The organism is Sorangium sp. So ce362, assembly GCF_051519845.1.
Taxonomy (GTDB): Bacteria; Myxococcota_A; Polyangia; order Polyangiales; family Polyangiaceae; genus Sorangium.
The window spans coordinates 5,585,858-5,643,528 of the sequence record NZ_CP150332.1; the positions used below are offsets into that span (position 1 = coordinate 5,585,858).

A 57,671-nucleotide genomic window follows, 5' to 3' on the forward strand; every position below is an offset into this window, starting at 1 on the left:
AGCGGACGTCTCGAGCTCGGCCTCGAGCCGGGAGAACAAGGAGCGTCGGCCCGGCAACTCCATACCGACCAGGTAGCTGGTCCAGGCGAGCGCCGCGGCCTGCTGCGCGTCCACGCCCCGCTCGCCGAGGCGAAGCTGCTCCCAGAGCGCCAAGAGCTCCGCCCACCGCGGCGCGTACGCGCCGTCCAGCGCCTGCCCCTGGTGGATCGCATCGATCCCGAGCTCTGCCGGCCCCGCGCGCCACCCGACCGGCTCCGCGTCCCCGGGCGGCTGCGCCCGCTCCCCTGCGCTGAATCGCGCCGCGAGGCCGAGGAGCTGCCTCCTGCCGTCGACGATCGACAAGGTGAGCGCTTCGGGCGAGTCGTCCTCGATGACGACCTCGTACGATCGATCCAGGAAGACGGGGTTCACGAAGCGCAGCTCCAGCCGGCCGAGGCGACGCCCGCTCCGCTCGGAGGAGCAGCCCAGCGCGGCGAGCGCGCACAGCACCCCGTGCGCGATGCGCGCTCCGTACGGCGTCCTGCGGGCATACGACGCCGACAGGTGCAGCGGATTCGTATCGCCGCTCGCGCGAGCGAAGCGCTCTACCAGAGCCTCATTGAACCGAATCTCGAGCGTCTTCACCGTGTCTTGCATACAGCGTCGCCTCGCCGGTAGCCCTGGACGGGATTCACTCTGTCACGCTGGCGGACCGGGAACGGCAGGGCGCGGCACCGCCACGGGAGCCGCCGTCACGAGGCCAGCGCGCCCTCGACCGGCTGCGCTCTCATGGTGCTTTGCTGGATCTGCTTGAACAGCCCGGACAGCACGCGCCCCGGTCCGACCTCGTGGAATTCGGGCGAAGGGTGCCCCAGCAGGTACTGCACGCTTTGCGTCCATCGCACCGGGTGCGTGATGTGCTTGGCCAGCGCCTCGGCGATCTCCCCCTCTTCGTGGGGCCTGGCGCGCAGGTTCGAGATCACCGTGATCTTCAGCCGCGAGAAGTGATGGCGTGACAGGAACTCCGCGAACTGCGCCCCGGCGTCCGCCATGTAGCGCGAGTGAAAGGCCGCGCTCACCTTCAGCGGGACGACCATCCGCGCGCCCTCCCGCTCCAGGATCGGCTTGGCGGCGCGGAGGTCCTCCTGCAACCCGGAGATGACGATCTGCTCCGGGGAGTTGAAATTGGCGATATCGATCGCGCCGAGCTCGAACGTGGCGAGCACGTCCTTGATCCTCGCGGGCGCCATCCCCATCACGGCGGCCATCCCCCCGCAGGACACCTCGCCCATCAGCGCGCCGCGCATCTTGACGAGCTCGAGACCCGTGAGAAAATCGAAGGCGCCTGCCGCGAAGAGCGCATTGTACTCGCCCAGGCTGTGGCCCGCGAGGAGATCCGGCACGACCCCCGTCTCCCTCACCTTCTGCAGGTACGCGAGCGCATTGACGACGTACAGCGCCGGCTGCGTGAACCTCGTGTTGTTCAGCCGCTCGATGGGCCCTTTCAGGCATAGCTCCTCGACGGACCAACCGAGGGTGGCGTCCGCCAGCCGGATCAGGTGGGGGTACTTCGGAAACAGGTCCTTCCCCATCCCGATGGACTGAGATCCCTGCCCTGGAAAAACATAGATGGTCGTCATGAACCTCCGAGTCAAAGCTGTCGACCGCACCCCCGCGGTCAGGGTGGCTCACGCGGAGCACGTCCCGTCGAGCGCGGCGAACCGCTGGGAGAGGAGCTCTGCAGTCCTCGTCATGATAAGCTCTGCTACCTCATCGACATGGCGGTTACGCCATGACTCCATCGCCGTGCCCTTTACGTACTCGTTGAAGGCGCCCATGGCCGGACCGCACTGGATCTGGTAGTCGACCCTCTGATCCTGCGATCCCTTCATCGCCAGCCGCGTCGAGTGGACGAAGTACCACTTGAAGACCAGGGCCATCTTGTGCTTGGGATTCGCCTCTGCCTTCTGCACCTCGCCGGGCATGTGCGTCAGGTAGTAGCGTCGCGTCTCGTCCCACACCTCGGCGAAGCTGCGCTTGAAGAACTTGCTCTGGATCTGGTCGCGCGTCTTCTCGTCGATCTCGTCGAGCGATTCGCAGCGGCGGTACAGCTCGTGGAGCTTGTTCGCGCGCGCCGGGAAGAACAGCCCACGCCGCAGGACCTGCACCTTCGCCCCGATCTCGAACATGTCCCCGGCCGGCGCCAGGGTGGTATCCTGGACGCCGGCCTGCTGGAGGAGATCCTTGGCGGCGTCGCTCGTCCCGGCCTCCACCGTGCACTGGTTGATGCTGCCGGTGAGGACGAAATCGGCGCCGAGGACAAAGGCGGCCGCCGCCGCGTGCGGCGTTCCGATCCCTCCCGCGGCGCCCACGCGGATCTTCTTCTTGAATCCATATTTTCGCGCGAGCCGATCCCGGAGCATCAGCATCATCGGGATCAGCACGAACGCGACGCCCTGATCGGTGTGGCCGCCCGAGTCGGCCTCGGCGCAGAGATCGTCGGAGATCGGAACCGCCGCGGCCAGCGCCGCCTCGTCGGCCGTGATCCTGCCTGCCTCGAGCAGCTGCTTCAGGATGCGCTCCGGCGCCGGGCTCAGGAACGCCTCGGCGACCTCGGGGCGGCTGACCTTGGCGAGGATCCGATTCTCGGCGACGATCGACCCATCGGGCCGCCTGCGCAGCCCCTTGCAGCGGTACCGCACGACGCTCGGGGTCATCTGCATATAGGCAGCGGCCTCGATCCGGCGCACCCCGTACTTCAGGTACAGGTCGACGACCTCGTCCTCCTGCGCCGGCCTGTCGAGGTTGCAGAGCAGGTTGGCGCCGTACGGCGCATCCGGGCCGAGCTGCGCCTGGATGTTCCGGAGCGCCGCCTCGACACGCTCGGAGCGCAGCCCGCCCGTACCCAGGAAGCCGAGCAGGCCCGCCTTGCCCATGCGAATGACGACCGCTTCGGAAGCAATGCCCTTGTACATCGAGCCCGTGATGTAGGCGTACCTGACACCATGATCCTTCTTGAGCTCGGGACACCCCAGCGACGCGGCGGTGATCGAAGAGCCGGGGCCATGTCTGCTCGTCATCGTCCCCTTCTCCCCGAGGACAACGACGCCGGCCGCCGGAAGCGGCGGGAGATCGTGTTGCGGCGTAACCCTGGATGACGATGAAACAAAGAAGATACCATCCCTAGCATGGTTCGTTCCCGTGCGCTCTCATCCCCGTGGCCGCGCAGGGGCCGGGCTGCGGCGTTCGGCGAGTTTCCCTCTGGTTTCCCTCTAGTTTCCCTCGACGCGCCGCTTGAGCGCCGCGTTCATCGCCTCGAAGCTGCTGACAGCGCTCTGTCGCGTCTTCGCGGGAAGGAATCGCACGAGCACGCCGCTGAAGCTCTCGCCTTGCTCCACGACGACCCGGTCTGGGCCGAGCTCCCTGATGCAGAGATAGTGCTCGCTCTCGAACATCCGCGGCACCGGCAGGCCCGATGTCCACCGCAGCTCCCTGGGCTGGTCAACCGTCTTGACACGAACCTGAAACGTTGTTGAGCGCTTCCCTTCCTGCCCCACCTTCACGGTCAGCTTCGCGCCGGGGTGCGCGGCGCCGCTGACCTGTTGCAGGAATGGATTCCATTCGGCATAAGCGCCGAAATCGGCCAGCACATTCCAGACGCGCTCGGCGGACGCATCGATTTCGATTTGGGTGTGCAGACGGACGTGGCTTGATGGAAAAATCTTGTGGAGGCGGATCAAGCGCTACAACTCCCCTGCTAGACGACGGCCGGCACAGGCTCAGGACATGGGCATCCCAGCGATCCTCGCCGGCCTCGCTCGAACACACCTGGGTCCTCCAGGCCTACGTAGAGCAATCCGGCAGATCGCGTTGGATCCTGAGTGCGCCAATAGTCCGCAGCTATAATGAGCCATTGTATCCTTCACGGGTAAATGAAGTCAACCCTGATTTCGCACGGCGTGATGCGGCCGTGGGCCGGTCCTTGATTCGAGCGGTTCTCTGGCCTAGCTTTGCTAGCTTTGCTTGCGTTGAACGGTCGATCTCGGTACGGTCCGCCCGCGCCTCGGGACGGTAAAGCCGCCTGCCCGCGGCGATTCCGCGGAGCTCGGTGAAAGACCCGGCAACCATCCATGAGCCGCGTTCCCGCTTCGAGCTGCCTGGCGGCGCCGTAGCGCGAGCTGCGGCCATCGCGCGGCCCAGGCGGAGGATTCAACAGCATGATCGACGTATCGAACCTCATTTTCCGCTACCCGGGCGCCTCGGAGCCCGTGATCCGCGGCCTCTCCTTCAACGTCAAAGCGGGCTCCATTTTCGGATTTCTCGGTCCGAGCGGCGCTGGCAAGAGCACGGTCCAGAACTTGCTTATCCGCCTGCTCCGGCCGGAGAGCGGGACCGTTCGCTATGATGGAGAGGATCTCCAGAAGCTCGGCCACGACTTCTTCGGGCGCATCGGCGTCTCGTTCGAGCACCCGAACCTGTTCCCCAAGCTCACGGGCAAGGAGAACCTGACCTGCTTCGCCGGCCTCTATGCGGGACAGCACGAGGATCCCGACGTCCTGCTCGATCGGCTCGGGCTGGGCGCTGACCGGGACAAGCCCGCGGGCGCGTACTCGAAGGGCATGAAGCAGCGCCTCGTGCTGGCGCGCTCGCTTTTCCACCGACCCGATTTCCTGTTCCTGGACGAGCCGACCTCCGGGCTCGACCCGGGGACGATGCTGACGGTGCTCGATCTCCTCGAGGAGCAGCGCAAGCGCGGCGCAAGGATCCTCTTGACGACCCACGACATGGCGGTGGTCGATCGGCTCTGCGACGAGGTGGCGTTCCTGCACGACGGGAAGATCGCCGCCCAGGGGGCGCCGCGCGAGCTCAAGCTGTCTCTCGGGGAGCGGGCCGTGAAGGTGGAGCGGCGGGCGTCGGGCAAGCTGGAGAGCGAGATTTTCTTCATCGATCAAGAGGAGCAGCGGGCGAATCTCGCGCGTGTCCTGGCGAGCCCGGGCGTCGAGACGGTGCACTCCCAGGAGGCCACGCTGGCCGAGATCTTCGTGCGGCTCACCGGGCGGGGGCTCTCATGAGCGCGGCAGCTCCAGCGTTGTCCGGGGATCGACGCTCGCCGCCCCCGTCGAGGCGCCGCCCGCTGCTCACGCTGCTCGCGCTGGACGCGCGCGTCGTCCTCCGGCACCGGTTCGTGCACATCGTCGTGGCGATGGCCGTTCTCTTCGGCGGGCTGGTCGGCTTCGCGCTTCCGGAGCGCGTGGGCGGCGAAAAGCAGGCCTTCGTCTTGAGCCGCGCCCCGGTCGCCGGGGGCGCGCCGTCCGGCATTCAGCGGGTCGACGACGAGGGGGCGCTTCGCGAAGCGCTCGCCAGAGATCGGGAGGCGCTCGGCGTGGTCATCGACCGCTCGGGCGACGTTCAGGCCCTGGTGCGCGGGTACGAGAGCGCGCGCGTGCAGAGCCTCGAGGTGGCGGCGGCGCGGGTGGCCGCGAGCCGCGTGCGCGGCGACGAGGTCGAGCGCACGTACACGGTCAGCACGCTGCGCGCGCCATCTCCGACGCCGCCGTTCAATGGCACGATGCTGCCCATCTTCTATGCGGTCGACATCGCGATCATCGGCTTCCTGTTCGGCGCGGTGATGGTCCTGCAGGAGAAGACATTCGGGACGGTCCGTTTCTACCGGATCGCGCCGGGCGGGCCGCTCGTGTACATCGCGTCCAAGCTGCTCGTGAATGCGGGCCTCGCGGCGCTCGGCACGCTGGTGCTCACCGGGTTCGGGCTGCCCTCGGCCCTGCTCAACCTGCCTGCGCTCGCCCTGGTGATCGGGGCTGCGGCGGGGCTGACGCTCTTCGGCGTCGGGCTGTCGGTCTTTTTCGCGAACCTGTCGGCGTTCTTCTATCCCCTGGTGCTGGTCGGGATAGGGCTCTCGGTGCCGATGGCGGCCTATGAGCTGCCGTCGCTCGATATGCCGTTGCTCCGGCTCCTGCCCACGTACCATGTGATGTTCGGCACGCGGGAGCTCTTGTTCCCGTCGGGCAAGGAGGCCGTCGTGCTCGATGCGGCGCTCGGCATCGGCGGTTTTTTCGTGGTCGCCGCGCTCTTCGCCTATGTGGCGGTCTCGCGGCGTCTCATGCGGGAGGTGCGGTGATGTTCGGAAGGATCGCAGCCATCCTCGCGAAGGACTTCAAGGTCGGCCGGCGCGAGAGCATCATCACGTACCTCGTCATCGGTCCGTTCCTGCTTGCGATGCTGATGCGGCTGATGGTGCCGCTGATGGATGGGGTACCGCTCACGTTCGCGGTCACGCCGGATCTGTCCCCTGCCCTCCTGGCCTCGCTGAGGGACAAGGGAGAGGTCGTGGTGCTGCCGGATCGGGCGGCGGTGGTCCGACGGGTCGAGGTCATCGACGACGTGCCTGGCTTCGTTCTCAAGGACGGCGCCACGGAGATCGTGTTCGAGGGCAATGAGGCGGGGTATGTCGTGCAGCTCGCGCAGCTCGTCGCCGACGCGACCGATCTGGCCGCCGCGCCGGGGGCTCCGCAGGTCACGGTGGCGTCGCTCGGCGAGGAGCGCCCGCCGACGCGATCCATGGCGGCGTCGCTGCTCGCCTTTTCGGTGCTGCTCGTCGCGGGGCTCGCGGTGGGCTTCTCCATCCTCGACGAGAAGGAGAGCGGGACCCTGCGCGTCTACGTGGTGACGCCGTTGCGCTTCGCCGAATACCTGACGGCGAAGCTCTCGGCGGGCGCCCTGCTCGGCGTCACGCTCGCCATGACATCGACGCTGCTGGTCACCGGGATCGACGTGCCGTTCGGCCCCCTGTTACTGGCGGTCGCCGCGGCGCTCCCGGTGGGGCTCGTCCTGGGGCTCATCGTGGGGACCTTCGCGGCCAATCAGCTCGGCGCGATAGCGATGCTCAAGGGGCTCCTGTTCTTCTTCACGACGGTCCCGGTGGCGGGCTTCGTCTTGAAGGGCCCGCTCGCCTGGGTGCTCGCGCCGCTACCGAACCACTGGGCGGTGCAGGCGATCTTCGCCGCGCTCACCGGCGGGCCGCTCCTCGTGCGGGCGGCGCTCGCGTTCGGGCTGGGGCTCGTGGTGCTGATAGGGACCGTTGCGGTGATGCACCGCCGGCTCGGCTTCGCCGAGCCGAACGCCGCCGGGCTGGGGCGAGAGGCGCACCGGCCGGCGGAGGAGTGAGCGGGCTGGCGGAGGAGTGAGCGGGCTGGCGGGGGGGATCGCCAGCTCGCACCGACGCGTGGCTGGCTTGCGTGCCGACGCGCAGCCGCCTCGCCGTGGAGCAGCAGCTCCTCATCTTCTGCACCTGGCCGTCGGAGCGGCGTGGCATGTACCACCCTGCCCGCCATGGGAAAGCCCGGAGCGCTATGCGACCGGCTGAACGGCGCCGCCTTGCAGCAATCGGCGCACCACGTCGAGAGCGTCTACGCGCGGCACGCCGTCGCGAAAGGCTCGGTCTACTGCGCGAGCCCGCTGGCCCGCGTCTCGAAGCCGATGTCGAGGTGCGCGAGACGCTGAAGGTGCTCGTCGGCCTGCGGTATGGGCAGTGGAGGCTCTGCTCTCCGTCGACGATCCGGAGCTTCCTCAGCCGCTGCCTCCTGGATTCAACAGCCGGCCCGCTGTTCAAAGCCCCAGGCGTGGATGCGGACGCGAGGGCGAGCCTGGAACAGCTCGAGGAACCCGCACCGCACGACGACACGCGGCAACGTCGTGCTGCCATGCTGATGTGATCAGCCACAGCGCACGCACCGAGACCGCGGTCGAGCGGAGGGTCACCTGGGGAATCCCCTCAAATAATGCCGAAAATCTCGCGAAAGACGGCGTGCTCCCGGACGATGCGATCGAAGGCCGTCATGAGAGGCCGAAGCCAGTCCTCGCGCAGGGTGGGAATGCAGTCGTACCAGTAGAGCCCCTGGCGGTAGAGCGAATGTGTGCGGCGCTTGACGGTGTTGACCTTCAGATACCGATCGAGGCCGGCCTCCTCGCTCGCAGCGCCGAGCAGCGTCAAGAGTGCATGGGCGATGGCCGCGAGCAGCAGCAGGCGATCGCGCCGGCCGGCGTTGTGGATGTGCGTGGCGGAGAGGCCCATCCCGAAGTGGTTGTCCTTGATGTCTCGAAACGTCTCCTCGATCGTGAACCTCTTGCCGTAGAGCTTGACGATATCGCCCGCCTTGCGGCCCGAAAGCGTTGTGGCCAAACACCACGGCTCCTTCATCTTCGGCGCGTGGACAAGGACGACGGCCGGGACCTTCGCGCGGTCGGCGGTGACGCGCACCTCGCGCAGCATCGTGGCGCGGCGGCTCGTCGGCACCCACGCGCTGGCGGACCTCGCTTCCCCGGCCGCGTTCTCGACGACGATACCCCCGCGGAAGCGGATTACGAAGTCCCAGCCCATGAACTCCAAAAAGTCGTAGAGCTTGCGATCGCCGAAGCCCCGGTCGGCGAGCAGAATGACCTCGACCGTCTCGTCGATGGCCGCGTGGAGCCACTCGATGAGCTCGTATTCGTGGTCCTTCTGAGTGCCTTTCAACGCGGACTTCTTCACCGTCTTCCATGCCAGCGGCGTGGCACGACCATGCCGCGTCACAAGGTAGGCGCAGAGCGTCGTGTGATCGTCCTTCTCGAAGTCCGTCCAGTCCAACGCGACAACGATCTCTTTGCGGACCCCGATCACGAACTCTACCCACGACTTCAGGGAATGGAACACGTCGATGCCGGTATTGCCCAGCAGCCGGTCGACCTGCTTGACTCCACTCTTCGGCTTGACGTTTGCGACCTTCGCATATGCTTGGCCGATGGCATGGATGGCCAGCACCGCCGCGTGCAGGACGCCAACGACGCCGTTCGCGAGCGACAGGACGCGCATCGCGTGCAGGTCATCGCCGAACAAATTCTCGACGAAGGTCTGGATGTACTTCGGGTCGACTTTCGGGCGACTGGTCTGCGTAGATGGCGCAGGTGCGGAGTCATGTGTGGCAGGCTGATGCGCGTTCTTCGCGAAAGCCGTCATGATGTCGCTCGGACCAACGGCGCATGCGCTAGGCTCGCTGGTCGCCTCCTGCCAATATATATTCCGGTCAGCGACGACGATTTCTCACTCGCACGGCACAATTATTCGTTTCGAGGTCCATGAAGCTCAAGATTTCGATGACTCATGTCACCAATGTGTTGGCGCTCGCTGCAAACCGCGGAATTCCGGACAGCCCGAGCGCTGGGTGAGTCGTTCGTCACCCCCCAGGGTCACCGCGATCGTTTCGGGCGTGGTGGTGGCGACGAGCTGATCGGCGGAGGAAGCGGGAAGGTCACCGCCTCCGGGCGCTCGCGGCGCCCAGGGCAGGCGCAACCGCCGGCTTGGCCCAGGTCGCGGAGGAGGCGCATGCTCGGGCCCGCAGAAAGAATGAGGGCCCGGAGTTCGCCGCTCCGAGCCCTCGGTCGTTCGCGGATGGACGCGGTCGACGCCTTGTGGTGTCGCACGGTCCACCCGGCTCGGCCAACTTTCCGCTCGGTGCGGGATGGACTCCGTTCGCCAGGTTCAGTGCGCAAATCCGGCCTGCGCTCGGCTCTTTTACCTCTGTCCGCGGTGCGACCGCGGCGACTGGTACTGCGGGGCCGTGTGCAAGGACCTCCGGCGTCGGCTGGCGCGGCATGAGAGCGCGCAGCGCTACTGGAGGAGTCCGGAGGGCAAGCACATGACGTTGCTCCGGGTCCGACAGCTCCGGAAGGAGCGCGCGACGATTGTAACGGACGCTGCTACCCGAGAAGTTGCCCCACCCGCGACTCTCCCCTCGCCGGCCGATTCGCTCCTCGTGTCGAGGGGCGCGAGCGCCGGCGAGGAGAAGAGCCATGAGTTCGATCTGGATGGGAATCGCCCCGGGCCCGACCGCGACGCGGGTGCTGGCGATGCACGGCGCGGGCGAGACGCTCCTGAAGGCGAGGCTGCGCCGCGACCCCTCGCACCCGCGCGCGCTCGCGACGCTCCTGGAGGCGATCGCGCTCTGGCAGGGGATGCACGTCCACGCTGCGCTCGCTGCGGACGACGAGCGGACTTCGTGCGACTCGAGTCTCTGTCGAGATCGGTTGACCGACCACGGAATCGATCCGCTGTTCACCGTCGCCTGGGTCCCCGTCGCCGGGCGAAGGCGAAGACGGCCGGGGATCGCGGGGATGGGCCGCTTTCATGATCTCGAGCGACTGCTGATCGGAGAGGTGTCGCGATGATCTCGGAAGAGCTGCGCTCCCGCATGCGAAGGCTCTACTTCGCCGAGCACTGGAAGGTGGGGACGATCGCCGCCGAGCTGGGCGTCCACCACGACACCGTGCGCCTCGCCATCGATGCGACGCGCTTCGTCAACACCCAGTACCGAGCGCACGTTTCGGTCCTCGATCCCTACAAGAGCTTTATCCAGCTCACGCTCAAGGACCACCCGAAGCTGCTCTCCACCCGGCTCTACGACATGATCACGTCCCGTGGCTACGCAGGCTCGGTGGTGCAGCTGCGCCGGTACGTGCGCGCCATCCGACCCTCTTCGCACCACGAGGCGTTCTTTCGCCTGCGCACCCTGCCGGGGGAGCAGGCCCAGGTGGACTGGGGATGCTTTGGGACCCTCCTCGTTGGCAGGGCCAAGCGAGCGCTGTCGTGCTTCGTGATGGTACTCGGGTGGTCGCGCGCCGTCTACGCCTACTTCACCCTCGACCAGACGCTGGAGAGCTTCGTCCGCTGCCACATGCGCGCCTTCGAGGCGCTCGGCGGCGTGCCACGGGCGCTGCTCTACGACAACCTCAAGACGGCCGTGCTCGAGCGGCAGGGAGACATCATTCGCTTTCATCCTCGTCTGCTCGAGCTCGCGGGCCACTACCACTTTGCCACCAAGCCCTGCGCGCCGTACCGGGGAAACGAGAAGGGCAAGGTCGAGAGGGCCATTCGCTACCTGCGCTACTCTTTCTTCGACGCTCGCTCGTTCTCCTCGGTGGCCGACCTCAACACGCAGCTTGCCGCCTGGATCGCGGCCGTCGCCCACACACGCCGCGTCCCCGGCGATCCCGACGGACGCCTGGTCGCCGAGGCGCTCACCGAGGAGCGGCCGCGCCTGCTGCCGCTGCCGCAACATGCCTTCGAGAGCGATCTGGTGCGACCGGCGGCTTCGGGCAAGACGCCGTACCTCCGCTTCGACCTCAACGACTACTCGATCCCGCACGCTCTCGTGCGCAAGCCGCTCACGCTGATCGCCTCGGAGGAGAGTGTCCGGATTGTCGACGGCAAGACCGTCGTCGCCCATCACCGCCGCTCCTACGATCGGCTTCAAACCGTGGAGGACCCGACGCACCTCCAGACGCTCGCCGACCACAAGCGCCACGCGCACGAGCTGCGCGGGCGCGACCGTCTGCGCACCGCCTGCGCCCATGCCGAGGCGTTTCTCGACGCCATTGCGCTGCGGGGCGGGCACCTCGGTGGCACCACGTCTCGGCTGCTGCGGCTGCTCGATCGATTCGGCGCGGCGCCCCTCGATGGGGCGATCGCCGATGCGTTCGGGCGCGGCGCGCTCTCGGCCCAGTCGGTCGCGCACGTGCTCGATCAGGCGACGCGCGCCGCCGGGGCCCCGCCGCCGCTCGAACACGTCATGTCCGACGATCCGCGAATCCACGGACTGCGGATCACGCCGCACGCGCTCGGCCGCTACGACGCGCTCGGCGCCAGCGACCCGGAGGAGCGTCATGAGTGATCTCGCAGAACGTCTTGACGACCTCGGGCTCCGCGCCACCGGCGCGGGGCTCGACGATCTCATCGCCCTGGCAACGAAAGAGCGCTGGAGCCCGGTGCAGCTGCTCGAACGGGTCGTCGATCTCGACGAGAAGGACCGCGTGAGGCGCAGCCTGGAGCGGCGCTTCTCGGACAGCCATCTCGGCCGCTTCAAGCCGATGATCGACTACGACTGGGCCTGGCCGACGAAGATCGACCGCGAGCTCGTCGAGCACTCGCTCGGCGGGGGCTATCTCGCCGCCGCGCGCAACATCGTGCTCGCCGCCCCGCAAGGCCTGGGAAAGACGATGATCGCCCAGAATCTCGCGCACCAGGCCGTCCTGATGGGCCACTCGGTCCTCTTCGTCACCGCCGCGCAGCTCCTGCTCGATCTGGGCTCACAGGAGTCCTCACGTGCCCTCGACCGTCGCTTGAAGCACTACGCGAAGATCAGCCTGCTCGTGCTCGACGAGGTCGGCTACCTCGCCTTCGACAACCGCAACGCCGACCTGCTCTTTCAGGTGGTGAGCCGGCGGTACGAGAAGAAGAGCCTTGTGCTCACCACCAATCTCGCGTTTAGCGACTGGCCGACGGTCTTCCCGAACGCGACGTGCGCCACCGCGCTCATCGACCGGGTGATCCATCATGCCGACGTGATCGCGATCGAGGGGGAGAGCTACCGGTTGCGCGAAGCCAAGGAGCACGCCGGCCGGCGAGCACCGTCTCCGCGAGACGACGGGGTGCCGAAGAACAAGAAGAAGTAGGCGTTGCCCGGCAGCCCGGCCACCCGCTCAGGGGTCGGCCGGGCTGTTCAGATTTCCGCGGTTTGAACGGTCCAGCAACAACCAATGGACCTACGCATGCCGACCGTGGAGCAGTTCTCTGCGACCACTAATTTCCGCCACGAAAATGAGGGGATCCCTCAGGTGACGAACGACTCACCCAGCGCTCGGGCTGTCCGGAATTCCGCGGTTTGCAGCGAGCGCCAACAGCTGGCTTCTCCGCAACGCGGATACGACATCTCTGTCTCGACGACGCTGCGTTCGATGGGGTTCGCGGCGTGAGGTGTCCCTCCCCGCTATTTATACATGGGCGGCATTCTCCATCTTTGATGGGAATTACCGAGGTGCCACCTGCCGATCAGCCCACGTAAGCTTGCGGTTGGCTGGTGCCCGGTCTCCCGCGCTCTTCTCCGGGCGACGGCATGCCGTCGACACCAGCCGCCGCGCCGTCCTCGCGCCTGTCACCAGGTGCCTGGGTGGCGCGGTCGATCGAGCGCTCTCTCCCTGGCCACAGCTGCGTCTCCACGCACGTCGACAGCTCTCGTGCCAGGCTCGCAGGATCATCCAGGACGAGCGAGTGCGTGCCGTCGAGGTGGCTCATGACAAAGCCTCCTGTCGTCACCTGACGCCACGCCTCGATGGATGACGCATCTGGGATGATCTCGTCCCTCGTCGCTGCCACGGCGAGGACAGGGACGTCCAGCAGCTTTTCCTCGGCCCACCGATAGCTCATTCCAAGCCGCGCATCCGCACGGAACGAGGGGAGGAGCGCCGCACGAAGCTCGCCGTCGTCCAGGGCTGCCTCCGGCCATGCCCCGACCGCGACCATTCTCTTCACGACGGTGTCGTCATCCTCCTCGATCCCCACTTGCATCGTGCTCTGTCGTGCGTCGGACGGCGGGCTCATGCAGGCGACGGCGAGGCCGAGCGGCGCACGATGCACGCCACGAGACAAGGCTCCGCACAGCACCGCGTAGGCGGTCCATGTCCCGAAGCTGTAGCCGAAGAACAGCGTGGGCAAGTCGAGTCGCTCGCGCAGCGCATCGCACACCTCGCTGACGAAGACGCTCATGTCCGTGACCGGCGTCTCTGCGAGCCGATCGCCCCGAGCCGGGGCCTGGATCGCCACGAACTCCACGTCATCGGCCACATGCTGGGCGAGGGGCAAGAACAGAGAGGCTGCCCCTCCAGCGCCCGGGAAGCAGACGATCCGGACGGCGGGGACGCGCGGCGACCTGAGGATGCGAAGCCACTTGCCGGCGACCTTGTCGTTCCCCGGAAGCGAGCGCTCCCCGGCCGAAGGGAGCATGTCGAGGAGGAAAGCACCGATGGACCTGGAGTCCGGACGTGTGAAGGCCACGGTGACGGGGAGCGTGGCGCCGATCAGGCTGGAGAGCCGGTTTCGAAGCTCCACCGCCATCAAGGAGTCCATTCCGAGCTCCAGCAGGGGCTGGTCGGCCCGGATAGCAGCCGCTCCCTGCAACCCGAGCACCGCGGCGACCTCGGCTTGAACCAGAGCGACGAGCGACTTCAACCGCTCCTGCTCAGGCAGCGCCACGAGACGCTCGCGAATCGCCGAGGTGCCCTGTGATGCTGAGGAAACCCGGCGCAGGCCCGGGCGCAGCAAGGCCAGGAACAGCGGAGGCAGCGCGCCGCCGGTGTCGAGCTTGCGCTGGAGCGTCGCCAGATCGAAGCGCACCGGGGCCAGGCTCGCCTCGGGGCGCAGGAGCGCGGCATCCAGCAGCGAGAGGCCCTCCTCGATCGACATCGGCACAAGCCCTGCGCGCCGGATGCGTGACAGCTCGGCCTCGCCCAGGTGCGCTGTCATGCCCACACCCGCTTGCGCCCAGAAGCCCCACGCCAGGCTCGTCGCCGCGAGCCCGCGGCTGCGGCGGTGCGCCGCGAGCGCGTCGAGGAAGCTGTTGGCCGCCGCGTAGTTGCTCTGGCCCGACGTCCCGAGCGTCCCGGCCGCCGACGAGAACAGCACGAACGCCGAGAGGTCGAGCTCCAGCGTCAGCTCGTGCAGGTGCAGCGCCCCGTCCACCTTCGGCGCGAACACCCGTGAAATGCGCTCAGGCGTCTGCGACGACAGCACGCCGTCGTCGAGCACGCCGGCCAGGTGCAGCACCGCGGTCAGCGGGTGCGCGGCCTCGATTCCGGCCAGCACCCGCGCGACCTCCTCCCGCTCCGACACGTCACACGCCGCCACCGTCACGGTCTCGGCGCCGAGCTCCTCGAGCGATTGCACGAGCTCCCGGGCCCCGGGCGCCTCCAGCCCACGGCGCGACGTCAGCACAAGGTGCCGCACTCCGTGCTCGCGCACCAGATGCTCCGCAACGGCCTGACCCAGCTCGCCTGTTCCCCCGGTCACCAGGACCGTGCCCGTCGGGTCCAGCCCACGAGCCGGCGTGAGCGTCTCCGCTGCCGCCTGCACGCGCACCAGGCGCGCGGCCAGCGCCGCGCCGCCGCGCAGCGCAAGCTCAGGCTCCGTCGTCATCACCAGCGCGCGCGCCAGCAGCTCGCCGTCCACAGCCTCGGTCCCGACGTCGATCAGGCGCAGCCGGCGCTCGGGGTGCTCGTTGCGCGCCGTGCGAACAAGCCCCCACAGCGGCGCGTGCGCCAGGTCCTGGACACCGTCGCCCGGACCGGCGCTGACCGCATCCCGCGTCACCCACACCAGCTCCACCCCCTCGAGCCAGGGCTCCGACACCCACGCTTGCAGCAGCGACAGCGCCTCTCGTGTCGCCTCGTGCGACGCCGCCACCACGCCCGACTGGCTGAGAGCGGCAGCAGTGACATCGACCACCACCCGCACAGGCGCGCTCGCGCCCTGCTCGAGGCGCGCAACCAATGCATCGAGGCTCGCGACCGCCTCCGCTTCCAGGATCTCGGCCAGTTGCCCTCGCCCCTCCGGGACCATGACAAGCATTGGCGGGGCCGGCTCCGACAAGCCGGCCACGAGGCGCACAGGGCGGAAGTCCACCCGATACAGATGCTGCGCCTCGGTACGGATCGCCGCCCTCAGCTGCTCGGCCGTCGCCCAGCGCAGCTGCAGCTCGCCGACGCTCGCCACGGGCTGGCCGGTCGCATCTGCAACGGACAAGGAAGCCGTGATCTGCCTGGAGCCCGCAGTCTCCTGGAGCTCCATCCGGACCCGGAGCTCGCTCGCTCCCATGGCGTGCAGCACCACGTCCGACCAGGCGAACGGCAGGAGCACCTCGTTCGCTCCTGGCCTCTCGGAGAGGGCCGCAACCATCGTGTGCAGCGCGGCGTCCATCAGCGCCGGATGCACGCCATAGTCCTCGGCGCTGTCCCCCGCGGCCTTGGGCAACACCACGCGGCCGAACAACGTCGTGCCTCGACGCCACAGCTCCACGAGCCCCTGGAAGGCCGGGCCGTAGTGGAGTCCACGCACCTCCAGCCGCTCGTAGAAGCCGGAGAGATCCACCGCCTCGGCGCCGGGCACTGGCCACGTCGTCAGCTCATTGAGCTCGCCAGGGGTGCCGAGGGGCTCGTCGGTCAACACGCCCGTCGCGTGCTGCACCCAGGGGGCGTCTTCCGGCCCCTGCTCCGGCTGGCTGTACAGCCCGAACTCACGCCGGCCCGCGGCGTCGGGCGCCCCGACCGAGAGCTGCAATCGCACGGCCACGTCCTCGGCGAGCACCAGCGGCTCGGCCAAGACCATCTCCGACAGCGCTCCGCTGCCCGCTGTGCGCCCGGCCGCCAGCGCGAGCTCCAGCATCCCCGTGCCCGGGAACACCACGTTACCAAACACCGCATGGTCGCGGAGCCACGGCTGCTCACCCAGCGACAGCCGGCCTGTGAACAGATGGCCGTCGCCGTCGGCCAGCTTCGTCGCCGCTCCGAGCAGCGGATGTGCTGCTGCCTTGAGCCCCGCCGAGCCCACGTCGGTACGCGCCTTCGAGATATCCAGCCAGTAGCGCTGCCGCTGGAACGCGTAGGTCGGCAGCTCCACGGACCGGCCGCCACGGCCCGACAGCACCCGTGTCCAGTCCACCTCGTGCCCCTGCACGTGCAGTTGCCCCAGCGTCCTGTACAGCTGCGACACCCCACCTTCGTCGCGCTGCAGGCTCCCCACCACCACCCCTTGCGCCTCCGCGCACGCCGTCGTCAGCGGCATCGCCAGCACCGGGTGCGCGCTCACCTCCACGAACACCCCGTGGCCGTCCTCCAGCAGCTTCGCCAGCGCTCGGTCCAGCCGCACCGTCTGCCGAAGGTTGCGGCACCAGTACTCGCCGTCCAGCCCCTCGCCGCGCGACGCCTCTCCTGTCACCGTCGAGTAAAACGGGATCTCCGTCGCCTTCGGCCTGAGCGACGACAGCTTCGCCCCCAGCTCGGGCAGCAGCGCATCCATGTGCGCGCTGTGCGACGCGTAGTCGACATTGACCCTCCGGCAGAACACACCTTCTGCCGTCAGCTCCGCCATCAGCCCGTCCACTGCCTCCACGTCCCCCGACACCACCGTCGAGCTCGACGTGTTCACCGCCGCTATCGCCAGCGCGTCGCCGTACCGCTCGATGCGCTGCTGCACCTCCGAGACCGGACGCTCGACCAGCATCATCGCCCCCACCCCCGACTGCTGCCGCACCGCCTGGCTGCGCAGCGCCACGACCCGCGCTCCCTCCGCCAGCGACAGCGCTCCGCACACCACCGCCGCCGACACCTCGCCCTGGCTGTGGCCCACCACCGCCGCGGGCTCGACCCCCAGCGACCGCCACGCCGCGGCCAGACCCACGCACATCGCGAACAGCGCCGGCTGCACCACGTCCACGCGCCCCAGCGACGGCAGCTCCTCACCTGCCTCACCTGCCTCACCCGCCTCGCCGCGCAGCACCGACAGCACCGACCAGCCCGTCCACGGCCGCAGCGCCTCATCGCACGCCTGCACCGCCTCCGCGAACGCCGCGCTCTGCTCCAGCAGCGCCCGGCCCATCCCCGGCCACTGGCTCCCCTGGCCGGGGAACACGAACACCACCTTGCCTCGCTCCCGCGCCTTGCCCACGGCCACCGCGCGGTGGCCGCGACCCTCTGACTGCGCGCGAAGACCCTCCACAGCTTCCGCAGCGCTCGCCGCATGCACCGACGCGCGTGCCTCGAAGTGCGTACGGTGCAGCGCTGCCGTGCGCACCACGTCCGCCCACCCCACCTCCGCGTGCTCTTCCAGCCACTTCGCCCAGCGCCCGGCCTGCGCATTCACCGCAGCCTCGTCTCGACCCGACAGCACCAGCGGCATCGCCGCAGGCGCCACCTCGGCCTTGACCTCGACGGGCTCACGCCGCGCCTCGCTGGGCGCTTCTTCGAGGATGATATGCGCGTTGGTCCCGCTGATGCCGAACGACGACACCCCGGCACGACGGACCCGGCCGTTCCGCCGCCACGGACGCGCCTCTTGAAGCAGCGACAGCCCGCTCCCCTCCCACGCGATGTGCAAGCTCGGCTGCTCCGCGTGCAGGGTCTTCGGCAGCACCTCGTGCTGCAGCGCCAGCACCATCTTGATCACGCCCGCCACACCCGCGGCAGGTCCCGTGTGCCCCAGGTTCGACTTCGACGACCCCAGGTACAGAGGACGCTCGGGGCTACGCTTCGGGCCAAACACCTCCGCCAGCGCTCCGGCCTCGATCGGGTCTCCAAGGCTCGTGCCTGTCCCGTGCGCCTCCACCGCGTCGATGTCCTCGGGCGACAGACCACACGACGATAGCGCCTGCCGGATCACCCGCTGCTGGGCAGGGCCGTTCGGCGCCGTCAGACCCTGGCTGCGGCCGTCCTGGTTCACCGCCGAGCCACGGATCACCCCCAGCACTCGGTCGCCGTCGCGCTGCGCGTCAGACAGCCGCTTCAGCAACAGCATCCCGCACCCCTCGGCCCAGCCCGCTCCGTCCGCCTGCGCCGAGAAGCTCTTGCACCGACCGTCTCGGGCCATCCCCTTGAGGCGGCTGAACTCCACGAACAGCACGGGGGTGCTCATGACCGTGACCCCGCCGGCCAGCGCCAGGTCGCATTCGCCCTGGCGCAGCGCCGCGCACGCCAGGTGCAGCGACACAAGCGACGACGAGCACGCCGTGTCCACCGTGATCGCTGGGCCCTGAAGCCCCAGCACGTAAGCCACCCGGCCAGAGATCACGGAGCCAAGATTCCCCGTCATCTGGTACCCGTCCAGAGCATCCAGGACGCTCCCGGTCTGGCTGCCGTAGTCCGAGCCGGCCGAGCCCAGGTATACCCCGGTAGCGCTCCCGCTCAGCGCCGAGGGGCGCATGCCGGCCCGCTCCAGCGCCTCCCACGCCGTCTCCAGCACCAGCCGCTGCTGGGGATCCATCGCCTGCGCCTCGCGCGGTGAGATCCCGAAAAAGCCCGCGTCGAAGAGGTCGACGCCGTGAACGAAGCCTCCCTCGCGCGCATAGCTCTTGCCCACGGCGTCCGGATCAGGAGCGTAGATACTAAGGGCGTCCCAGCGTGCAGGGAAGCCCTCGATCGCGTCCTTCCCTTCCGCCAGGCCAAGCCAGTAGTCTTCCGGCGTCGCCACGCCCCCTGGCAGCCGGCACGCCATCGACACGATAGCGATGGGCTCGTCCTCCTGCCCGCGACGACGCCCCCGCGGGCGGGCCCCCGCGCTCTTCAGCTCCGAGAACGCCTGCTTCAGCAGCAGCTCCGCGACGGCCCGCGGCGTCGGGTAGTCAAAGACCAGCGTCGCCGGCAATGGAGTCTCGGTCCGGGCGGTGAGGCGGTTGCGCAGCGCCACCGCCATCAACGAGTCGAGCCCCAAATCCTTGAGCACCTGATCTGCTGCCACAGCCTCACGGCGCGGCAGCCCGAGCACCACGGCCACCTCGGCCCGAACCAGCTCGACGAGCGCATTCAGGCGCTCCGACTCCGGCAGCCTCGCGAGACGCTCACGGAGCGCCGAGGCTTCCTGGGTTCCAAACGTAGCCTTGCGCAGGCCCGGACGCAGCAGCGCCCGGAGCAGCGCAGGCAGCTGGCCGCTGGCCTCGACTCCTCTCTGCAGCCTGGCGAGGTCCAGGTACGCCGAAACCAGGCTCGCTTCAGGCCGCGAGAGCGCCGCGTCCAGAAGCGACAACCCCGCGCTGAAGGAGATCGGCATCAGACCAGATTGTTTCGTGGCTCCCGGCTCGGCGGTGCTCGGTCGGGCGGTACCCGTCGGCTCCGGCATCCACGACCCCCACGCCAGGCTCGTCGCCGCGAGCCCGCGGCTGCGGCGGTGCGCCGCGAGCGCGTCGAGGAAACTGTTGGCCGCCGCGTAGTTGCTCTGGCCCGCCGTCCCAAATGTACCGGCCGCCGACGAGAACAGCACGAACGCCGAGAGGTCGAGCTCCAGCGTCAGCTCGTGCAGGTGCAGCGCCCCGTCCACCTTCGACGCGAACACCCGTGAAATGCGCTCCGGCGTCTGGGCGGCGAGGACGCCGTCGTCGAGCACGCCGTCGTCGAGCACGCCGGCCAGGTGCAGCACCGCGGTCAGCGGGTGCGCGGCCTCGATTCCGGCCAGCACCCGCGCGACCTCCTCCCGCTTCGACACGTCACACACCGCCACCGTCACGGTCTCGGCGCCGAGCTCCCCGAGCGATTGCACGAGCTCCCGGGCCCCGGGCGCCTCCAGCCCACGGCGCGACGTCAGCACAAGGTGCCGCACTCCGTGCTCGCGCACCAGATGCTCCGCAACGGCCTGACCCAGCTCGCCTGTTCCCCCGGTCACCAGCACGGTGCCTGCCGGGTCCAGCCCGCGAGTTCGGGTGACCTCTTCCACCGCCTGCACGCGCACCAGGCGCGCGGCCAGCGCCGCGCCGCCGCGCAGCGCAAGCTCCGGCTCCGTCGCCATCGCCAGCGCGCGCGCCAGCAGCTCGCCGTCCACAGCCTCGGTCCCGACGTCGATCAGGCGCAGCCGGCGCTCGGGGTGCTCGTTGCGCGCCGTGCGAACAAGCCCCCACAGCGGCGCGTGCGCCAGGTCCTGGACACCGTCGCCCGGACCGGCGCTGACCGCATCCCGCGTCACCCACACCAGCTCCACCCCCTCGAGCCGGGGCTCCGACACCCACGCTTGCAGCAGCGACAGCGCCTGTCGCGCCGCCTCGTGCGACGACGCCGCCACGGCCAATTGGCTGGGAGCGGAATCAGTGACATCGACCACCACCCGCACAGGCGCGCTCGCGCCCTGCTCGAGACGTGCGAGCAATACATCGAGGCTCGCGACCGCCTCCGCCTCCAGGATCTCGGCCAGTTGCCCTCGCCCCTCCGGGACCATGACAAGCATTGGCGGGGCCGGCTCCGACGAACCGTCCACGAGACGCACAGGGCGGAAGTCCACCCGGTACAGATGCTGCGCCTCGGCACGGGTCGCCTCCCTCAGCTGCTCGGCCGTCGCCCAGCGCAGCTTCAGCTCGCCGATGCTCACCACAAGTTGCCCCACGGAGTCAGCGACGTACAGCGAAGCCATCGCCTGCTCTGCGCCGTGATCCTGGAGATCCATCCGGACCCGGAGCTCGCTCGCGCCCATGGCGTGCAGCACCACATCCGACCAGGCGAACGGCAACAAGACGGCGTCTTGCTCTGCCATCTCCGGGAAGGCTGCGACCATCGTGTGCAGCGCGGCGTCCATCAGCGCCGGATGCACGCCATAGTCCTCGGCGCTGTCCCCCGCGGCCTTGGGCAACACCACGCGGCCGAACAACGTCGTGCCTCGACGCCACAGCTCCACGAGCCCCTGGAAGGCCGGGCCGTAGTGGAGTCCACGCACCTCCAGCCGCTCGTAGAAGCCGGAGAGATCCACCGCCTCGGCGCCGGGCACTGGCCACGTCGTCAGCTCATCGAGCTCGCCAGGGGTGCCGAGGGGCTCGTCGGTCAACACGCCCGTCGCATGCTGCACCCAGGGGGCGTCTTCCGGCCCCTGCTCCGGCTGGCTGTACAGCCCGAACTCACGCCGGCCCGCGGCGTCGGGCGCCCCGACCGAGAGCTGCAATCGCACGGCCACGTCCTCGGCGAGCACCAGCGGCTCGGCCAAGACCATCTCCGACAGCGCCCCGCTGCCCGCTGTGCGCCCGGCCGCCAGCGCGAGCTCCAGCATCCCCGTGCCCGGGAACACCACGTTACCAAACACCGCATGGTCGCGGAGCCACGGCTGCTCACCCAGCGACAGCCGGCCTGTGAACAGATGGCCGTCGCCGTCGGCCAGCTTCGTCGCCGCTCCGAGCAGCGGATGTGCTGCTGCCTTGAGCCCCGCCGAGCCCACGTCAGTACGCGCCTTCGAGATATCCAGCCAGTAGCGCTGCCGCTGGAACGCGTAGGTCGGCAGCTCCACGGACCGGCCGCCACGGCCCGACAGCACCCGTGTCCAGTCCACCTCGTGCCCCTGCACGTGCAGTTGCCCCAGCGTCCTGTACAGCTGCGACACCCCACCTTCGTCGCGCTGCAGGCTCCCCACCACCACGCCCTGCGCCTCCGCGCACGCCGTCGTTAGCGGCATCGCCAGCACCGGGTGCGCGCTCACCTCCACGAACACCCCGTGGCCGTCCTCCAGCAGCTTCGCCAGCGCTCGGTCCAGCCGCACCGTCTGCCGAAGGTTGCGGCACCAGTACTCGCCGTCCAGCCCCTCGCCGCGCGACACCTCTCCTGTCACCGTCGAGTAAAACGGGATCTCCGTCGCCTTCGGCCTGAGCGACGACAGCTTCGCCCCCAGCTCGGGCAGCAGCGCATCCATGTGCGCGCTGTGCGACGCGTAGTCGACATTGACCTTCCGGCAGAACACACCTTCTGCCGTCAGCTCCGCCATCAGCCCGTCCACCGCCTCCACGTCCCCCGACATCACCGTCGAGCTCGACGTGTTCACCGCCGCTATCGCCAGCGCGTCGCCGTACCGCTCGATGCGCTGCTGCACCTCCGACACCGGCCGCTCCACCAGCATCATCGCCCCTGACCCCGACCGCTGCCGCACCGCCTGGCTGCGCAGCGCCACAACCCGCGCTCCCTCCGCCAGCGACAGCGCTCCGCACACCACCGCCGCCGACACCTCGCCCTGGCTGTGGCCCACCACCGCCGCAGGCTCGACCCCCAGCGAACGCCACGCCGCGGCCAGGCCCACGCACATCGCGAACAGCGCTGGCTGCACCACGTCCACCCGCTCCAGCGACGGCTGCTCCTCCCCGCCTTCTCCGCGCAGCACCGACAGCACAGACCAGCCCGTCCACGGCCGCAGCGCCGCGTCACACGCCTGCACCGCCTCCGCGAACGCCGCGCTCTGCTCCAGCAGCGCTCGGCCCATCCCCGGCCACTGGCTCCCCTGGCCGGGGAACACGAACACCACCTTGCCTCGCTCCCGCGCCTTGCCCACGGCCACCGCGCGGTGGCCGCGACCCTCTGACTGCGCGCGAAGACCCTCCACAGCTTCCGCAGCGCTCGCCGCATGCACCGACGCGCGTGCCTCGAAGTGCGTACGGTGCAGCGCTGCCGTGCGCACCACGTCCGCCCACCCCACCTCCGCGTGCTCTTCCAGCCACTTCGCCCAGCGCCCGGCCTGCGCATTCACCGCAGCCTCGTCTCGACCCGACAGCACCAGCGGCATCGCCGCAGGCGCCACCTCGGCCTTGACCTCGACGGGCTCACGCCGCGCCTCGCTGGGCGCTTCTTCGAGGATGATATGCGCGTTGGTCCCGCTGATGCCGAACGACGACACCCCGGCACGACGGACCCGGCCGTTCCGCCGCCACGGACGCGCCTCTTGAAGCAGCGACAGCCCGCTCCCCTCCCACGCGATGTGCAAGCTCGGCTGCTCCGCGTGCAGGGTCTTCGGCAGCACCTCGTGCTGCAGCGCCAGCACCATCTTGATCACGCCCGCCACACCCGCGGCCGCCTGCGCATGTCCCAGGTTCGACTTCGACGACCCCAGGTACAGAGGACGCTCGGGGCCACGCTTCGGGCCAAACACCTCCGCCAGCGCTCCGGCCTCGATCGGGTCTCCAAGGCTCGTGCCTGTCCCGTGCGCCTCCACCGCGTCGATGTCCTGAGGCGACAGCCGGCACGACGATAGCGCCTGCCGGATCACCCGCTGCTGGGCAGGGCCGTTCGGCGCCGTCAGACCCTGGCTGCGGCCGTCCTGGTTCACCGCCGAGCCACGGATCACCCCCAGCACTCGGTCGCCGTCGCGCTGCGCGTCAGACAGCCGCTTCAGCAACAGCATCCCGCACCCCTCGGCCCAGCCCGCTCCGTCCGCCTGCGCCGAGAAGCTCTTGCACCGACCGTCTCGCGCAAGCCCCTTGAGGCGGCTGAACTCCACGAACAGCACGGGGGTGCTCATGACCGTGACCCCGCCGGCCAGCGCCAGGTCGCATTCGCCCTGGCGCAGCGCCGCGCACGCCAGGTGCAGCGACACAAGCGACGACGAGCACGCCGTGTCCACCGTGATCGCTGGGCCCTGAAGCCCCAGCACGTAAGCCACCCGGCCGGAAAGCACGCTCGCCGCGCTCCCCGTACCCCGGTACCCGTCCAGCGCGGCGAGGTCACCGCCGAGAAGAGCACCGTAGTCCGAGCCCATCGAGCCCAGGTATACCCCGGTGGAGCTCTCGCTCAGCGCCGAGGGGCGCACGCCGGCCCGCTCCAGCACCTCCCACGCCGTCTCCAGCACCAGCCGCTGCTGGGGATCCATCCCCTGCGCCTCATGAGGCGAGATCCCGAAGAAGCTCGCGTCGAAGACATCGATATCCCGCAGGAATCCACCCTCGCGCACGTAGCTCTTGCCCACGACCTCCGGATCGGGGTCGTAAACAGAGAACGACTCCCATCGGGAAGGGAAGCCCTCGATCGCGTCCTTCCCTTCCGCCAGGAGACGCCAGTAGTCTTCCGGCGTCGCCACGCCCCCTGGCAGTCGGCACGCCATCGACACGATCGCGATGGGCTGGGTGCGCGAGGCCTCGAGCTCTGCCATGCGCCGCTCGAGCAGAGCGATCGCCGCCATGGCGCGCTGAAGTCGGGTATCATCGGGCTTTGTCATAACTCACCACTTCAAAATTTCGTCGAGCTTACTGTCGATGTCCTGCATGGTCAGCGGGAGCGGGACATCCTCTTCTTGGCGGCTACCATTCTCGTCGTGGCTACCGTTCGTTCGGGCGAGCTTCGGCTCGGCGAGCTGGAGGAGCCGCTGGAGCACACCAGCTTGCTGCATCTGGCTCGCGGAGACCCGCTTGAGCACCCATTTCAACATTCCGTTCGGGTCCTCGGGAGGGCCGTCCTCCTGGGGGGAGAGGGCCGGGAGCAGGCGGCTGTCCAGCAGCCTCGCGATGGCCCGCGGCGTCGGGTAGTCAAAGACCAGTGTCGCCGGCAAGGACATCTCGGTCCGGGCGGTGAGGCGGTTGCGCAGCGCCACCGCCATCAGCGAGTCGAGCCCCAGGTCCTTCAGCACCTGGTCTGCCGCAACAGCCTCGCTGCTCGGCAGCCCGATCGCCGCGGCGACCTCGATCCGAACCAGCTCGACGAGCGAATTCATGCGCTCCGCCTCCGGCAGCACCGAGAGGCGCTCGCGGAGCGCAGACGCCTCTTTCTTCGTCGCGGAGGACGCCTTGCGCAGGCCCGGGCGCAGCAGGGACCTGAACAACGCCGGCAGCTCGCCGCTGGCCTCCAGCCCCCGCTGCAGCTGCGCAACATCGAGGTGCAAAGGCACCAGGGTCGCCTCGGAGCGCGAGAGCGCGGCGTCCAGCAGCGAAAGCCCTTCTCTCACGGACATCGGCACAAACCCGCTGCGCCGCATGCGCGACAGCTCGGCCTCGCCCAGGTGCGCTGTCATGCCCACGCCCGCTTGCGCCCAGAAGCCCCACGCCAGGCTCGTCGCCGCGAGCCCGCGGCTGCGGCGGTGCGCCGCGAGCGCGTCGAGGAAGCTGTTGGCCGCCGCGTAGTTGCTCTGGCCCGCCGTCCCAAATGTACCGGCCGCCGACGAGAACAGCACGAACGCCGAGAGGTCGAGCTCCAGCGTCAGCTCGTGCAGGTGCAGCGCCCCGTCCACCTTCGGCGCGAACACCCGTGAAATGCGCTCAGGCGTCTGCGACGACAGCACGCCGTCGTCGAGCACGCCGGCCAGGTGCAGCACCGCGGTCAGCGGGTGCGCGGCCTCGATTCCGGCCAGCACCCGCGCGACCTCCTCCCGCTCCGACACGTCACACGCCGCCACCGTCACGGTCTCGGCGCCGAGCTCCTCGAGCGATTGCACGAGCTCCCGGGCCCCGGGCGCCTCCAGCCCACGGCGCGACGTCAGCACAAGGTGCCGCACTCCGTGCTCGCGCACCAGATGCTCCGCAACGGCCTGACCCAGCTCGCCTGTTCCCCCGGTCACCAGCACGGTGCCTGCCGGGTCCAGCCCGCGAGCCGGCGTGAGCGTCTCCGCTGCCGCCTGCACGCGCACCAGGCGCGCGGCCAGCGCCGCGCCGCCGCGCAGCGCAAGCTCCGGCTCCGTCGCCATCGCCAGCGCGCGCGCCAGCAGCTCGCCGTCCACAGCCTCGGTCCCGACGTCGATCAGGCGCAGCCGGCGCTCGGGGTGCTCGTTGCGCGCCGTGCGAACAAGCCCCCACAGCGGCGCGTGCGCCAGGTCCTGGACACCGTCGCCCGGACCGGCACTGACCGCATCCCGCGTCACCCACACCAGCTCCACCCCCTCGAGCCGGGGCTCCGACAGCCACGCTTGCAGCAGCAACAGCGCCTGCCCCGTCGCCTCGTGCGACGCCGCCACTGTCGTTCGACCGGCATTTGCAGCAGTGGCATCGACAAGCACCCGCACAGGTAGTCGGGCGCCCTGCTCGATCAGCGCGAGCAGCGCGTGGAGGCCTGCAACCGCCTCCACCCCCAGGGCCTCGGCCAGTCGTCCTCCCCCCTCCGGCGCACCGAGCACCACCAGCGAGCCCGTCTCCGAGACGGACGCCGCGAGCTCCGCAGGCTGGAAGTCCACCCGGTACAGATGCTGGACACCAGCATGGATGGCTGTCCGCATCTGCTCCGCCGTCGCCCGGCGCAGATGCAAGGCGCCGACGCTCGCCACCAGCTGGCCGGTCGGGTCAGCGACGTGCAGCGAAGTGACCTCCTGCTGTGCGCCCTGTTCCTGGAGCTCCATCCGGACCCGGAGCTCGCTCGCGCCCATGGCGTGCAGCACCACATCCGACCAGGCGAACGGCAACAAGACGGCGTCTTGCTCTGCCATCTCCGGGAAGGCTGCGACCATCGTGTGCAGCGCGGCGTCCATCAGCGCCGGATGCACGCCATAGTCCTCGGCGCTGTCCCCCGCGGCCTTGGGCAACACCACGCGGCCGAACAACGTCGTGCCTCGACGCCACAGCTCCACGAGCCCCTGGAAGGCCGGGCCGTAGTGGAGTCCACGCACCTCCAGCCGCTCGTAGAAGCCGGAGAGATCCACCGCCTCGGCGCCGGGCACTGGCCACGTCGTCAGCTCATTGAGCTCGCCAGGGGTGCCGAGGGGCTCGTCGGTCAACACGCCCGTCGCGTGCTGCACCCAGGGGGCGTCTTCCGGCCCCTGCTCCGGCTGGCTGTACAGCCCGAACTCACGCCGGCCCGCGGCGTCGGGCGCCCCGACCGAGAGCTGCAATCGCACGGCCACGTCCTCGGCGAGCACCAGCGGCTCGGCCAAGACCATCTCCGACAGCGCTCCGCTGCCCGCTGTGCGCCCGGCCGCCAGCGCGAGCTCCAGCATCCCCGTGCCCGGGAACACCACGTTACCAAACACCGCATGGTCGCGGAGCCACGGCTGCTCACCCAGCGACAGCCGGCCTGTGAACAGATGGCCGTCGCCGTCGGCCAGCTTCGTCGCCGCTCCGAGCAGCGGATGTGCTGCTGCCTTGAGCCCCGCCGAGCCCACGTCGGTACGCGCCTTCGAGATATCCAGCCAGTAGCGCTGCCGCTGGAACGCGTAGGTCGGCAGCTCCACGGACCGGCCGCCACGGCCCGACAGCACCCGTGTCCAGTCCACCTCGTGCCCCTGCACGTGCAGTTGCCCCAGCGTCCTGTACAGCTGCGACACCCCACCTTCGTCGCGCTGCAGGCTCCCCACCACCACCCCTTGCGCCTCCGCGCACGCCGTCGTCAGCGGCATCGCCAGCACCGGGTGCGCGCTCACCTCCACGAACACCCCGTGGCCGTCCTCCAGCAGCTTCGCCAGCGCTCGGTCCAGCCGCACCGTCTGCCGAAGGTTGCGGCACCAGTACTCGCCGTCCAGCCCCTCGCCGCGCGACGCCTCTCCTGTCACCGTCGAGTAAAACGGGATCTCCGTCGCCTTCGGCCTGAGCGACGACAGCTTCGCCCCCAGCTCGGGCAGCAGCGCATCCATGTGCGCGCTGTGCGACGCGTAGTCGACATTGACCCTCCGGCAGAACACACCTTCTGCCGTCAGCTCCGCCATCAGCCCGTCCACTGCCTCCACGTCCCCCGACACCACCGTCGAGCTCGACGTGTTCACCGCCGCTATCGCCAGCGCGTCGCCGTACCGCTCGATGCGCTGCTGCACCTCCGAGACCGGACGCTCGACCAGCATCATCGCCCCCACCCCCGACTGCTGCCGCACCGCCTGGCTGCGCAGCGCCACGACCCGCGCTCCCTCCGCCAGCGACAGCGCTCCGCACACCACCGCCGCCGACACCTCGCCCTGGCTGTGGCCCACCACCGCCGCGGGCTCGACCCCCAGCGACCGCCACGCCGCGGCCAGACCCACGCACATCGCGAACAGTGCTGGCTGCACCACGTCCACCCGCTCCAGCGACGGCTGCTCCTCCCCGCCTTCTCCGCGCAGCACCGACAGCACCGACCAGCCCGTCCACGGCCGCAGCGCCGCGTCACACGCCTGCACCGCCTCCGCGAACGCCGCGCTCTGCTCCAGCAGCGCTCGGCCCATCCCCGGCCACTGGCTCCCCTGGCCGGGGAACACGAACACCACCTTGCCTCGCTCCCGCGCCTTGCCCACGGCCACCGCGCGGTGGCCGCGACCCTCTGACTGCGCGCGAAGACCCTCCACAGCTTCCGCAGCGCTCGCCGCATGCACCGACGCGCGTGCCTCGAAGTGCGTACGGTGCAGCGCTGCCGTGCGCACCACGTCCGCCCACCCCACCTCCGCGTGCTCTTCCAGCCACTTCGCCCAGCGCCCGGCCTGCGCATTCACCGCAGCCTCGTCTCGACCCGACAGCACCAGCGGCATCGCCGCAGGCGCCACCTCGGCCTTGACCTCGACGGGCTCACGCCGCGCCTCGCTGGGCGCTTCTTCGAGGATGATATGCGCGTTGGTCCCGCTGATGCCGAACGACGACACCCCGGCACGACGGACCCGGCCGTTCCGCCGCCACGGACGCGCCTCTTGAAGCAGCGACAGCCCGCTCCCCTCCCACGCGATGTGCAAGCTCGGCTGCTCCGCGTGCAGGGTCTTCGGCAGCACCTCGTGCTGCAGCGCCAGCACCATCTTGATCACGCCCGCCACACCCGCGGCCGCCTGCGCATGTCCCAGGTTCGACTTCGACGACCCCAGGTACAGAGGACGCTCGGGGCCACGCTTCGGGCCAAACACCTCCGCCAGCGCTCCGGCCTCGATCGGGTCTCCAAGGCTCGTGCCTGTCCCGTGCGCCTCCACCGCGTCGATGTCCTCGGGCGACAGACCACACGACGACAGCGCCTGCCGGATCACCCGCTGCTGGGCAGGGCCGTTCGGCGCCGTCAGACCCTGGCTGCGGCCGTCCTGGTTCACCGCCGAGCCACGGATCACCCCCAGCACTCGGTCGCCGTCGCGCTGCGCGTCAGACAGCCGCTTCAGCAACAGCATCCCGCACCCTTCGGACCAGATGACGCCGTCCGCCTGCGCCGAGAAGCTCTTGCACCGACCGTCTCGCGCAAGCCCTCGGGCACGACTGAACTCGACGAATCCCGCGGGCGTGGTCATCACCATCACCCCGCCGGTCAGGGCCAGATCACATTCGCCCTGGCGCAGCGCCGCGCACGCCAGGTGCAGCGACACAAGCGACGACGAGCACGCCGTGTCCACCGTGATCGCTGGGCCCTGAAGCCCCAGCACGTAAGCCACCCGGCCGGAAAGCACGCTCGCCGCGCTCCCCGTACCCTGGTACCCGTCCAGCGCGGCGAGGTCACCGCCGAGAAGAGCACCGTAGTCCGAGCCCATCCAGCCCAGGTATACCCCGGTGGCGCTCTCGTTCAGCATCGAGGGCCGCACGCCGGCTCGCTCCAGCGCCTCCCACGCCGTCTCCAGCACCAGCCGCTGCTGGGGATCCATCCCCTGCGCCTCGCGCGGCGAGATCCCGAAGAAGCCCGCGTCGAAGACATCGATATCCCGCAGGAATCCACCCTCGCGCACGTAGCTCTTGCCCACGACCTCCGGATCGGGGTCGTAAACAGAGAACGCGTCATAACGGGAGGGGAAGCGCTCGATCGCGTCCTTCCCTTCCGCCAGGAGACGCCAGTAGTCTTCCGGCGTCGCCACGCCCCCCGGCAGTCGGCACGCCATCGACACGATCGCGATCGCCTCGTCTTCCTTCGTCCGGCGACGCGCCCGCGCCTCCGTCACCTGCTGCTTCGAGAAAGCCTGTCTCAGGAGCAGCTCTGCAACGGCCCGCGGCGTCGGGTAGTCGAACACCAGCGTCGCCGGGAGGGGGATCTCGGCTCGGGCGCTGAGCCGACTGCGCAGCTCCACCGCCATCAACGAATCTAGCCCCAGGTCCTTCAGCACCTGATCTACCGCAACGGCCTCGCTGCGCGGCAGCCCGAGCACCGCGGCCACCTCGGCCCGAACCAGCTCGACGAGCGAGCTCAGGCGCTCCGCCTCCGGCAGCTCCGAGAGGCGCTCGCGGAGCGCCGAGGCTTCTTTCCTCGTGGCGGATGACGCCTTGCGCAGCCCAGGGCGCAGCAGCGCGCGAAGCAGCGCGGGCAGTTCGCCGCTGGCCTCCAGCCCCCGCTCCATCTGCGCAAGATCGAGGTGCACAGGCACCAGGCTCGCTTCGGGGCGCAGAAGCGCGGCGTCCAGCAGCGAAAGGCCCTCCTCGACCCGTATCGGCACAAGTCCGGCGCGCTGGATACGTGAGAGCTCCGCCCCGCCCAGGTGCGCTGTCATGCCCACGCCCGCTTGCGCCCAGAAGCCCCACGCCAGGCTCGTCGCCGCGAGCCCGCGGCTGCGGCGGTGCGCCGCGAGCGCGTCGAGGAAGCTGTTGGCCGCCGCGTAGTTGCTCTGGCCCGCCGTGCCAAACGTACCGGCCGCCGACGAGAACAGCACGAACGCCGAGAGGTCGAGCTCCAGCGTCAGCTCGTGCAGGTGCAGCGCCCCGTCCACCTTCGGCGCCAGCACCCGCGAGAGACGCTCGGGCGTCTGCGCGGTGACGACGCCATCGTCGAGCACGCCGGCCAGGTGCAGCACCGCGGTCAGCGGATGTGCGGCTTCGATGCCGGCCAGCACCCGCGCGACCTCCTCCCGCTTCGACACGTCACACGCCGCCACCGTCACGGTCTCGGCACCGAGCTTCTCCAGCTCCTGCACGAAGCCTCGGGCCCCGGGCGCCTCCAGCCCACGGCGCGACGTCACCACGAGGTGCCGCACCCCGTGCGCGCGCACCAGATGCTCCGCGACGGCCTGACCCAGCTCGCCTGTTCCTCCGGTCACCAGCACGGTGCCCGTCGGGTCCAGGCTGCGAGCCGGCGTGAGCGTCTCCGCTGCCGCCGGCACGCGCACGAGGCGCGCCGCCAGCGCAGCGCCGCCACGCAGCGCAAGCTCCGGCTCCGTCGCCGTCGCCAGCGCGCGCGCCAGCAGCCCGCCGTCCACCGTCCCGATCCCGACGTCGATCAGGCGCAGCCGGCGCTCGGGGTGCTCGCTTCGCGCCGTGCGAACAAGCCCCCACAGCGGCGCGTGCGCCAGGTCCTGGACACCGTCGCCCGGACCGGCGCTGACCGCATCCCGCGTCACCCACACCAGCTCCACCCCCTCGAGCCGGGGCTCCAACACCCACGCTTGCAGCAGCGACAGCGCCTGCCCCGTCGCCTCGTGCGACGATGTCACCATGTCCGAGCGCTGTGAGCTGCCAGCCGTCGTGTCGACCAGCACCCGCTCAGGCAATCGGGCTTCCTGCTCGATCCGCGCGAGCAATGCATCGAGGCCTGCAATCGCCTCCACACCCAGCGCTTCGTCCAGTCGCCCTCGCCCCTCGGGCGCGCAGAGCACCACCAGCGAGTCCGCCTTCGAGCCCGTCTCCACGAGGCTCACGGGCTGGAAGTCCACCCGATACAGATGCTGCGCCTCGGCACGCGGCGCTGCCCTCAGCTGCTCGGCCGTCGCCCGGCGCAGATGCAGGGCACCGACGCTCACCACCGGCTGGCCGGCGGCATCTGCGACGCTCAGCGAGGCGGCCGCCTGTGCCGAGTCTCCGGCTCCCGCGAGCTCCAGCCTCACCCGGAGCTCGCTCGCCCCCGTGGCGTGCAACACCACGTCCGACCAGGAGAAAGGCAGCAGCACGTCGTCCGGCGCTGAGTTCTCCGCAAACGCTGCGACCATCGTATGCAGCGCGGCGTCCATCAGCGCCGGATGCACCCCGTAGTCCTCGGCGCGGTCCGTCGCGTCTTCGGGCAACACCACCCGCCCGAAGAAGGTCGTGTCTCGACGCGACAGCTCCACGAGCCCCTGGAAGGCCGGGCCGTAGTGGAGTCCACGATCATGCAGCCGCTCGTAGAACCCGGAGAGGTCCACCGCCTCGGCGCCGGGCACTGGCCACGTCGTCAGCTCATCGAGCTCGCCGGAGGTGGCCAGGGTCTCGCCGGTCAACACGCCCGTCGCGTGCTGCACCCAGGGGGCGTCTTCCGGCCCCTGCTCCGGCTGGCTGTACAGCCCAAGCTCACGCCGGCCCGCGGCGTCGGGCGCGCCGACCGAGAGCTGCAATCGCACGGCCACGTCCTCGACGAGCATCAGCGGCTCGGCGATCGTGAGCTCCGACAGCGCCCCGCTGCCCACTGTGCGCCCAGCCGCCAGCGCGAGCTCCAGCATCCCCGTGCCCGGGAACACCACGTTACCAAACACCGCATGGTCGCGGAGCCACGGCTGCTCACCCAGCGACAGCCGGCCTGTGAACAGATGGCCGTCGCCGTCGGCCAGCTTCGTTGCCGCTCCGAGCAGCGGATGCCCCAACTCCCTCAAGCCCACCGAGCCCACGTCGGTACGCGCCTTCGGCGCTTCCAGCCAGTAGCGCTGCCGCTGGAACGCGTACGTCGGCAGCTCCACGGCACGACCGCCCTGACCGGACAGCACCCGCGTCCAGTCCACCTCGTGCCCCTGCACGTGCACCGTCGCAAGCGCCGTCACCAGCGCGCGCGCCTCGTCCTGCTCACGGCGCAGGCTCGTCACGAACGTCGCTTCCTCACCTTCCGGCAGGCAGCCCGCGCCCAGCGCGCACAGCACGCCATCCGGCCCGCACTCCACGTACGTGCTCATCCCCTCCGCCGCCAGTGTGCGCATCCCGTCGAGGAAGCGCACCGCCTCGCGCGCCTGCCTCACCCAGTACTCGGCCGACATCAGCGCTTCTTCGCCAGCCAGCTCGCCCGTCACGCTGCTCACCACCGCCAGCTGCGGCCGCGCGTACGTGCACTCCCGCGCCACCTTCCCGAACTCCTCCAGCATCCCGTCCATGTGCGCGCTGTGGAACGCGTGCGACACGCGCAGACGCCGCGTACGCCGGCCCTGCGCCTCCAACCGCCTCGCCACCGCGAGCACCGCGGCCTCGTCCCCGCTCAGCACCGTCTGCTCCGGCGCGTTGAGCCCGGCGATGCTCAGTCGACCCTGCGCCCCAACCTCCGACAGCGCCCCCTGCACCTCCTGCTCCGAGGCCTCCACCGACACCATCGCTCCCCCGACCTCGCACCCCTGCATCAGCCGACCGCGGGCGCACACAAGCTTCGCTGCGTCCGCGAGGCTCAGCACACCCGCCACGTGCGCCGCGCTCAGCTCTCCTATCGAGTGCCCCAGCAGCGCAGCCGGCTTCAGCCCCCACGACTCCCACTGACGGTACAGCGCCACTTCCAGCGCAAACAGCCCGGGCTGCGTGTACTCCGTCCGCTCCAGCAGCGCTCCTTCCTCGCTGCCCGCGGCCGCGAACACCACCTCCCGCAGACCACGCGCGAGATGCGCGTCCAGCGCCTCGCACACCTCGTCGAACGCCGTGCGGAACACGGGGTATACTTCGTAAAGTCTCTTCCCCATCCCGAGCCGCTGGCTGCCCTGCCCCGTGAACAGCACCGCCAGCTTCCCGCCTCGCTTCGCCCTCCCGCTCACCACCGCCGCATCCGACCGCCCCGACGACAGCGCGCGAAGACCCTCCACAGCTTCCGCAGCGCTCGCCGCATGCACCGACGCCCGCGACTCGAAGTGCGTCCGGTGCAGCGCTGCCGTGCGCACCACGTCCGCCCACCCCACCTCCGCGTGCCCTTCCAGCCACTTCGCCCAGCACCCCGCCTGCGCATTCACCGCGGCCTCGTCTCGACCCGACAGCACCAGCGGCAATAGCGCAGGCGCCGCCTCGGCCTCCACCTCGACGACCTCACGCCGCGCCTCCGCCGGCGCTTCTTCAAGGATGATATGCGCGTTGGTCCCGCTGATGCCGAACGACGACACCCCGGCACGGCGCGGGGGGCCCTCTGCGCGCCGAGGCCAGGGGGTCAGGCGATCGACCACCTGCACCGGCAGGTCCTCCCAGGGGATCCAGGGATTGCGCGGCGTGCTGTGCAGCGTCGCCGGCAGCGCCTCGTAACGGAACGCCGCCAGGATCTTGCACACCCCTGCGATGCCCGCGGCGGACTCGAGATGACCGATATTGCTCTTGACCGCGCCCAGCTGCAGCGGACGAGCCATATCCCGACCTCGCCCGTACACCGCGCCGAGCGCCTGCACCTCGATCGGGTCGCCCAGCGACGTGCCCGTACCGTGGCACTCCACCACATCGATGCTCGCCGGCTCCAGCCCCGCGTTCCGCAGCGCCGCGCGCACCACCTTCTGCTGCGCCGTGCCGTTCGGCGCCGTGATCCCGCTGCTCGCGCCGTCCTGATTGACCGCCGTGCCGCGCACCACACCCAGCACCCGCTTCCCCTGCTGCTGCGCCTCGGACAGCCGCATCAGCACCAGCACCCCGACTCCCTCGCCACGGCCATAACCGTCCGCCGCCTGCGAGAACGTCTTGCACCGCCCGTCCGGCGACACCGCGCGCGTGCGCGACAGCAGCACAAACCCCGCCGGGTTCGCCAGCACCTGCACACCTGCCGCCAGCGCCACCTCGCAGTCGCCCCGGCGCAGCGCGTCGCACGCCAGGTGCAGCGCTACCAGCGACGAGCTGCAGGCCGTGTCGGTCGACACCGCAGGGCCTTGCAGCCCGAGGTGGTAGGCCACCCGTCCCGCAGCAAAGCTCAGCGCCGTCCCCGTCAGCGCATACGCATCTTCGTTCGCGCTCTTTCCTCGGTAGCTCGCGTATTCGCTCGGCGCCACGCCCACGAACACTCCCGTGTCCGAGCCCTTCAGGTGCTCTGGACGCACCCCCGCGTCCTCCAGGGCGCTCCACGCCGTCTCCAGCAGCAGCCGGTGCTGCGGATCCATCGGCTCCGCCTCCCGCGGGCTTATCCCGAAGAACCCGGGGTCGAACGACGCCACGTCGTCGAGCAGCGACGCGCTCCGCACGTACGTCTTGCCATTCGCGTCGGGGTCAGGATCGTACAGCGCCTCGATGTCGAAGCGGTCGGCCGGGATCGGCCGCCGCGTATCCCGCTCTTCGACCAGCACCTGCCAGAAGCTCTCCAGGTCGCTCGCTCCGCCAGGCATGCGCAGGCCCACGCCCACGATCGCTATCGGCGTGCTCCACCCCTCTCCCCGGCTCACCTCGCGCACCACCGGCTCCGGCCGCGGCTGAGGTGTGAGCTGCTCCAGCAGCCAGCGCGCCACTTCGCTCTGCGTCGGATGATCGAAGCTCAGCGTGCTCGATACCGTCATGCCCGTGCGCTTCTGCAGCCGCTTCGACAGCTCCACCGCCATCAGCGAATCCAGCCCGAGGTCCACAAAGCCACGGTCCGGGTCAAGCCGGCTCGGGTCCGGCATGCCCAGCACCGCGGCCGTCTCGCTCGCCACCAGCTGACGAACCTGCTCGCGCCGCTCTGCCTCGCTCAGGCCCAGCAAGGTGTCTCTCAGCGCGGTCCCGCCTGCGGCCGGCTGCGGGCCGCGGCTCTCCTGCGCCCGCCGCGCCTCCTCGATCCCGTCCAGCAGCGGCCTCGGCCGCGCCGCGCTGAACGACGGCGCGAAGCGCGACCAGTCCACGTCCGCGATCGCCACCGACGTGCGCCCCAGCCGCAGCGCCATCTCCAGCCCGGCAAGCGCCTTGTCGGGCGACATCACCGCGACCCCGCGGCTCCGCAGCTGCGACTCGACCTCTCTGGTCACCATCCCTTCTCCCGCCCAGGGGCCCCAGTGCAGCACCGTCGCAGCCTGCCCTCGCGCGCGCCGGTACCGCGCGAGCGCGTCCAGCCCTGCGTTCGCTGCGCCGTACGCGCCCTGCGCCCCGGAGCCCCACAGCCCGGCGATGCTGCCATAGAGCACGAACGCATCCAGCTCCCGCTTCCCCAGCAGCTGATGCAGGTGCCACGCCCCCTTCACCTTCGCCGCGAGCTCCTGCCCGAGCTGCTCAGGCTCGAGCTCTCGCAGCGGAACACGGCGGCCTATCCCCGCGAGGTGCGCCACCGCCCTCAGCGGCGCTTCGTCCTGCTCCAGCTCCGCGAGCAGCGCCTCCAGCTGCGCCCGCTCCGACACGTCACACGCCGCCAGCGTCACCCGAATGCCCCGCGCCACAAGCTCGTCCCGCAGCTCGCTCGCCCCGGGCGCCGACGCGCCGCTGCGCGACGCCAGCACGAGGTGCTCTGCGCCACGCCCGGCCAGCCAGCGGGCAAGATGACCTCCGAGCCCGCCCACGCCTCCCGTGATGAGCACCGTGCCGCGCGGCTTCCAGCCCCCGCCCTCGCCCTCGCCCTCGCCGCGCACACGCACAATGCGCCTCACGAGGCGCCCGCCGCGCCGCACCGCCACCTGATCTTCGTTGTCCTCGGACACAAGCGTGGTCAGCACGTGCTGCATCACGCCCGCGTCCAGCTCCGCCGGCACGTCCAGCAGCCCGCCCCAGCGCTCGGGGTGCTCCAGCCCCACCGTCCGTCCCAGTCCCCACGTCAGCGCCTGCAACGGGTGCACCACCGCTTCGCTTGCCTCGGTGCTGACCGCTCCCTGCGTCAACAACCACAGCCGCGCGCCGATCCCGGCATCGCCGAGCGCCTGCACCACCGCCAGCGCCTGGTACAGACCGCGGGGCGCCTCCTCTTGCTCCAGCGCGCCTTCCTCGCCTGAGGCCGTGAGCGCGATGACGCCACGCAGCTCGCTCTTCTCCTTTCTCAGGCGCGCTTGCTCTCTCAGCCACGCTGCGAGCTGCGCTCGCTCCGCGGTCGCGATGTGCACGATCACCTCGGCCCCCGCGGCGTCGAGCGCACCACGCACCGCCTCCGCAAGCTCTCCGGCGAGCGGAGATGACACCACGAGCCAGGTGCCCCTCACATCCGGACTACCCGTCACAGGCGTCGGATGGCTCTGCCACGCTTCCTCGTACAGCCAGCTCGCCGCCGCCGCTTCTGCGTGCTTTCTCTGGCGCCACGCCGCGAGGTACGGCAGCAGCGGCCCGACGCTGGCGCGCACGTCGTCAGGCAGCTCCAGCAGCTCCGCAACGCCTTCGCCTTCCTGCACCGCGTTCCACAACGCACGCTCCGGCCACGAGACATTCACCTCCGCCGCCGTGCTCTTCGGCGCTTCCAGCCAGTAGCGCTGCCGCTGGAACGCGTACGTCGGCAGCTCCACGGCACGACCGCCCTGACCGGACAGCACCCGCGTCCAGTCCACCTCGTGCCCCTGCACGTGCACCGTCGCAAGCGCCGTCACCAGCGCGCGCGCCTCGTCCTGCTCACGGCGCAGGCTCGTCACGAACGTCGCTTCCTCACCTTCCGGCAGGCAGCCCGCGCCCAGCGCGCACAGCACGCCATCCGGCCCGCACTCCACGTACGTGCTCATCCCCTCCGCCGCCAGTGTGCGCATCCCGTCGAGGAAGCGCACCGCCTCGCGCGCCTGCCTCACCCAGTACTCGGCCGACATCAGCGCTTCTTCGCCAGCCAGCTCGCCCGTCACGCTGCTCACCACCGCCAGCTGCGGCCGCGCGTACGTGCACTCCCGCGCCACCTTCCCGAACTCCTCCAGCATCCCGTCCATGTGCGCGCTGTGGAACGCGTGCGACACGCGCAGACGCCGCGTACGCCGGCCCTGCGCCTCCAACCGCCTCGCCACCGCGAGCACCGCGGCCTCGTCCCCGCTCAGCACCGTCTGCTCCGGCGCGTTGAGCCCGGCGATGCTCAGTCGACCCTGCGCCCCAACCTCCGACAGCGCCCCCTGCACCTCCTGCTCCGAGGCCTCCACCGACACCATCGCTCCCCCGACCTCGCACCCCTGCATCAGCCGACCGCGGGCGCACACAAGCTTCGCTGCGTCCGCGAGGCTCAGCACACCCGCCACGTGCGCCGCGCTCAGCTCTCCTATCGAGTGCCCCAGCAGCGCAGCCGGCTTCAGCCCCCACGACTCCCACTGACGGTACAGCGCCACTTCCAGCGCAAACAGCCCGGGCTGCGTGTACTCCGTCCGCTCCAGCAGCGCTCCTTCCTCGCTGCCCGCGGCCGCGAACACCACCTCCCGCAGACCACGCGCGAGATGCGCGTCCAGCGCCTCGCACACCTCGTCGAACGCCGCGCGGAACACGGGGTATACTTCGTGAAGTCTCTTCCCCATCCCGAGCCGCTGGCTGCCCTGCCCCGTGAACAGCACCGCCAGCTTCCCGCCTCGCTTCGCCCTCCCGCTCACCACCGCCGCATCCGACCGCCCCGACGACAGCGCCCGAAGACCCTCCACTGCTTCCGCAGCGCTCGCCGCATGCACCGACGCCCGCGACTCGAAGTGCGTCCGGTGCAGCGCTGCCGTGCGCACCACGTCCGCCCACCCCACCTCCGCGTGCCCTTCCAGCCACTTCGCCCAGCGCCCCGCCTGCGCATTCACCGCGGCCTCGTCTCGACCCGACAGCACCAGCGGCAATAGCGCAGGCGCCGCCTCGGCCTCCACCTCGGCGACCTCACGCCGCGCCTCCGCCGGCGCTTCTTCAAGGATGATATGCGCGTTGGTCCCGCTGATGCCGAACGACGACACCCCGGCACGCCGGACCCGGCCGTTCCGCCGCCACGGACGCGCCTCTTGGAGCAGCGACAGCCCGCTCCCCTCCCACGCAACGTGCGGGCTCGGCTGCTCCGCGTGCAGCGTCCTCGGCAGCACCTCGTGCTGCAGCGCCAGCACCATCTTGATCACGCCCGCCACGCCGGCGGCCGCCTGCGCATGTCCGAAGTTCGACTTCGACGAACCCAGGTACAGCGGACGCTCGGGGCTACGCTTCGGGCCAAACACCTCTGCCAGCGCTCCGGCCTCGATCGGATCTCCGAGGCTCGTGCCCGTACCGTGCGCCTCCACCGCGTCGATGTCCTCGGGCGACAGACCACACGACGACAGCGCCTGCCGGATCACCCGCTGCTGGGCAGGGCCGTTCGGCGCCGTCAGGCCCTGGCTGCGGCCGTCCTGGTTCACCGCCGAGCCACGGATCACCCCCAGCACTCGGTCGCCGTCGCGCTGCGCATCAGACAGCCGCTTCAGCAACAGCATCCCGCACCCCTCGGCCCAGCCCGCGCCGTCCGCCTGCGCCGAGAAGCTCTTGCACCGGCCGTCTCGGGACATCCCCTTGAGACGGCTGAATTCCACAAACAGCGCGGGGGTGCTCATGACCGTGACCCCGCCGACCAGCGCCAGGTCGCACTCGCCCTGGCGCAGCGCCGTGCACGCCAGGTGCAGCGACACAAGCGACGACGAGCACGCCGTGTCCACCGTGATCGCAGGCCCCTGCAACCCGAGCACGTACGCCACACGGCCCGAGAGGATGCTCGCCGCGCTCCCGATGCCCCGGTACCCGTCCAGCGCCTTCAGATCGACGGTGTGAAGAGCACCGTAGTCCGAGCCCATCGAACCCAGGTACACTCCGGTGGCGCTCCCGCTCAGCGCCGAGGGGCGCACGCCGGCCCGCTCCAGCGCCTCCCACACCGTCTCCAGCACAAGCCGGTGCTGGGGGTCCATCGACTGCGCCTCGCGCGGCGATATCCCGAAGAAGTCCGCGTCGAACAGGTCGATGCCCCGTACAAACCCACCCTCGCGCGCGTAGCTCTTGCCCTCCGCCTCCGGATCGGGGTCGTAGACCGAAAGCCCGTCCCAGCGCGCTGGGAGGCCTTCGATCGCGTCCTTCCCCTCGGCCAGGAGACGCCAGTAGTCTTCCGGCGTCGCAACGCCTCCCGGCAACCGGCACGCCATCGACACGATCGCGATCGCCTCGTCTTTCCCCGCACGACGACGCCCCCGCGCCCGCGCTTCCTTCACCTGCAGCCCCGAGAACACCTGCTTCAGCAGCAGCCCTGCAATGGCCCACGGCGTCGGGTAGTCAAAGACCAGCGTCGCCGGCAAGGACGTCTCGGTACGGGACGTGAGGCGGTTGCGAAGCGCCACCGCCATCAGCGAGTCGAGCCCCAGATCTTTGAGCACCTGATCCGCTGCCACAGCCTCGCTGCGCGGAAGCCCTATCACGGCCGCAACCTCGCCCCGCACCAGCTCGACGAGCGCGTTCAGCCGCTCCACCTCCGGCAGCGCCGAGAGGCGCTCGCGGAGCGCCAAGGCGTCTCGCCTCGTTGCCGAGGACACCTTGCGCAAGCTGGGCCGCAACAGCGCCCGAAACAGCGCCGGCAGCTCGCCGCTGGCCTCCAGCCCACGCTGCAGCTGCGCGAGATCCAGGTGCACAGGGACCAGGCTCGCTTCAGGGCGCAAAAGCGCGGCGTCCAGCAGCGAGAGCCCCTCTTCCACCGGCATCGGCACGAACCCGTTGCGCCTCATGCGCGACAGCTCGGCCTCGCCCAGGTGCGCTGTCATCCCCACGCCCGCCTGTGTCCAGAAGCCCCACGCGAGGCTCGTCGCCGCGAGCCCGCGGCCGCGACGGTGCGCCGCGAGCGCGTCGAGGAACGTGTTCGCCGCCGCGTAGTTGCTCTGGCCCGCCGTGCCAAACGTACCGGCCACCGACGAGAACAGCACGAACGCCGCGAGATCGAGCTCCCGCGTCAGCTCGTGCAGGTGCAGCGCCCCGTCCACCTTCGGCGCCAGCACCCGCGAGAGGCGCTCGGCCGTCTGGGCGGCGAGGACGCCGTCGTCGAGCACGCCGGCCAGGTGCAGCACCGCGTTCAGCGGCCGCGCCGCGTCGATGCCGGCCAGCACACGCGCGACCTCCTCCCGCTTCGACACGTCGCACGCAGCCACCGTCACCGTCTCGGCGCCGAGCTCCTCGAGCGACCGCACAAGCTCGCGTGCCCCGGGCGCCTCCAGCCCGCGGCGCGACGTCAGCACAAGGTGCCGCACCCCGTGCGCGCGCACCAGGTGCGCCGCGACCGCCTGACCCAGCTCCCCTGTCCCGCCGGTCACCAGCACCGTGCTCGCGGGGTCCAGCCCGCGGGCTCCTCGGGTGAGCTCTTCCGCTGCCGCCTGCACGCGCACAAGGCGCGCGGCCAGCGCCGCGCCGCCGCGCAGCGAAAGCTCCGGCTCCGCCGTCATCACCAGCGCGCGCGCCAGCAGCTCGCCGTCCACAGGCTCGGTCCCGACATCGATCAAGCGCAGCCGGCGCTCGGGGTGCTCGCTTCGCGCCGTGCGAACAAGCCCCCACAGCGGCGCGTGCGCCAGGTCCTGGACACCGTCGCCCGGAGCGGCGCTGACCGCATCCCGCGTCACCCACACCAGCTCCACCCCCTCGATCCGGGGCTCCGACAGCCATGCTTGCAGCAGCGACAGCGCCTCTCGTGTCGCCTCGTGCGACGCCTCCGCCTCGCCCGACTGGCTGAGAGAGGCAGCAGTGACATCGACCACCACCCACGCAGGCGCGCTCGCGCCCTGCTCGAGGCGCGCAACCAATGCATCGAGATCGGCAATCGCCTCCGCCCCCAGGGCTTCGGCGAGCCTCCCGCGTCCCTCCGCTGCACCGAGGACCACCAGCGAGCCCGCCTCCAGGGGGGCCGCCGTGAGCTCCACAGGTTGGAAGCTCACCCGGTACATATGCTGGATTCCAGAGTGAATCGCTGTCCACAGCTGCTCGGCCGTCGCCCGGCGCAGATGCAGAGCGCCGATCTCCGCCACCGGCTGCCCCGCGGAGTCTGCGACTTGCAGCGAAGCGGTGTCCTGGTGTGCGCCTCGGTCCTGGATCTCCACCCGGACCCGAAGCTCGCTCGCCCCCGTCGCGTGCAGCGCCACGTCCGACCAGGCAAACGGCACGAGCACCTCGTTCGCCCCTGGGCTCTCGGAGAGGGCCGCGACCATCGTGTGGAGCGCGGCGTCCATCAACGCCGGGTGCACCCCATACGCGTCCGCGCTGTCCTTCTCGGTCCCCGGCAGCACCACCCGACCGAAGTAGGTTGTGCCTTGGCGCCACAGCTCCACGAGCCCTTGAAACGCCGGGCCGTAGTGGAGCCCGCGCTCACGCAGCCGCTCGTAAAGCCCGGACAGGTCCACCGCCTCCGCGCCCGGCACAGGCCACGTCGACAGCTCGTCGAGCTCGTCAGGAACGCCGGGGGTCTCGTCCGTCAACACCCCCGTGGCGTGCTGCACCCACGGGGCGTCCTCCGGGGCCTGCTCGGGCTGGCTGTACAGCCCGACCTCGCGCCGGCCCGCCGCGTCCGGCATTCCGATCATCACCTGCAGCCGCGCCGCGCCCTCCTCGGCCAGCACCAGCGGCTCGGCGAGCGTGAGCTCCGACAGCGACCGGCTGCCCACCGCGCGCCCCACCGCCAGCGCCAGCTCCAGCATGCCCGTGCCCGGAAACACCACCTTGCCAAACACCTTATGATCCCGGAGCCACGCATGCTCCGCCAGCGACAGCCGCCCTGTGAACAGGTGCCCCTCGCCGTCGGCCAGCTTCATCGCGGCGCCGAGCAGCGGATGGCCGGCCGCCTTCAGGCCCGCCGAGCTCACGTCACCGCGCCCCCTCGGCGCCTCCAGCCAGTAGCGCTGCCGCTGAAACGCGTACGTCGGCAGCTCCACGGGCCGGCCGCCACGGCCCGACAGCACCCGCGACCAGTCCACCTCGTGCCCCTGCACGTGCAGCTGCCCCAGCGTCCTGTACAGCTGCGACACCCCACCTTCGTCGCGCTGCAGGCTCCCCACCACCACGCCCTGCGCCTCCGCGCACGCCGTCGTCAGCGGCATCGCCAGCACCGGGTGCGCGCTCACCTCCACGAACACCCCGTGGCCGTCCTCCAGCAGCTTCGCCAGCGCTCGGTCCAGCCGCACCGTCTGCCGAAGGTTGCGGCACCAGTACTCGCCGTCCAGCCCCTCGCCGCGCGACACCTCTCCTGTCACCGTCGAGTAAAACGGGATCTCCGTCGCCTTCGGCCTGAGCGACGACAGCTTCGCCCCCAGCTCGGGCAGCAGCGCATCCATGTGCGCGCTGTGCGACGCGTAGTCGACATTGACCTTCCGGCAGAACACACCTTCTGCCGTCAGCTCCGCCATCAGCCCGTCCACCGCCTCCACGTCCCCCGACATCACCGTCGAGCTCGACGTGTTCACCGCCGCTATCGCCAGCGCGTCGCCGTACCGCTCGATGCGCTGCTGCACCTCCGACACCGGCCGCTCGACCAGCATCATCGCCCCTGACCCCGACCGCTGCCGCACCGCCTGGCTGCGCAGCGCCACGACCCGCGCTCCCTCCGCCAGCGACAGCGCTCCGCACACCACCGCCGCCGACACCTCGCCCTGGCTGTGGCCCACCACCGCCGCAGGCTCGACCCCCAGCGAACGCCACGCCGCGGCCAGGCCCACGCACATCGCGAACAGCGCTGGCTGCACCACGTCCACCCGCTCCAGCGACGGCTGCTCCTCCCCGCCTTCTCCGCGCAGCACCGACAGCACAGACCAGCCCGTCCACGGCCGCAGCGCCTCATCGCACGCCTGCACCGCCTCCGCGAACGCCGCGCTCTGCTCCAGCAGCGCCCGGCCCATCCCCGGCCACTGGCTCCCCTGGCCGGGGAACACGAACACCACCTTGCCTCGCGCGCGCGCCGTGCCCACCGACGCCGCCCGGTGGCCGCGCCCCTGCGACAGCGCCCTCAGCCCCTCCACCGCCTCCGATACGCTCCCCGCCTGCACCGACGCGCGCGAGGCGAAGTGCATCCGGTGCAGCGCCGCCGTCCTCACCACGTCCGACCAACGCACCTCCCCGTGCTCGCCGAGCCATGTCGCCCAGCGCTCCGCCTGCGCCGCCACCGAGGCCTCGTCTCGCCCCGACAGCACCAGCGGCATCGCAACACCCTCTGCCGCCGCCGCCGCCGCCGGCTCGCGCACCGCCTCCAACGGCGCCTCTTCGAGGATGACATGCGCGTTCGTCCCGCTGATGCCGAACGACGACACGCCCGCGCGGCGCGCCCGGCCGTTACGCGGCCACCGACGCGCCTCTTGCAGCAACGACAGCCCGCTCCCCTCCCACGCGATGTGCGGGCTCGGCTGCTCCGCGTGCAGCGTCCTCGGCAGCACCTCGTGCTGCATCGACAGCACCATCTTGATCACACCCGCCACGCCCGCCGCAGGCCCCGCATGCCCCAGGTTCGATTTCGACGAGCCCAGGTAAAGCGGACGCTCGGTGCTGCGCCCAGGCCCGAACACCTCCGCGAGCGCTCCGGCCTCGATCGGATCTCCCAGGGTCGTGCCCGTCCCATGCGCCTCCACCACGTCGATGTCCCCGGGCGACAGCCGGCACGACGAGAGCGCCTGCTGGATCACCCGCTGCTGCGAGGGGCCGTTCGGCGCCGTCAGACCCTGGCTGCGACCGTCCTGGTTCACCGCTGACCCACGGACCACCGCCAGCACACGGTCCCCGTCGCGCTGCGCGTCCGAGAGCCGCTTCAGCACCAGGATCCCGCATCCCTCGGACCAGATGACGCCGTCCGCTCGCGCAGAGAAGCTCTTGCAGCGACCGTCCCGTGCAAGGCCCTTGAGGCGGCTGAACTCCACGAATCCCGCAGGCGTGGTCATCACGATCACCCCGCCGGTCAAGGCCAGATCGCACTCGCCCTGACGCAGCGCCGTGCACGCCAGGTGCAGCGACACAAGCGACGACGAGCACGCCGTGTCCACCGTGATCGCTGGGCCCTGCAGTCCGAGCACATAAGCCACACGGCCTGAGAGCACGCTCGCCGCGCTCCCGGTGCCCCGGTACCCGTCCAGCGCCTCCAGGTCGCCGCCGTGAAGAGCACCGTAGTCCGAGCCCATCCAGCCCAGGTACACCCCGGTGGCGCTCTCGCTCAGCGCCGACGGGGGCACGCCGGCCCGCTCCAAGGCCTCCCACGCCGTCTCCAGCACAAGCCGCTGCTGGGGGTCCATCGCCTGCGCCTCGCGCGGCGATATCCCGAAGAATCCCGCATCGAACAGGTCGATGTCCCGCAGGAATCCCCCCTCGCGCACGTAGGTCTTGCCCACCGCCTCCGGATCGGGGTCGTAGACCGAAAGCGCATCCCAGCGCGCAGGGAAGACCTCGATCGCGTCTTTCCCTTCCTCCAGGAGACGCCAGTAGTCTTCCGGCGTCGCGACGCCCCCCGGCAACCGGCACGCCATCGACACAATGGCGATGGGCCCTGAACGGAGCTCTGAGTGGCTGGCCTGCAGCCGCTGCAACTCTTTCAATGCACGGGTCAACGCCTCACGAAGCGTAGGAGAGGCGGAGCTGCTATTCATGGAGATCCTCTGAGTTCGAAATCATTTGCAGGGCTTGCAAGGCCAGCTGCTCGTCGGCGAGATCTTCGAAATCGGAAATGGGAACCGGCACCTCGACTGAACTTTCGGACGGCCCATGCAGCTCCAAGAGCTTGGGGAGGAAGCCTGAACGACGCACGAGACTGACGGAGAGGCTGAGCATGAACGCGCGAATTTCCTCGTCGGACATGGAGTCCGCTGTACGCAGCAAATGCCGGCGCTCACCGTTTCCGAACTTTGACAGGAGGAACTTCGCGATGTGGGTGGCAGATGGGTGATCGAAGAGCAAAGTGGCCGGCAAGTTGCTTCCAACCAGCAAGGCGAGCCGGTTACGGATTTCGACGGCCATGAGCGAATCCATTCCGAGCTCCCTCAAGGGCTGGGCCGTAGGAATCGCGTCGCCGCGCTGAAGCCCGAGCACCGCAGCGACCTCGGCCCGCACCAGCTCGACGAGCGCGTTCAGCCGCTCCGCCTCCGGCAGCGCCGAGAGGCGCTCGCGGAGCGTCGACGCCTCCTTCCTCGCGGCAGAGGACGCCTTGCGCAGCCCGGGGCGCACCAGCGCGCGAAGCAGCGCGGGCAGCTCGCCGCTGGCCTCCAGCCCACGCTGCAGCTGCGCGAGATCCAGGTGCACAGGGACCAGGCTCGCTTCAGGGCGTGAGAGCGCGGCGTCCAGCAGAGCGAGGCCCTCGTCGACCGACATCGGCACGAGCCCTGCGCGCCTGATGCGCGACAGCTCGGCCTCGCCCAGGTGCGCTGTCATCCCCACGCCCGCTTGCGCCCACAACCCCCACGCCAGGCTCGTCGCCGCGAGCCCGCGGCCGCGACGGTGCGCCGCGAGCGCGTCGAGGAACGTGTTCGCCGCCGCGTAGTTGCTCTGGCCCGCCGTGCCAAACGTACCGGCCACCGACGAGAACAGCACGAACGCCGCGAGATCGAGCTCCCGCGTCAGCTCGTGCAGGTGCAGCGCCCCGTCCACCTTCGGCGCCAGCACCCGCGAGAGGCGCTCGGCCGTCTGGGCGGCGAGGACGCCGTCGTCGAGCACGCCGGCCAGGTGCAGCACCGCGTTCAGCGGCCGCGCCGCGTCGATGCCGGCCAGCACGCGCGCGACCTCCCCCCGCTTCGACACGTCGCACGCAGCCACCGTCACCGTCTCGGCGCCGAGCTCCTCGAGCGACCGCACAAGCTCGCGTGCCCCGGGCGCCTCCAGCCCGCGGCGCGACGTCAGCACAAGGTGCCGCACCCCGTGCGCGCGCACCAGGTGCGCCGCGACCGCCTGACCCAGCTCCCCTGTCCCGCCGGTCACCAGCACCGTGCTCGCGGGGTCCAGCCCGCGGGCTCCTCGGGTGAGCTCTTCCGTTGCAGCCTGTGCGCGCACAAGGCGCGCGGCCAGCGCCGCGCCGCCGCGCAGCGAAAGCTCCGGCTCCGCCGTCGTCGCCAGCGCCCGCGCCAGCAGCCCAGCGTCCACGCGCTCGGCCCCGACATCGATCAGGCGCAGCCGGCGCTCGGGGTGCTCGCTTCGCGCCGCGCGAACGAGCCCCCACAGCGGCGCGCGCGCCAGGTCCTCGACGGCGTCGTCCGGCGCCGCGCCCACCGCGTCCCGCGTCACCCAGACCAGCTCGACCCCCTCGAGCCGCGGCTCCGACAGCCACGCTTGCAGCAGCGACAGCGCCTGCCGCGTCGCCTCGTGCGACGACCCCGCCACGTCCAACAGGCTCGGGCTCGGGGCGGTGACGTCGACCACCACCCGCGCAGGCGCGCTCGCGCTCTCTTCGAGGCGTGCGAGCAGTTCATCGAGGCCTGCGAGCGCCTCCGCCCCCAGGGCTTCGGCCAGTCGCGCTCCTCCCTCCGGTGCACCGAGGACCACCAGCGAGCCCGTCCCCAAGGGAGGTGCCGCGAGGTCCACAGGCTGGAAGCTCACCTGATACATAGGTTGGCCACCAGCGTGAACGGCTGTCCGCAGCTGCTCGGCCGTCGCCCGGCGCAGACGTAGAGCGCCGATGCTCGCCACGGCCTGCCCCGTGGAGTCAGCGACGTACAGCGAAGCCGCTGGCTGCTGTGCGCTTTGTTCCTGCATCTCCACCCGGATCCGAAGCTCGCTCGCCCCCGTCGCGTGCAGCACCACGTCCGACCAGGCGAACGGCAACAACACGCCGTCTGGCCCTGACGTCTGAGAGAAAACTGCGACCATCGTATGCAGCGCGGCATCCATCAGCGCCGGGTGCACCCCATACGCCTCGGCGCTGGCCCTCGCGCTCTCGGGCAACACCACCCGGCCGTAAAGCCTCGTGCCTTGACGCCATAGCTCCACGAGGCCCTGGAAGGCCGGACCATAGTCGAGCCCATGCTCACGCAGCCGCTCGTAAAACCCGGACAGGTCCACCTCCTCCGCGCCCGGCACAGGCCACGTCGACAGCTCGTCGAGCTCGCCAGGAGCGCCGGGCGTCTCGTCCGTCAACGCCCCCGTGGCGTGCTGCACCCACGGGGCGTCCTCCGGGGCCTGCTCGGACTGGCTGTACAGCCCGACCTCGCGCCGGCCCGCCGCGTCCGGCGCTCCGACCGAAAGCTGCAGCCGCGCCGCGCCCTCCTCGGCCAGCACCAGCGGCTCGGCCAGAACCAGCTCCGACAGCGCTCGGCTGCCCACCGCGCGCCCCACCGCCAGCGCCAGCTCCAGCATGCCCGTGCCCGGAAACACCACCTTGCCAAACACCTTATGATCCCGGAGCCACGCATGCTCCGCCAGCGACAGCCGCCCTGTGAACAGGTGCCCCTCGCCGTCGGCCAGCTTCATCGCGGCGCCGAGCAGCGGATGGCCGGCCGCCTTCAGGCCCGCCGAGCTCACGTCACCGCGCCCCCTCGGCGCCTCCAGCCAGTAGCGCTGCCGCTGAAACGCGTACGTCGGCAGCTCCACGGACCGACCGCCACGGCCCGACAGCACCCGCTTCCAGTCCACCTCGTGCCCTTGCACGTGCACCGTCCCCAGCGCCGTCGCCAGCGCGCGCTCTTCCTCCTGCTCTCGCCGCAGGCTCGCCACAAACGTCGCCTCCGCTCCCTCCGGCAGGCACCCCGCCCCCAGCGCGCACAGCACGCCATCCGGACCGCACTCGACGTACGTGCTCACCCCCGCCGCCGCCAGCGTCCGCATCCCGTCGAAGAACCTCACCGCCTCGCGCGCCTGCCTCACCCAGTACTCGGGTGACCTCAGCTCCTGCGCGCTCCACAGCTCGCCCGTCACGCTGCTCACCACGGGCAACTGCGGCCTCCCATACTCGCACTCGCGCGCCACCCTCCCGTACTCTTCCAGCATCCCGTCCATGTGCGGGCTGTGGAACGCGTGCGACACGCGCAGACGCCGCGCGCGCCGGCCCTGCGCCTCGAACCGACTCCCCACCTCCAGCACCGCCGCTTCGTCCCCGCTCAGCACCGTCTGGCTCGGACCGTTGAGCCCCGCGATCCCGAGTACGCCCTCCAGCCCCATCGCCGACAGCGCCCCCTGCACCTCCGGCTCCGACGCTTCCACCGACATCATCGCTCCGTCCGCCTGGCACCTCTGCATCAGCCGGCCTCGCGCGCACACGAGCCTCGCCGCGTCCACGAGGCTCAGCACACCCGACACGTGCCCCGCGCTCAGCTCTCCTATCGAGTGCCCCAGCAGCGCCGCGGGCCTCACTCCCCACGCCTCCCACTGCCGGTACAGCGCCACCTCCAGCGCGAACAGCCCGGGCTGCGTGTACTCCGTCCGCTCCAGCAGCGCTCCCTGCTCGCTGCCCGCTTCCGCGAACACCACCTCTCTCAACCCACGGTCGAGCTGCGCGTCCAGCGCCTCGCACACCTCGTCGAACGCCGCGCGGAACACAGGGTATGATTCGTAAAGACTCTTCCCCATCCCCGCCCGCTGGCTACCCTGCCCCGTGAACAGCACCGCCAGCTTCCCGCCGCGCCCTCCCGTCCCGCGCACCACCCCGGCAGAAGCTCGACCCTCCGACAGCGCCCTCAGCCCTTCCACCGCCTCCGATACGCTCCCCGCCTGCACCGACGCGCGCGAGGCAAAGTGCGTCCGGTGCAGCGCCGCCGTCCTCACCACGTCCGACCAACGCACCTCCCCGTGCTCGCCCAGCCACGTCGCCCAGCGCTCCGCCTGCGCCGCCACCGAGGCCTCGTCTCGCCCCGACAGCACCAGCGGCATCGCAACACCCTCTGCCGCCTCCGCCGCCGCCGGCTCGCGCACCGCCTCCAACGGCGCCTCTTCGAGGATGACATGTGCGTTCGTCCCGCTGATGCCGAACGACGACACGCCCGCAAAGCGGGGGAGGCCGTCTGCGCGTCGAGGCCAGCCGGTCAGGCGGTCGACCACCTGCACCGGCAGACTCTCCCAGGAGATCTGGGGGTTGCGCGGCGTGCTGTGCAACGTCGCCGGCAGGGCCTCATGCCGAAACGCCGCCAGGATCTTGCACACTCCGGCGATGCCGGCGGCCGACTCCAGGTGACCGATGTTGCTCTTGACTGCTCCAAGCCACAGCGGGCGAGTCGCCTCCCTGCCTTGCCCGTACACCGCGCCGAGCGCTTGCACCTCGATCGGATCGCCCAGCGCCGTGCCCGTGCCGTGGCACTCGACCACATCGATGCTCGACGCCTCCAGCCCCGCGTTCCGGAGCGCAGCGCGCATCACCTTCTGCTGGGCCGTGCCGTTCGGCGCCGTGATCCCGCTGCTCGCGCCGTCCTGATTGACCGCCGTGCCCCGCACCACGCCCAGCACCCGCATCCCCTGCGCCTGTGCGTCCGAAAGCCGCATCAGCACCACCACCCCGACACCCTCGCCACGGCCGTAGCCATCAGCCGCCTGCGAGAACGTCTTGCACCGTCCGTCGGGCGAGACCGCACGCGTGCGCGACAGCAACACAAACCCCGCCGGGTTCGCGAGCACCTGCACGCCGGCCGCCAGCGCCACCTCGCAATCGCCGCGCCTCAACGCGTCGCACGCCAGGTGCAGCGCCACCAGCGACGAGCTGCACGCCGTATCGACCGACACCGCCGGGCCTTGCAGCCCGAGATGATATGCCACACGCCCCGCTGAGAAGCTCAGCGCGGTCCCCGTCAGCGCATACGCATCTTCGTTCGCGCTCTTGCCGCGATGGCTCGCATACTCGCTCGGCGCCACGCCCACGAACACCGCCGTGTCCGAGCCCTTCAGCTGGTCTGGACGCACTCCCGCGTCCTCCAGCGCGCTCCACGCAGTCTCCAGCAGCAGCCGGTGCTGCGGATCCATCGGCTCCGCCTCGCGCGGGCTTATCCCGAAGAACCCCGCATCAAACGATGCCACGTCGTCCAGCAGCGAGGCATGCCTCACATACGTCTTGCCCTTGGCCTCGGGGTCAGGATCGTACATCGCCTCCACGTCGAAACGGTCGGTCGGGATCGGCCTTAGCGTATCCCGCCCCTCCACGAGCACCTGCCAGAGGCTCTCCAGGTCGTTCGCACCGCCCGGCATGCGCAGCCCCACTCCCACGATCGCTATCGGCGCGCTCCGCTCCGGTCCACGGCTCACGCCGCGCTCGTCCGCCGCCGATCGCTCCGGCGGCATCAGCTGCTCCAGCAGCCAGCGCGTTACCTCTCCTTGCGTCGGATAATCGAAGATCAACGTCCTTGTGACCGACACCCCCGTCCGCTGCTGCAGCCGCTTCGACAGCTCCACCGCCATCAGCGAGTCCAGCCCGAGGTCCAGAAAGCCTCGCTCCGGGTCCAGCCCGCTCGGGTCCTTCACGCCCAGCACCGCCGCCGTCTCGCTCGCCACGAGCTCGCGCAGCCGCTCGCTCCGCTCCACCCCCGGCAGGCCGAGCAGCATCTCCCGCAGCGCCTTGTCCCCCGCTCCGCCCGCGGCCTGCTGCGGTGTCCGGCCCTCCAGCGCCTGGCGCGCTTGCTCGATCCCGTACAGCAGCGGCCTCGGCCGCGCCGCGCAGAACAGCGGCGCGAAGCGCGACCAGTCCACGTCCGCGATCGCCACCGATGTGCGCCGCAGCCCAACCTCCAGCGCGCAAAGCGCCTTGTCCGGCGACATCGCCACCAGCCCGCGGCTCCGGAGCTGCGACTCGTCCTCGTCGCTCACCATCCCGCCTCCGGACCACGGACCCCAGTGCAGCACCGTCGCCGTCTGCCCCCGGGCACGCCGGTAGCGCGCGAGCGCGTCGAGCCCTGCGTTCGCCGCGCCGTACGCGGCCTGCGTCCCAGAGCCCCACAGCCCAGCGACGCTGCCATAAAGCACGAACGCATCCAGCTCGCGCTCTGCCAGCAGCGCCTGCAGGTGCCATGCTCCCTTCACCTTCGCCGCGAGCTCCTGCGCCAGCATCTCGGGCGCGAGCTCTCGCACCGGCACGCGGCGGCCTATCCCCGCCAGATGCGCCACCGCGCTCAGCGGCGCTTCATCCTGCTCAAGCTGCCTCACCAGCGCCTCGACCTGCGCTCGCTCCGACACATCGCACGCCGCAAGCGTCACGCGCACGCCCCGCCCCTCAAGCTCCTCCCGGAGCTCGCGCGCGCCCGCAGCCGCGGCGCCACGGCGTGACGCCAGCACCAGGTGCTCTGCTCCCCGCTCCGCCAACCAGCGAGCCAGATGGCTCCCGAGCCCTCCCACTCCACCCGTGATGAGCACCGTGCCACGCGGCTTCCACCCCGCTCCGCCGTCGTCGCCACTCACCCGCACGATGCGCCGCACAAGACGCCCACCGCGTCGCACCGCCACCTGGTCCTCGTTGTCCTGGGCCACGAGCGTCCTCAGCACCTGCTGCACCGCTTCCGCGTCCACCTCCGCCGGCAGGTCTACCAGTCCACCCCAGCGCTCGGGGTGCTCCAGCCCCACCACCCGCGCCAACCCCCACGTCAGCGCCTGCGCAGGGTCGGACACCCCTTCGCTTGCCTCCGTGCTCACCGCTCCCTGCGTCAACACCCAGAGCCGCGCATCGAGCCCAGCGTCGCCGAGCGCCTGCGCCAGCGCCAGCGTCTGGTACACTCCGGAAGGCCCTCGCCCTTCCTCCAGCGCACCTTGCTCCCCAGGCCCGCTCAGCGCCACGACGCCACGCAGCTCGCCCTCCAGCCCTCTCAACGTCGCCGCCAGCTGCGCTCGCTCTTCGGTCGCCGGCTCGATGATCACCTCTGCACCCGCAGCTCCGAGCGCATCGCTCACCGCCGCGGCCAGCCCTCCGGCACGCGGAGATGACACCAGCAGCCATCTGCCCCTCACGTCCGGCTTACCCCTGGCAGCGCTGGCTTCCCTTTGCCACGCCTCCTCGTACAACCAGCCAGACACCGCGGCTTCTGCGTCCTTTCTCCGGCGCCACGCCGCAAGGTACGGCAGCAGCGGCCCGACGCTCTCGCGCACGTCGTCAGGCAGCTCCAGCAGCTCGGCAACGCCTTCGCCTTCCTGCACCGCGTTCCACAACGCACGCTCCGGCCACGAGGCATTCACCTCTGCCGCCGTCGTCTTGGGCGCCTCCAGCCAGTAGCGCTGCCGCTGAAACGCGTACGTCGGCAGCTCCACGGGCCGGCCGCCACGGCCCGACAGCACCTGGGCCCAGTCCACCTCGTGCCCTTGCACGTGCACCGTCCCCAGCGCCGTCGCCAGCGCGCGCTCTTCCTCCTGCTCTCGCCGCAGGCTCGCCACAAACGTCGCCTCCGCTCCCTCCGGCAGGCACCCCGCCCCCAGCGCGCACAGCACGCCATCCGGACCGCACTCGACGTACGTGCTCACCCCCGCCGCCGCCAGCGTCCGCATCCCGTCGAAGAACCTCACCGCCTCGCGCGCCTGCCTCACCCAGTACTCGGGTGACCTCAGCTCCTGCGCGCTCCACAGCTCGCCCGTCACGCTGCTCACCACGGGCAACTGCGGCCTCCCATACTCGCACTCGCGCGCCACCCTCCCGTACTCTTCCAGCATCCCGTCCATGTGCGGGCTGTGGAACGCGTGCGACACGCGCAGACGCCGCGTGCGCCGGCCCTGCGCCTCGAACCGACTCCCCACCTCCAGCACCGCCGCTTCGTCCCCGCTCAGCACCGTCTGGCTCGGACCGTTGAGCCCCGCGATCCCGAGCACGCCCTCCAGCCCCATCGCCGACAGCGCCCCCTGCACCTCCGGCTCCGACGCTTCCACCGACATCATCGCTCCGTCCGCCTGGCACCTCTGCATCAGCCGGCCTCGCGCGCACACGAGCCTCGCCGCGTCCACGAGGCTCAGCACACCCGACACGTGCCCCGCGCTCAGCTCTCCTATCGAGTGCCCCAGCAGCGCCGCGGGCCTCACTCCCCACGCCTCCCACTGCCGGTACAGCGCCACCTCCAGCGCGAACAGCCCGGGCTGCGTGTACTCCGTCCGCTCCAGCAGCGCTCCCTGCTCGCTGCCCGCTTCCGCGAACACCACCTCTCTCAACCCACGGTCGAGCTGCGCGTCCAGCGCCTCGCACACCTCGTCGAACGCCGCGCGGAACACAGGGTATGATTCGTAAAGACTCTTCCCCATCCCCGCCCGCTGGCTACCCTGCCCCGTGAACAGCACCGCCAGCTTCCCGCCGCGCCCTCCCGTCCCGCGCACCACCCCGGCAGAAGCTCGACCCTCCGACAGCGCCCTCAGCCCTTCCACCGCCTCCGATACGCTCCCCGCCTGCACCGACGCGCGCGAGGCAAAGTGCGTCCGGTGCAGCGCCGCCGTCCTCACCACGTCCGACCAACGCACCTCCCCGTGCTCGCCCAGCCACGTCGCCCAGCGCTCCGCCTGCGCCGCCACCGAGGCCTCGTCTCGCCCCGACAGCACCAGCGGCATCGCAACACCCTCTGCCGCCTCCGCCGCCGCCGGCTCGCGCACCGCCTCCAACGGCTTGCGCACCGCCTCCAACGGCGCCTCTTCGAGGATGACATGCGCGTTCGTCCCGCTGATGCCGAACGACGACACGCCCGCGCGGCGCGCCCGGCCGTTGCGCGGCCACCGACGCGCCTCTTGCAGCAATGACAGCCCGCTCCCCTCCCACGCAACGTGCGGGCTCGGCTGCTCCGCGTGCAACGTCCTCGGCAGCACCTCGTGCTGCATCGACAGCACCATCTTGATCACACCCGCCACGCCCGCCGCAGCCTGCGCGTGACCGAGGTTCGACTTCGACGAGCCCAGGTACAGCGGTCGCTCGGCCTTGCGCCCAGGCCCGAACACCTCCGCAAGCGCTCCGGCCTCGATCGGATCTCCGAGGCTCGTGCCCGTCCCATGCGCCTCCACCGCGTCGATGTCCTCCGGCGACAGCCCGCACGACGACAGCGCCTGTTCAATCACCCGCTGTTGCGCGGGGCCGTTCGGCGCCGTCAGGCCCTGGCTGCGACCGTCCTGGTTCACCGCTGACCCACGGACCACCGCCAGCACACGGTCCCCGTCGCGCCGCGCGTCCGAGAGCCGCTTCAGCACCAGGATCCCGCACCCCTCCGACCAGCCCGCGCCGTCCGCCTGCCCGGAGAAGCTCTTGCAACGGCCGTCGCGGGCCATCCCCTTGAGCCGGCTGAACTCCACGAACAACGCGGGGGTGCTCATCACCGTCACCCCGCCGGCCAGCGCCAGGTCGCATTCGCCCTGACGCAGCGCCGTGCACGCCAGGTGCAGCGACACAAGCGACGACGAGCACGCCGTGTCCACCGTGATCGCTGGGCCCTGAAGCCCGAGCACGTACGCCACGCGGCCTGAAAGCACGCTCGCCGCGCTCCCGGTGCCCCGGTACCCGTCCAGCGCCTCCAGCCCGCCCCCCTGGTAAGCGCCATAGTCCGAACCCGCGGCCCCCAGATACACCCCGGTGGCGCTCCCGCTTAGCGCCGACGGGCGCCCGCCGGCCCGCTCCAAGGCCTCCCACGCCGTCTCCAGCACAAGCCGCTGCTGGGGATCCATCGACTGCGCCTCGCGCGGCGATATCCCGAAGAAGTCCGCGTCGAACAGGTCGATGTCCCGCAGGAACCCACCCTCGCGCGCGTAGCTCTTGCCCGCGGCCTCCGGATCGGGGTCGTAGACCGAAAGCCCGTCCCAGCGCGCAGGGAGGCCCTCGATCGCGTCTTTCCCCTCGGCCAAGAGGCGCCAGTAGTCTTCCGGCGTCTCGACGCCCCCCGGCAGCCGGCACGCCATCGACACGATCGCCACCGCCTCGTCTTCTCTCGCGCGACGACGCGCCCCCCTGCGGACTTCCGTCACCTGCAGGCCCGAAAAGGCCTGCTTCAGGAGCAACTCCGCGATGGCCCGCGGCGTCGGGTAGTCGAAGACCAGCGTCGCCGGCAAGGACGTCTCCGTCCGGGCGGCGAGGCGGTTGCGCAGCTCCACCGCCATCAACGAGTCGAGCCCGAGGCCCTTCAGCACCTGCTCTGCCCCCACAGCCTCGCTGCGCTGGAGCCCGAGCACCGCGGCGACCTCGCCCCGCACCAGCTCGACGAGCGCATTCAGCCGCTCCGCCTCCGGCAGCGCCGAGAGGCGCTCGCGGAGCGCCGAGGCGTCTCGCCTCGTTGCCGAGGACGCCTTGCGCAGGCTGGGGCGCAACAGCGCCCGAAACAGCGCCGGCAGCTCGCCGTTGGCCTCCAGCCCACGCTGCAGCTGCGCGAGATCCAGGTGCACAGGGACCAGGCTCGCTTCAGGGCGCAAAAGCGCGGCGTCCAGCAGCGAAAGCCCCTCTTCCACTGACATCGACACGACCCCGTAGCGACTGAACCGTGCCAGCTCCGCGGCTCCCAGCTGTGCCGCCATGCCACCACCGGCCGGTGTCCAGACACCCCAGGCGAGGCTCGTCGCCGCGAGCCCGCGGCCGCGGCGGTGCGCCGCGAGCGCGTCGAGGAACGTGTTCGCCGCCGCGTAATTGCCCTGGCCCGCCGTGCCCAACGTACCGGCCGCCGACGAGAACAGCACGAACGCCGCGAGCTCGAGCTCCCGCGTCAGCTCGTGCAGGTGCAACGCCCCGTCCACCTTCGGCGCCAGCACCCGCGAGAGGCGCTCGGCCGTCTGCGTCTGAATCACGCCATCATGGACCACGCCGGCCAGGTGCAGCACCGCGCTCAGCGGGCGCGCCGCGTCGATGCCGGCCAGCACGCGCGCGACCTCCTCCCGCTTCGACACATCGCACGCCACCATCGACACGGTCTCGGCGCCGAGCTCCTCGAGCGACCGCACGAGCTCGCGTGCCCCGGGCGCCTCCAGCCCGCGGCGCGACGTCAGCACAAGGTGCCGCACCCGGTGCGCGCGCACCAGGTGGAGTGTCACCGCCTGCCCCAGGCCGCCCATGGCTCCGGTCACCAGCACGGTACCCGCGGGGTCCAGCCCGCGGGCTCGGGTGAGCTCTTCCGTTGCCGCCTGTGCGCGCACCAGGCGCGCGGCCAGCGCCGCGCCGCCGCGCAGCGAGAGCTCCGGCTCCGCCACCGTCGCCAGCGCCCGCGCCAGCAGCCCAGCGTCCACGGGCTCGGTCCCGACGTCGATCAAGCGCAGCTGGCGCTCGGGGTGCTCGCTGCGCGCCGTGCGAACGAGCCCCCACAGCGGCGCGTGCGCCAGGTCCTCGACAGCATCGTCCGGAGCCGCGCTGACCGCGTCCCGGGTCACCCACACCAGCTCGACAGCGTCGAGCCGCGGCTCCGACAACCACGCTTGCAACAGCGAAAGCGCCTGTCGCGTCGCCTCGTGCGACGACCCCGCCACGTCCGAGCGCGGTGAGCTGGCAGCGTTCGTGTCGATCACCACCCGCACAGGCGTTGGCGCGCCCCGCTCGATCCAGGCGCGCAATGCATCGAGATCGGCAATCGCCTCCGCCCCCAGGGCTTCGGCCAGCTGCCCTCGTCCCTCCGCTGCACCGAGGACCACCAGCGAGCCCGCCTCCAGGGGGACTTGCGCGAGGCTCACGGGCTGGAAACTCACCCGGTACAGGTGCTGCTCATCGGTGCGGGTGACCGCCCTCAATTGCTCGGCCGTCACACGGCGCAAACGTAAAGCACCGACGTTCGCCACCGGCTGGCCCGCGGCATCCGCAGCGCACAGAGATGCCGTTGCCTGAGTGGAGCCGTCTGCCTCTTTGAGCTCCAGGCGCACCCGAAGCTCGCTCGGCCCCGTGGCATGCGTCGCGACGTCTGCCCAGGAGAAGGGCATCAACAACGCGTCCGCCTCCCAATGCCCCTCGCCGGCTGCGCCAAGCACCTGCAGTGCTGCATCCATCAGGACGGGATGCAGGCCATACGC

14 protein-coding genes and 2 pseudogenes (2 of these 16 running past the window's edge) are annotated in these 57,671 nt (G+C 70.6%); 8 read left to right on the forward strand and 8 right to left on the reverse strand.

What is annotated here, in order from left to right; genetic code table 11:
- The 4 genes from WMF17_RS21455 to WMF17_RS21470 form a co-directional block, all read right to left on the reverse strand.
- Positions 1 to 636: the 5' end (the start) of an SDR family NAD(P)-dependent oxidoreductase gene (locus tag WMF17_RS21455; RefSeq protein WP_437650992.1), read on the reverse strand. It extends 13,476 nt beyond the left edge of the window; only the first 636 of its 14,112 coding nucleotides appear in the window; its start codon is at positions 634 to 636; its stop codon lies off the left edge, out of view.
- A 95-nt stretch (positions 637 to 731) separates the two neighbouring features.
- Positions 732 to 1,619, reverse strand: a complete 888-nt coding sequence (gene fabD, locus WMF17_RS21460; protein WP_437650993.1) for an ACP S-malonyltransferase — start codon at positions 1,617 to 1,619, stop codon at positions 732 to 734.
- A 48-nt stretch (positions 1,620 to 1,667) separates the two neighbouring features.
- Positions 1,668 to 3,059 carry a PfaD family polyunsaturated fatty acid/polyketide biosynthesis protein gene (locus tag WMF17_RS21465; protein WP_437603950.1) on the reverse strand — a complete coding sequence of 464 codons (1,392 nt, stop codon included), beginning with the start codon at positions 3,057 to 3,059 and terminating at the stop codon, positions 1,668 to 1,670.
- Between the two features lie 192 nt (positions 3,060 to 3,251).
- On the reverse strand, positions 3,252 to 3,719 hold the full coding sequence (locus WMF17_RS21470) for an SRPBCC family protein (protein ID WP_437650995.1): 468 nt from the start codon (positions 3,717 to 3,719) through the stop codon (positions 3,252 to 3,254).
- A gap of 477 nt (positions 3,720 to 4,196) precedes the next feature.
- Here WMF17_RS21470 and WMF17_RS21475 point away from each other — a divergent pair, with 477 nt between their 5' ends.
- From WMF17_RS21475 to WMF17_RS21495, 5 genes are all read left to right on the forward strand, one after another.
- A complete protein-coding gene (locus tag WMF17_RS21475; RefSeq protein WP_437603952.1) occupies positions 4,197 to 5,051 on the forward strand; it encodes an ABC transporter ATP-binding protein in 855 nt (284 codons plus the stop codon).
- A 17-nt stretch (positions 5,052 to 5,068) separates the two neighbouring features.
- Entirely contained in the window at positions 5,069 to 6,118 is a 1,050-nt protein-coding gene (locus tag WMF17_RS21480; protein ID WP_437603953.1) for an ABC transporter permease, read from the forward strand.
- Positions 6,118 to 7,164 carry an ABC transporter permease gene (locus tag WMF17_RS21485; protein WP_437603954.1) on the forward strand — a complete coding sequence of 349 codons (1,047 nt, stop codon included), beginning with the start codon at positions 6,118 to 6,120 and terminating at the stop codon, positions 7,162 to 7,164. Before WMF17_RS21480 ends, WMF17_RS21485 begins: the two co-directional genes overlap by 1 nt.
- 165 nt (positions 7,165 to 7,329) lie before the next feature.
- The gene (locus WMF17_RS21490; RefSeq protein WP_437650997.1) at positions 7,330 to 7,500 is read left to right on the forward strand and encodes a hypothetical protein; all 171 of its coding nucleotides are present in this window, start codon (positions 7,330 to 7,332) and stop codon (positions 7,498 to 7,500) included.
- Positions 7,485 to 7,712 (forward strand): hypothetical protein, encoded by a 228-nt coding sequence (locus WMF17_RS21495; RefSeq protein WP_437603956.1) that lies wholly within the window; start codon positions 7,485 to 7,487, stop codon positions 7,710 to 7,712. The genes WMF17_RS21490 and WMF17_RS21495 overlap by 16 nt, the downstream gene beginning before the upstream one ends.
- A 59-nt stretch (positions 7,713 to 7,771) precedes the next feature.
- Here the strand turns inward: WMF17_RS21495 and WMF17_RS21500 are convergent, their stop codons facing one another.
- Positions 7,772 to 8,992, reverse strand: a complete 1,221-nt coding sequence (locus WMF17_RS21500; protein ID WP_437650999.1) for an IS4 family transposase — start codon at positions 8,990 to 8,992, stop codon at positions 7,772 to 7,774.
- Between the two features lie 833 nt (positions 8,993 to 9,825).
- On the opposite strand from WMF17_RS21500, the gene WMF17_RS21505 reads away from it, so the two are divergent.
- The 3 genes from WMF17_RS21505 to istB are packed head-to-tail and all read left to right on the forward strand — an operon-like array spanning position 9,826 to position 12,483.
- Positions 9,826 to 10,200: a hypothetical protein gene (locus WMF17_RS21505; RefSeq protein WP_437644268.1), complete on the forward strand. Its 375-nt coding sequence runs from the start codon at positions 9,826 to 9,828 to the stop codon at positions 10,198 to 10,200.
- Positions 10,197 to 11,702 carry an IS21 family transposase gene (gene istA, locus WMF17_RS21510; RefSeq protein WP_437644267.1) on the forward strand — a complete coding sequence of 502 codons (1,506 nt, stop codon included), beginning with the start codon at positions 10,197 to 10,199 and terminating at the stop codon, positions 11,700 to 11,702. Before WMF17_RS21505 ends, istA begins: the two co-directional genes overlap by 4 nt.
- Positions 11,695 to 12,483: an IS21-like element helper ATPase IstB gene (gene istB, locus WMF17_RS21515; RefSeq protein WP_437644266.1), complete on the forward strand. Its 789-nt coding sequence runs from the start codon at positions 11,695 to 11,697 to the stop codon at positions 12,481 to 12,483. The genes istA and istB overlap by 8 nt, the downstream gene beginning before the upstream one ends.
- Positions 12,484 to 12,859: 376 nt before the next feature.
- Here istB and WMF17_RS21520 read toward each other — a convergent pair.
- From WMF17_RS21520 to WMF17_RS21530, 3 genes and pseudogenes are all read right to left on the reverse strand, one after another.
- Positions 12,860 to 24,421: pseudogene (locus tag WMF17_RS21520) on the reverse strand (SDR family NAD(P)-dependent oxidoreductase); the annotation flags it as partial.
- A gap of 93 nt (positions 24,422 to 24,514) precedes the next feature.
- Positions 24,515 to 45,337 (reverse strand): annotated as a pseudogene (locus WMF17_RS21525) (type I polyketide synthase); the annotation flags it as partial.
- Positions 45,338 to 45,431: 94 nt separating this feature from the next.
- Positions 45,432 to 57,671: the final stretch of a type I polyketide synthase gene (locus WMF17_RS21530; protein ID WP_437651001.1), read on the reverse strand. It continues 15,474 nt past the right edge of the window; the window shows 12,240 of its 27,714 coding nt (coding positions 15,475-27,714); its start codon lies beyond the right edge, outside the window — the gene reads right to left on this strand; its stop codon occupies positions 45,432 to 45,434.

Coding starts and splice junctions, on each gene's coding strand:
- WMF17_RS21465 (WP_437603950.1), bottom strand. CDS start 3,059: ATGACGAGCAGACATGGCCCCGGCTCTTCGATCACCGCCGCGTCGCTG.
- WMF17_RS21500 (WP_437650999.1), bottom strand. CDS start 8,992: ATGACGGCTTTCGCGAAGAACGCGCATCAGCCTGCCACACATGACTCC.
- fabD (WP_437650993.1), bottom strand. CDS start 1,619: ATGACGACCATCTATGTTTTTCCAGGGCAGGGATCTCAGTCCATCGGG.
- istB (WP_437644266.1), top strand. CDS start 11,695: ATGAGTGATCTCGCAGAACGTCTTGACGACCTCGGGCTCCGCGCCACC.
- WMF17_RS21475 (WP_437603952.1), top strand. CDS start 4,197: ATGATCGACGTATCGAACCTCATTTTCCGCTACCCGGGCGCCTCGGAG.
- WMF17_RS21485 (WP_437603954.1), top strand. CDS start 6,118: ATGTTCGGAAGGATCGCAGCCATCCTCGCGAAGGACTTCAAGGTCGGC.
- WMF17_RS21505 (WP_437644268.1), top strand. CDS start 9,826: ATGAGTTCGATCTGGATGGGAATCGCCCCGGGCCCGACCGCGACGCGG.
- WMF17_RS21490 (WP_437650997.1), top strand. CDS start 7,330: ATGGGAAAGCCCGGAGCGCTATGCGACCGGCTGAACGGCGCCGCCTTG.
- istA (WP_437644267.1), top strand. CDS start 10,197: ATGATCTCGGAAGAGCTGCGCTCCCGCATGCGAAGGCTCTACTTCGCC.